Origin of the sequence: Rhodococcus sp. MEB041 (assembly GCF_030208955.1) — a bacterium.
Taxonomy (GTDB): domain Bacteria; phylum Actinomycetota; class Actinomycetes; order Mycobacteriales; family Mycobacteriaceae; genus Rhodococcoides.
This window is the reverse complement of record NZ_JARVSZ010000002.1, coordinates 632,516-689,360: the sequence shown is the minus strand read 5'-3', so window position 1 is coordinate 689,360 and position 56,845 is coordinate 632,516. Positions and strand designations below refer to the sequence as shown.

The following is a 56,845-nucleotide window of genomic DNA, read 5'->3' as shown; positions in this document are numbered from 1 at the left end:
GGAGGACCGCGCGGCGTACGTCGCCGCACTGGAGGACATCGCCCGCAAGAAGTCGCTCGGGAGCGAGTGACTCAGTCCCGTTCGGGCAGTGGACGTTCGCTGATCGTGGGCCTGCCCAGCGGAAAGCGCACCCGGCGCTTCGCGGTGGAGTAGACCGTGGCGGTCTCGCGGGCCACGGAGTGCCAGTCGAAGTCGGACGTGAGTCGCGCACGTGCCGCGTCACTCCGGGTACGTGCCGCAGCGGGGTCGTCGAGTGTGCGCCGCACCGCCGTCGCCAAGGAGCCGACATCGCCGGGAACGAAGGACATCCCGGTGACGCCGTCGACGACGGCTTCGCCCAGGCCGCCCGCGGTGGAGGCGACGAGCGGTGTGCCGGCCGCGGCGCCCTCGAGGGCGATGATGCCGAAGGGCTCGTATCGACTCGGCAGCACCAGCGCGTCCGCCCGGTGCAGATGCCCGAGAACGCCGTCGTGGCCGAGGGATCCGACGAACGTCACCGCCCGGCGCACCCGGTGCACACGCGCCAGATCGACGAGGTGGTCGAGCTGGGTCCCGTCGCCGACGACGGTGAGCGTGGTGCCGGGGTGCGTCCGTCGGACACGGGGGAGTGCCGCTATCAGATCCTGCACCCCCTTCTCGTACTCCAACCGACCCACGAAGAGCAGGGACGGGGCGCCGGTGCGCGCCGCGCGAGGACGGTACGTCCAGGTCCGGGTGTCGATGCCGTTGCGTATCACGTGGACCGGGGACGGAAGCGGACCGAAGAGGCGGACCACCTCGTCCTCCATTCCCGCGGAACACGTGATGACGGAATCGGATTCGTGCGCCAGCCACCATTCCACGGAGTGCACCTGGCGGTTCACGCGGCCGGAGACCCATCCGCTGTGGCGTCCGGCCTCCGTCGCGTGGATCGTCGAGACCAGCGGGACGTCGTAGTACTCGGCGAGCGCGATCGCCGGGTGCGCCACCAGCCAGTCGTGGGCATGGACGACGTCGGGAACCCACCCCTCGCCGATGCCGGGCTTGGAGAGTGCGAGGCCGGCGCGCACCATCGCGTGACCCATCGCGAGCGTCCACTCCAGCATGTCCACTCCGAAGGTGAAGTGCGCCGGATCCTCGGCCACGGCGACGACGAGCACGCCCTCGGCTACCGAGCTCACGGTGGGGTGGGTCGCCGCGTCGGAACCCGTGGGGCGGCGGGAGAGGACCACCACCTCGTGTCCGGCCGCGGCCAGTTCCACCGCGAGATGGTGGACGTGGCGACCGAGGCCGCCGACCACCACGGGCGGGTACTCCCACGAGATCATCAGGACCTTCACGCCCGCACCTCCCGACCCGTCGGTTGCAGACGCCGCGCATCGAGGTCCGGGAACAGATCGTCCGCCTGGTTCCACCCGGATGCAAGGTCGGCGGCTCGTGCGTGATGCCCGTGCACGCGGGCGTCGGCGATCTCGCGCACCGCGTGAGCGTGCTTGTGGGCGCGGTCGCGGGCGTACTGCGCGGCCGAGTCCTTGCTCACCATGAAGGCCCAGTCGCTCGAGACGGTGAGCATCGTCTCGCGCAGGATCTGGTCCGCGACACGGTCTCGCAGACCGCCGGGGGGTGTGGCGTCGACGGCGTCGAGCGCGGTGGCGGTGACCTCGGCGTTGAGATCGACCAGGTCGCGGACGGGATCGCCCGCCCACACCCGCCAGTCCTTCCCGCTGCCCCAGGAGGTGTCCGGGAGGTCGACGGGGTCACCGACGTAGCCGTCTCGCTTCGCGCCCGCGAGTGTCCCGACGCGGATGCCGGCCTCGGGGAGCGCACGCAGGATGCCGGCCAACCATGCCGGACCCTCGTGCCACCAGTGTCCGAAGAGCTCGGTGTCGAAGGCGGCGACCACCAGTGCCGGGGACCCGGTGCGCGCGTGTTCGGAGCGCAGCCGGCGGCGAACCACGTCGACGAAGTCCTCGACGTGCGAGCGGACGGCTGCTGCGGCGCGCTCCGGTTCGTACGGTGCCTTGTCCGGGCCCGCGACGCTTCTGCCGGTGACCCGGGACGGCTTCAGCCCGGTGTCGTGGTCGTAGGTGTGGAAGTCGCGGTACGCGGAATGACCGGGATAACCGGACTTCGGTGACCACACGCGATAGCTGACCGGGAGATCGCGACCGAACGCGACGACGTGGGTGTCGCCGACCGGACGGCCGCACGTCGTGTCTCCGTGCAGAGCCGGGCCGTCGACCATGAAGTGTCCGACGCCCGCGGCGGCGTAGTCGAGTTCCATCCCTGCGGTGAAGGCGCACTCGGGTGCCCAGATGCCCTCGGTGCCGCGGCCCCACCGGCGTACGGCGTCGGCGCGTCCCTCGCGGAGCGCGAACGTCCGCAGTCGTGGGTCGAGCAGAGGTTGGAACGGGTGCATCGACGGCCCACCGAGCAGTTCGACGGCGCCGGAGTCGGCCAGTTCGCGCAGTCGGGGGGCGCCGCCGTGGCGCCAGCGGGTCTCGAACTCGTGCAGAGCGGCAGCCGATCGCCGGTGTTCGCGGTGACCGAGCGCGCGGCGGTCCGGGTCACGGGACCCGGCGGCTTCGGCGGCGCGGAGCTGCCAGTTGCCGAGCCAGTGATGCATCCCGTCGAGGCTGTACGGATCGTCCAGTTGGGCGGCGAGTACCGGGGTGACGCCGAGGGTCAGCAGATCGGTGCGGCCCTCGTCGGCCAGGGTCCGCAGTTCGCGGACCACGGGCAGGTACGAATCTGCCCACGACTGGTAGAGCCACTCTTCCCCGACGGGCCACCGCCCCTGGTGGGCGAGCCACGGGAGATGGGAGTGCAGGACGAGCGCGAACATGCCCGGTTCGTCGGCCGAGGTGGCGCTCGTCACGTGCTGGACGGTTTCCGGGCCACCGCGACGAGATCCAGGCTCTCGTCGATCGCCTCGGCGTGAAGGTCGAAGTCGTCGACGGTGATGCCGGCGACGTCGGCGACCAGGGTCGCGGGCCACGGCTCACCGGCGAGCGCGCGGTCGATCTGCGCGTCGATGAACGATCCGCCGTGGGTCGCGTCGAGTGCGCGCAGTCGCTCGCCGTGATGCACTCCGGTCATCGAGTCGATCTCGAATCCCGTGTCGGACAGTAGTTCCCGTAGTTCCGCAGGTGCGAGCTCGCGGGTGTGGAAGGGGTTCAGCGGGGTGTCCCGGCCGGGGGAGAACGTGATGCGGTTGGGAGTGCTGACGAGGAGGACGCCGCCGGGAACCAGAACCCGGAGGCACTCCCGCAGGAACTCGGCCTGGTCCCACAGATGTTCGATCACCTGGAAGTTGACGACGACGTCGACGCTCTCGCCGCGCAGCGGCAGCATCGCGAGGTTGCCTCGGGTCATGGCGACCGACGGGTACCGGCGAGCGACGTGTTCGGCGGCGCTGCGGTCGTAGTCGAGACCGATCACCCGTGTCGCCGTCCGCGCGATCATGTCGGCGCCGTAGCCCTCGCCGGAGCCCGCCTCGAGCACCACTCGGTCGGCGCAGGCCGGTGCGAGACGGCGGTACACGACCTCGTGCCGACGGAACCAGTAGTTCTCCTCGGCGATGCCGGGCACGGTGCGCTCGCCGGTGAGCGGGAGGGGTGTCTCGGTCGACACGGTCGTGTCGGTCGCGGCGTCGTTCATCCGGGCGACAGTAGTTCCCACCTGCCCGGTCGAGCGACGCCGGTCGGCGGTCCGAGGGGCCCCGGGGGGTGATTTATCGGCCCGACAGGAGTAAGTTACCCATCAGTAACCACGAATGGGGTAACGTCCGTGACACGTCGGTTCCGGGGCTTCGGCCCACCGCGCGCAGCGTGAACTCCGAATACGTTTCGGGCCCCGCGCTACGAGATCAAGACCTGATTCACCGAGACAGGACACAGGAGGTCGACGAAGACCCATGACGAACATCGTCGTACTGATCAAGCAGGTTCCCGACACGTGGTCCGAGCGCAAGCTCTCGGACGGCGACTACACGCTCGACCGCGACGCGGCCGATGCCGTGCTCGACGAGATCAACGAGCGCGCCGTGGAGGAGGCACTCCTGATCAAGGAGCGCGACGGCGGCGAGGTCAAGGTTCTCTCGGCAGGACCCGACCGCGCGACCGAGGCCATCCGCAAGGCCCTCTCCATGGGCGCGGACAGTGCTGTGCACGTCAACGATCCGGCCATGCACGGTTCCGACGCCATCCAGACCGCGTGGGCTCTCGCTGCCGCACTCGGCCAGGTGGAGTTCGAGAACGGTGAGGCCGCAGATCTGGTCATCGCCGGCAACGAGGCGACCGACGGCCGCATCGGCGCGGTCCCCGCCATCATCGCCGAGTACCTCGGCATCCCGCAGCTGACCCAGATGCGCAAGCTGGTCGTCGCCGACGGCAAGGTCAGCGGCGAGCGCGAGACCGACGAGGGCATCTTCGGCCTCGAGGCGGATCTCCCCGCGATCGTCAGCGTCACCGAGAAGATCAACGAGCCGCGCTTCCCGTCCTTCAAGGGCATCATGGCCGCCAAGAAGAAGTCGGTGCAGGTCCTCACCCTCGCCGACATCGGCGTCGATCCGGAGACCGTGGGCGTCGCGAACGCGGGCACCACCGTCACCACGGTGACCCCGAAGCCGCCGAAGACCGCTGGTGAGCGCGTGAACGACGAGGGCGACGGCGGAACCAAGGTCGCCGAGTACCTCGTCGCGCAGAAGATCATCTAGATCCCCGTCACCAGCACACATTCGTCCCACTGCAGTACAGGAGAAACACCATGGCAGAGGTACTCGTACTCGTCGAGCACGCAGACGGGGCACTGAAGAAGGTCACCAGCGAGCTCATCACGGCCGCCCGCGTTCTGGGTGAGCCGTCCGCGGTGGTCACGGGAGCGCCGGGCACCACCGACGCGATCGCCGCCGCACTCACCGAGGCCGGCGCCGCGAAGATCTATGTCGCGGAGTCCGCCGACGTCGACGGCTTCCTCGTCACGCCCAAGGTCGACGTGCTGTCGTCCCTGGCCGAGTCGGTCTCGCCCGCCGCGATCCTCACGTCCGGTGGCATCGAGGGCAAGGAGGTGGCGGGTCGTCTCGCCGCTCGCCTCGGTGCCGGACTGCACCAGGACGTCGTGGCGATCAACGCCGACAAGTCCGCCACGTACTCCATCTTCGGTGGCGCGTTCACCGTCGAGGCGAAGACCAACGGCGACGTCCCGGTCATCTCGCTCCGCCCGGGCGCCATCGACGCCGAGCCGCAGGCCGGTGCCGGTGAGCGTGTCGACGTCGAGGTTCCCGCGCAGGAGGAGGCCGTCGTCAAGGTCACCTCGCGTGAGCCCGTCGCCGGCGGCGACCGCCCCGAGCTCACCGAGGCGTCGGTCGTCGTCTCCGGTGGTCGCGGTGTCGGCAGCGCGGACAAGTTCTCCGTCGTCGAGGACCTGGCCGACTCGCTCGGTGCGGCCGTCGGCGCGTCGCGTGCAGCCGTCGACTCGGGCTACTACCCGGGCCAGTTCCAGGTGGGTCAGACGGGCAAGACCGTCTCGCCCCAGCTGTACGTCGCGCTCGGCATCTCCGGTGCGATCCAGCACCGCGCCGGCATGCAGACGTCCAAGACGATTGTCGCCGTCAACAAGGACGAGGAAGCACCGATCTTCGAGATCGCGGACTTCGGCGTCGTGGGCGACCTCTTCGACGTCACGCCTCAGCTCGCCGAGGCAGTGAAGAAGCGCAAGGGCTGATCCCCTCAGCAGTACCCGAGAGCCCCGCTACCGTTCGTCGGTAGCGGGGCTTTCGTCGTTCGTGCACCTTCCGGTCACGTCGTGTTGTGAGTGCCGTCGAGTGGGCTCGATAGATCTATGTGCCATGACATCAGATGTGTGCGACTCGGCACCGACCGTCATCACCCCGTCCTCGGCCGACGAGCACGTGCTCGTCTCCGACAAGCACCACTCACTCGTTCTCGGATCCACCCCGGAACACGTGCTCGCGGCGCAGCGGTTGCGCGCCACCGTGTTCGGCTCGGAAGCGGGGTACGAGTCGACCACCTTCGACGGCGGCCTCGACGCCGACCGCTTCGACGACCACTGCGATCACCTGCTCGTCGTCGACAACCGCACCGGCGATCGTGTCGGCTGCTACCGCATGCTCACCCCGGACGGTGCGGAGCGCGCCGGCGGGTACTACACGGCGACGGAGTTCGACATCAGCGAACTGCGTGCACACGAGTTGCGGACGGTCGAGATGGGTCGTGCGTGCGTCCTGGAGGGCCATCGATCCGGCTCGGTGCTGGCGCTGATGTGGTCCGGGATCCTCCGGTACATCGACCTCGGTGGCTACGACCGGGTGATGGGCTGTGTGTCGGTCCCCATGGCACTCGGCGACGGGGAGTCGGACGGCGCGCACGTCAAGGGCGTGTACGACCTCGTCGAGAAGCGGCACCGCTCCGAGGTCCGCGCGTACCCCCGCACCCCCGTGCGCGTCGACGGTGTCGCCCTCGCCGACATGACGGCGCCCGCCCGCACCTCGGTGCCGGCCCTGATGCGCGGCTATCTGCGCATGGGCGCCTCGATCTGCGGGGAGCCGGCCCACGATCCCGATTTCGGCGTCGCGGACTTCGTCACCCTCCTGCACATGAAGGACGCCAACGTCCGCTATCTCGACCGGCTCCGCTCGGCCGCGGCGACCGCGGAGTCGCACGCGTGACGACACACGCCTGGATGCCCGCCAGCCCGTGCGGGACGGGGTGCCATCCGGCGGTCTCGGCGACCGTGGGCACCGCACGCGTGGTGGTGCGCTGCGTCCTGGTGGCGGTGCTGCTCGCCGTGGTCCCGCTCCTGCTGGCGGGCCGGGTGTTGCCGGCGGGCGGTCGACGCGCCGCCGCACGTGCCGGAGCCAAGGGACTCCTCGGCGCGCTCGGTGTCCGGGTGACTCTGGACGGCGACCGCACGGCCGAGCCCACCGGCGTCGGAACGCTCGTCGTCGCCAATCACGTGTCCTGGACGGACGTCCTGGTGCTGGCAGCCTGTTTCCCGTGCCGCTTCGTCGCCCGCGCGGACCTCGTGGACTGGCCCGTCCTGGGTCTGCTCGCACGCATCGTGCGGGTCGTCCCCATCGCCCGTGAGCGACTCCGCTCCCTGCCCGGCACCGTCGACGAGGTGACCGAGGCCTTGCGATCGGGAGCCACGGTGGTCGTCTTCCCCGAGGGCACCACCTGGTGCGGAACCGCCTACGGATCGTTCCGTCCCGCCCTGTTCCAGGCGGCCATCGACGCCGGTGCGGTGGTGCGGCCGATCGCGGTCACCTACCGCGACGTCGACCACCGTCCGACGACGGCCACCGCCTTCGTGGGCGACGAGACCATCGGCGAGTCGATGTCGAGGATCCTGCGGCTGAAGGGCGTCCGTGCCGCCGTGCGGGTGTGCGAGGACATCGCGCCCATCGACGATCGTCGACTGCTGGCGCGCAGCGCGGAGTTGGCCGTGCGCCGACACCAGGACGAGACGGCAGTTCCGCCCCTGCGCGTCACCCGCACGCGACTGCCGCGCCGGGATCGGCTCGCCCAGCCGGTCCGCCCCGGTGAGTACGCCGGAACCGTCGTGCGGGCGAGCTGACGCACGGCAGTTCGGGCGTGCTCGCGCGGGGGAGAGGCGAGGTCCGCGACCGGTTATCCTGGACCACGTCATGCCACAGCCCCCACGTGTGCCCGGAACGCCGGTGTACCTCGATCATGCCGCGACCACTCCGATGGTCCCCGCGGCGATCGAGGCGATGACGGAGATCCATCGGACCGTGGGAAACGCGTCGTCCCTGCACGGATCGGGGCGCACGGCCCGCCGCCGCATCGAGGAGTCGCGGGAGTCCATCGCCGCGGCGCTGGGCGCTCGTCCGTCCGAGGTCATCTTCACCTCCGGCGGCACCGAGAGCGACAATCTGGCGGTCAAGGGCATCTTCTGGGCACGCCGAGCGCGTGATCCTCGTCGCGTCCGGGTGATCACCAGCTCGGTCGAGCATCACGCCGTGCTCGATGCCGTGGAGTGGCTCGAACGTCACGAGGGCGCCGCGGTGTCCTGGTTGCCGGTCGAGGCCGACGGCCGCGTCCTCCCGTCGACGCTGCGCCGAGAACTCGAGCTGCACGCCGACGAGGTCGCCGTCGTGTCGATCATGTGGGCGAACAACGAGGTGGGCACCATCATGGCGATCCGCGAACTCGCTGCCATCGCGGCCGAGTTCGACGTGCCCATGCACAGCGACGCGGTCCAGGTGGCCGGTGTCCGTGAGCTCGACTTCGCGTCCAGTGGTCTCTCCGCGCTGTCCATCGCGGCACACAAGTTCGGCGGACCCCAGGGCGTCGGCGCGCTGCTGCTCGGACGCTCGGTGCCCTGCGAATCACTGCTGCACGGAGGCGGTCAGGAACGCGACGTCCGGTCCGGGACGCCCGACACGGCAGGTGCCGTGGGCATGGCGGCCGCCCTCGACGTCGCCGTCGCCGGACGGGCCGACACCGAGGCGCGGCTCGTGGCGTTGCGCGAGCGTGTCATCGAGGGTGTCCTCGACGCGGTGCCCGGCGCGTCGGTCAACGGTGCCCGCGGCGCGGACAGACTTCCCGGCAACGTGCACGTCACGTTCCCCGGATGCGAGGGCGATTCACTGTTGATGTTGCTCGACGCCTCCGGTGTCGAGTGTTCGACGGGATCCGCGTGCACGGCGGGTGTCGCGCGGGCGAGTCATGTGCTGCTGGCGATGGGCGTCGATGCGGCCGATGCCCGCGGATCACTGCGGTTCTCCTTGGGCCACACCAGCACCGACGCCGATGTCGACGCACTGCTCGAGGTCCTGCCGCGCGTCGTCGAACGTGCGCGGGCCGCCGGCATGGCGTCCAGTTCGAGATGACGAGAACGTCGAGACGAGAAGAGTGGTGACATGAGAGTTCTGGCAGCGATGAGCGGCGGCGTCGATTCCGCCGTGGCGGCGGCGCGTGCCGTCGATGCCGGCCACGAGGTGGTCGGGGTGCACCTGGCGCTGTCCACCGCTCCCGGCGCTCTGCGCACCGGGTCGCGCGGGTGCTGCTCCAAGGAGGACGCCGGGGACGCGCGCCGCGCCGCGGACGTGCTCGGGATCCCGTTCTACGTCTGGGATTTCGCGGATCGGTTCAAGGAGGACGTGATCGACGACTTCGTCGCGTCCTACGCCGCAGGCGAGACCCCGAACCCGTGCCTGCGCTGCAACGAGAAGATCAAGTTCGCGGCGCTCGCCGATCGGGCCGAGGCGCTCGGTTTCGACGCGGTCGCCACCGGCCACTACGCCCGGCTCGAGGACGGCGTGCTGCGTCGTGCGGTCGATGCCGACAAGGACCAGTCCTACGTGCTGGGCGTCCTCACCGCGCGCCAGCTGTCCCGTGCCCTGTTCCCGATCGGGGACACCCCGAAGGCGGAGGTGCGTGACGAGGCCGCCCGCCGCGGTCTCGCCGTCGCGGACAAGCCCGACAGTCACGACATCTGCTTCATCCCGTCCGGCGACACCCGGGCGTTCCTCGGCGCCCGTATCGGCGTGCGCCCCGGATCGGTGGTCGACGCGGACTCCGGCGCGGTGCTCGCCGAGCACGACGGTGTGCACGGGTTCACCGTCGGCCAGCGCAAGGGCCTGGGCGTCGAGGGACCGGCCGCCGACGGCAAGCCGCGGTATGTCACCTCCATCGAGCCCGAGACCGGGACCGTTCGGGTCGGCTCGGCGAGCCGCCTCGACGTGTACGGCATCGATGCGAGCACACCCGTCTGGACGTCCGGCACGGCGCCCGAGGGCGACGTGGACTGCGTCGTCCAGGTCCGGGCACACGGCGGACTCGCGGACGCCGTCGCTCGTGTCGACGGCGACACCCTGCGAATCGGTCTGCGGTCCCCGCTCACAGGAGTCGCACGTGGTCAGGCAGCCGTGCTGTACCGCCCCGACCCGGCAGGCGACATCGTGGTCGGCAGCGGCACCATCGCGGGAACCTCCGCCGAGTCGCCACTCACCGCGTCCGCTCGCCCGTGACGGATCCTGCTGCCGCTCTGGCAGGCGTGGCGACGGGCGTCGGCTCGTGGCCGGGAACGGACATCGCGAACGCCGTCACGACGGTGATCGGCGAGCTCCCCGACCTGCCGCACGTCGTGGAACTCCCGGCGCGAGGTCTCGGCGCCGACATGATCGGCCGCACCGGCGTGCTGCTGGTCGACATCGAGATCGATGCGGCCACCAGCGGATACCGCGTGAGCCGACGGCCGAGTACGACGAGCCGCCGGGCCCGCGACTTCCTGACGGAGGACCTCGACGTTCTCGAGGAGCAGTGGGAACTGGCCGGGCTGCGCGGATCCGGCCGCGCCGTCAAGGTGCAGGCCGCGGGCCCGCTGACGATGGCCGCGGACATCGAGCTGGCGTTCGGTCACCGCGCCTTGACCGACCGCGGTGCGGTGCGCGACATCGCCGGGTCATTGGCCGAGGGAGTGGCCGCGCACGCCGACGAGGTCGCGAGGCGGCTCGGCGCCGAGGTGGTCGTCCAGTTCGACGAACCTCGCATCGCGGCCGTGCTGGCCGGTCGCCTGCAGGGCGTGACGAGCCTCGAGCAGATCGCCGCGGTGCCGGCGCCGGAGGTGGCCGACCTGCTGGGCTCGGTGGTGCAGCGGGTGAACCGACCCGTGATCGTGCACACGTGCTCCGCCGACGTCCCGTTCGAGGTCTTCGGACGCAGCGGGGTGCACGGCGTCTCGTTCGATCTGTCCCTGTTGTCCGCGTCGCGGTACGACGCGGTCGGCGATTACCTGGAGAGCGGCGGTGTCGCCGTCCTGGGGGTGGTGCCGGGAACCGACCCGGAGAAGTACCCGGCGTGGCGCGAGAGTGCGGCGCCCGCAGTGGAACTGATGGATCGGTTGGGCTTCCCGAGGCGGTACCTCGCCGAGCGCGTCGCCGTCTCACCCACGTGTGGGTTGTCCGGCGCGAGCCTGCCGTGGGCCCGGCACGCTCTGACGGTGCTGCGCGACGTTCGCGCTGCTTTCACCGAGGATCCCGACGCGCTGTGACACCGGCCTTCGTCACCGGGAACGGTGTCGGAGCGCTCCGATAGTCTGCGATCGTGGACGAGATCGAGACACCGCCGGACCTGGTCCCGGCCTCACCCGAGCAGAAGCAGGAGCGGGACGCGCTGGCCGAGGAGGTCCGCGGTCACCAGTTCCGGTACTACGTGCGGGACGCGCCGATCATCTCGGACGGGCAGTTCGACGAGTTGCTGAAGCGCCTGCAGGCGATGGAGGAGGAGCATCCGGATCTCCGGACGCCCGACTCGCCGACGCAGCTCGTCGGTGGCGGCTTCGAGACGGATTTCACGGCTGTCGACCACCTCGAGCGAATGTTGTCCCTGGACAACGTGTTCGACGTGGACGAGCTGCGTTCCTGGGCGCGCAGGGTCGAGGTGGAGGCGGGGGAGAACCTGCATTACCTCTGCGAGGTCAAGATCGACGGTGTCGCGCTCAATCTCGTGTACGAGAACGGCCGACTGGTGCGCGCCGCCACCCGCGGTGACGGACGCACCGGGGAGGACGTGACCCTCAACGCGCGCACCATCGACGACATCCCCGAGGTGCTCACCCCGTCGGACGAGTTCCCGGTCCCGACGCTGCTCGAGGTGCGGGGCGAGGTGTTCTTCCGGCTCGAGGACTTCCAGGCGCTCAACGCCTCTCTCGTCGAGCAGGGCAAGCCGCCGTTCGCCAACCCGCGCAACTCCGCCGCGGGGTCGCTGCGGCAGAAGAACCCCGCGGTCACCTCGCGGCGGCGGCTCGGCATGATCTGTCACGGGTTCGGCCGGATGGAGGGCTTCGCCCCCGCCGCCCAGTCCGTCGCGTACGACGCGCTCGCCGCCTGGGGTCTGCCGGTCTCGACTCACACCGCACTGGTGCAGGGCGTGGATGCGGTGGTCGAACGCATGGAGTACTGGGGAGAGAACCGGCACTCGGTCGAGCACGAGATCGACGGCCTCGTGGTGAAGGTCGACGAGATGGCGTTGCACCGCCGACTCGGATCCACGTCCCGCGCACCCCGCTGGGCCATCGCCTTCAAGTATCCGCCGGAGGAGGCGACCACGACGTTGCTCGACATCCGGGTCAATGTCGGTCGCACCGGGCGAGTGACGCCGTTCGCGTTCATGGAGCCGGTGCTCGTGGCGGGGTCGACGGTGTCCCTGGCGACGTTGCACAACGCGTCCGAGGTCGTGCGCAAGGGCGTGCTGATCGGAGACACCGTGGTCATCCGCAAGGCGGGCGAGGTGATCCCGGAGGTGCTCGGTCCGGTGGTCGACGCGCGCACCGGGGACGAGCGGGAGTTCGTCATGCCGACGCACTGCCCCGAGTGCGGAACCGAGCTCGCACCGGCCAAGGAGGGCGACGCCGACATCCGCTGCCCCAACTCGCGCTCGTGCCCGGCACAGTTGCGGGAGCGGGTCTTTCACGTCGCGGGCCGTGGTGCATTCGACATCGAGGTGTTGGGGTACGAGGCCGCGACGGCGCTGCTGTCCGCACAGGTGATCGAGGACGAGGGCGATCTGTTCGATCTCACCGAGGACCAGCTCACCCGGACGGATCTCTTCCGAACCAAGGCGGGAGCGCTGTCCGCGAACGGTCGGCGATTGCTGGACAACCTGGGGCGAGCCAAGGATCAGCCGCTGTGGCGGGTGCTCGTCGGATTGTCGATCCGCCATGTCGGGCCGACCGCCGCCCGCGCCCTCGCCGCCCGCTTCGGGTCGCTCGAGGCCATCCGGGCGGCGACGGAGGAGGAACTGGCCGCCGCCGACGGGGTGGGCCCCACCATCGCCCGCGCAGTCGTCGAGTGGTTCGACGTCGACTGGCACCGCGCCATCGTGGAGAAGTGGTCAGCGGCGGGCGTGCGCATGGAGGACGAACGCGACGAGAGTATCGAGCGCACGCTCGACGGTCTGTCGATCGTCGTCACCGGATCGCTCGCCACGTTCACGCGTGACGACGCGAAGGAGGCGATCCTGGCCCGCGGCGGCAAGGCGGCCTCGTCGGTGTCGAAGAAGACGGCGTTCGTGGTCGTCGGCGACGCGCCCGGATCCAAGCACGACAAGGCGCTCGAACTCGGTGTTCCGGTGCTCGACGAGGACGGGTTCCGCACGCTGCTCGGCGAGGGGCCCGACGCGGCCCGCGCGCTGGTCGCCGGGGCGGACTCAGCCGAGGACGGTGGCGACGATGCCGGCCAGGTAGCCGAGCCGGGCGATCTCTGACGGTCGGAAGTCCGGTCCGCCGGGTCGTCCGAGCACCAGCACGGTGCCCGACGATCCGAGTGGTGCCGCGGCCAGTGTCGTGTCCATGTCCTTCCACGACTGCGGAACCCATGCTCCGGTCGGGTCGAGGACTGCCGGCTTCTCGAGGGGCATCCACGGCATGTCGTCGGCCCGCGACTCGGGCGCCCCGGAGCTGCCGACGATGACGGCCGGACCATGATCCGACATGCCCACCACGGTGCTCCATCCGACGCGCAGCACCCGCGGCGCACCGTCCACGAGCACCTGCAGACGGTCGTCGTGCGCCGTCGCCACCTGATCGATCAGCTCGAGCTCGCGGTGTGTGTCCAGGATGCCGGCGTAGGGACGGATCGAGTCCACGCGGACGTCGGTGAGCTTCTCGGCCGCGGTGATGAGTGTGTCGGGGAGGGCGCCCGGCGCGACGTCCACCACCAGATCGTCCACCGCGAATCCGGCTCCGCGTTCGATGACGTCGAGCGACAGGATGTCGGCCCCCACCGAACCCAGGGCGACGGCGAGCGACCCGAGACTGCCCGGACGGTCGGGCAACTGGACCCGCAGGAGATACGACACGCCGACATCCTCGCACTCGACGCCGTCTCCATCGAGTCGCACGCGGCTCACGGGAAGGTGGAGGACGGCCGGGCTCGCCGTCCCTCGCCGCGGCGCGAGGCCGTGACGGAGGGGTGGTCGCCACGAACTAGGCTGCTCGGCATGCGTTACGAATCGAAGGGGGCCTGACGGACGTGTCTGCCATATCCCGCGACGAGGTCGCCCACCTCGCACGACTGTCCCGGCTCGCGCTCGAGGAGCACGAACTCGATGCGTTCGCCGGTCAGCTCGACGCCATTCTGGGCCACGTGAAGGCGGTGTCGGAGGTCGACGTCTCGGACGTCGACGCCACAGCGAGTCCGCTCGCTGTGACCAACGTCACCCGGCCAGACGTCATCGTCCCGGGTCTCGGCCCGGACAGTGCCCTCGCCGAGGCGCCCGCGTCCGAACAGAGCCGCTTCGCGGTGCCGCGCATCCTGGGAGAAGAGTGATGACCGCCGCCGAGCAGACCGATCTGATCCGGTCCACCGCGTCCGACCTGGCCGCGAAGATCCGCACCCGCGAGGTCTCCGCCGTGGAGGTCACTCGCGCCCACCTCGATCGCATCGCCGAGGTCGACGGAACGCTGCACGCCTTCCTGCACGTCGCGGGGGACGAGGCGATCGCCGCCGCCCAGCGCGTCGACGACGCGTTGGACGCGGGTGAGACGCCCGCGTCGGAGTTGGCCGGCGTCCCGTTGGCGCTGAAGGACGTGTTCACCACCACGGACATGCCCACCACCGCCGGCTCGAAGATCCTCGAGGGATGGGTCTCGCCGTACGACGCCACGGTCACCGCGAGGCTACGTGCCGCGGGAATCCCGTTGCTGGGCAAGACCAACATGGACGAGTTCGCGATGGGGTCGTCCACCGAGAACAGCGCGTACGGACCCACCCTGAACCCGTGGGACACCACTCGGGTGCCGGGTGGATCGGGCGGCGGTTCGGCCGCGGCGCTCGCCTCGTTCCAGGCACCGTTGGCCATCGGTACCGACACCGGTGGCTCGATCCGGCAACCGGCCGCCGTCACCGGAACCGTCGGGTGCAAGCCGACGTACGGCGGCGTCTCCCGGTACGGGCTCATCGCCTGCGCCTCTTCCCTGGATCAGGGCGGTCCCTGCGGGCGGACGGTGCTCGACACCGCGTTGCTGCACCAGGTCATCGCCGGACACGACCCCCGCGACTCGACGTCGGTCGACGCGGCGGTGCCGGACGTCGTCGCGGCGGCGCGCCGCGGCGCGGGTGGAGATCTGACGGGCGTGCGCGTCGGCGTCGTCAAGGAACTGCACTCGGACGCCTATCAGCCGGGGGTCATCTCCTCCTTCGACGCCGCCGTCGAGGTGCTCACCTCGCTGGGCGCCGAGGTGGTGGAGGTGTCGTGCCCCAACTTCGATCACGCCCTCGCCGCGTACTACCTCATCCTCCCGTCGGAGGTGTCGTCCAACCTCGCCCGCTTCGACGCGATGCGCTACGGACTGCGGGTCGGTGACGACGGAACGCACAGTGCCGATCAGGTCATGGCGATGTCGCGTGCCGCCGGATTCGGTGCGGAAGTCAAGCGCCGCATCATGATCGGCACCTATGCGCTGTCGGCCGGCTACTACGACGCGTATTACGGCCAGGCGCTCAAGATCCGCACGCTCATCGCTCGGGATTTCGACCGGGCCTACGAGAAGGTGGATGTGCTGGTCTCGCCGACCACCCCGTCGACGGCGTTCGCGCTGGGCGAGAAGGTCGACGATCCCATCGCGATGTACCTGTACGACCTGTGCACCCTCCCCACCAACCTCGCGGGGCATCCCGCGATGTCGGTGCCGTCGGGTCTTGCGGACGGTCTGCCCGTCGGACTGCAGATCATGGCTCCGGCCATGGCGGACGACAGGCTCTACCGCGTCGGTGCCGCCTACGAGGCGGCCCGCGGAGAGTTCCCGCACCCGTCCGCCGTCTGATCGACGATCGCCGCTCCCTGCTCGGGCCCGTACCGGTGTCCGTGCCCGGCAGGGGCGCCGGTCGCCAGGATCAGGTCCGCAGTCGCGGATGCGAAGGACAACACCGGAAACCACGATGGCAGAGGGGAATCGCTGCGAACGCGGCTGTCCCGTCTCGGCGGATCGACGATCGTCGACGGTGACCAGGTAGGAACCGGATCCGAGGCGTTGGACACGACAGTGTCCGGCACCGGGCTCGGTCCGGGACGCTCCGCCGGGGGTGGCCCGACGGAGACCGTGCCGCATACCGCGGATCGGACGTGCCGCGGCGCCGCGTCGAGAGCCGCACGTGCTGCCCACGCACCGAGACTCTGCCCGTAGACGACGACGTCGGGGCGCTGATCTATCGCGCGATGCGAGAGTCGGTCGGTGATCGCCGTGAGCAGAGCGGACGTCGCGTCGAGTGCGCGGTCTCGCTCGGTCAGGTAGGCCAGCCAGCTCGGTGAGTCCGAGTACTGCACACTCACGGTGGCAGCGCGAGTGCCCAGTCGCGCATCCACCTCCGACAGGGCCGCCTCGTCGACCCATCCCGATCCGGTCGGCACCGCCACCACCAGGACGTTGCGGTCGAAGGCTCCGACTCGGTCCAGTTCGTCGACGGCAAGATCGGCGCGGCTGCGGGGGTCTGGACCGGAGTGCAGACCCGCATACACGCGAATGGTGTCGGGTGTCGCGCCTCCCGTCACCACCCGCTGCCCGTGCTCGTCGAGGGTCGACCACGGAATCAGCGACACTGCCGATCCGGACCGAGCCGCGGTGACACCGCCGACCGAGTCGGTGGCCGTCGACGGCCCCGTGAACGACAGGAGGACTCCCACGGCGACGACTGCCACCGACATCACCCGGATCGGCGTGGTCGATGCGCGACGAAGAACCCTCGGCACCTGAAGGACGACGGCGCTCGCGGCGACGACGAGCACGAGGACCGTCGGCCAGTAGTGCAGGGGAATGCGCGGTACATCCATGGCGCCGCGAATAATGTTCTGCCACAGATGTTCACGAATCACGCACGCGGCGATGACGCAGGTAGCGGCACCGGCGACGACGGGAGAACGCCGCGGGCCTCGGCGTGTGCCGACCAGGCGCACGGCGACGAGAGCCAGGACGACACACACCGTGGTCAGCACTGCCTGGGCGAGCGGCCCGCGCGGGAGGGATCCCGGCCACAGTGACATGCACGCCGCAACCGCGAGGCCGATCGACTTCAGCGTCGTGGGCACGCGCACGCTCATCGTCGTCCTCCGGCCGCGACGAGAAGCGCCTCGAGGACCGCTGCAGCCAGTGCCGCGAGCAGCCGGGTCGGGTTCTCGAACACGGGCGGTCCGTACGACTGACGCCACGAATCGCATTGGCTTGATCGTCGGGGGAAGCGGCACCGACCGCGTCGCCTACACCGAGATTCGCGGTCACCGCAGCGCAGCAGCGACCGCGGGCGACGCCCCCGACACCAGCAACGAGGCGGTCTCGTGCTGCTACCACCCCGACACCGCCATGCTCAACGGCCACGACAACCTGGACGCCCACACCTCCGCCGTGCACCACGACCGCAATCGTCGCCTGACAGCCCCACGGGCCCCAGGCAGCAGACTCGATGACCGACATCATCACCAACCGCCACGGAGACGAACTCGCGACCGGGCAGCGGCGGCTCGACCGCCCGGCCCGGAACACTGCGCATCGACCACTTCGAGAACCTCGGAACCGCCTTCGCCGCCGCGGTCTGCACCGTCGTCTCAGCGCACGACCAGGACACCGGCAAGATCACCGAACCCGGACGCGTGGTGAGCATAAAGATCGACAGCCTGCACACCACCCCGTCCGGCAGGGGATACCAGCGCGCGGGCGCCTGACCGCCACCGACAGGAACCGAGTTATGAGCAGTAGCCTTTGACCAGCCCAGACACCCCGTAGAAGCGCGGAAGGCGCACCGTCCGATGACCGGACCACACCGCACGACACATCACCGACGACGACTGCACCTCCGCGCCACAGTCCGCGGCCACCGCGGCGATAACGACCCTTCCCTGGGCCGACCTCAAACCGGTCGACCTACACACGTTCTTCTACGCGATCCGCCTGGTGCGCAGCACCATCACCGCCGCGTCTCCCCTCGCCGACGCCCTGGACGCCGCGCACCAGGCCCTCGACCGAGCAGCCGACAGTTGGTACGCCCAGCTTGACCGCCATCCCGATGCCGCGGCGATGGAAGCACGCGGAGCGGGCGACGAGCTGCGCGACGTCCTGCAACTGTCGCGGTGCACCTGCCAGGACAGCAGCGATCTGGACAGTCGCGTCCTACAAACGGTGCTGTTCGACGCCTCGAACGCACTCGGGGAGTACCTGGAGACTCATGCCAGGCCCCCGGTTCCCTGGGAGGTCGGGCAAGGCCCCGCGGCTGTCGAGCAGCTCGCGCGCGCCAAGGTAGTGGTCGTGACCGCGGCCGTAGTCATGCGCGACTGAACTCGGTTCCAGTGATCGGGTGAGCCTCTTCCCGCATGCCTGGCCGTCTACTTATCGAGTTCCCCCGCGGGCAATGAGGGGTAGGGAAGGTGGGGTATCCCCTGGATGGACCAGGGCGTCACCTCGGTCACATTGCGCACGCGCTGAGGCATGTAGGCGAGAAATACTGTGTCGTCTGCACCCTCGACAGAGAATTTGGTAACCCCGTTCTCGTCCGGTTCGGATGTGGGTGTGATGTTGGCATTGGGGTGGTACAGGAACACGTGATCCCTGATGGTGATGTCTCGTCCGAAGAGAACGATCTTGAACTCTTTGAACGTGAGCAGCGCTGTTCGGGGGTTATCGCCGTCGATAGTGGTTTTGGGGTGACTGTCGCCCTTGAATCTCCACAGCGGGACCGGTGCGATTCCACCGTTGAGGATGATGAGGAGCGCCTTGGTCCACGCTCGGTCTTCAGCGGAAACGGTGGACGGCATTGGAAAGATGCATGTCGTACGGTCCTGAAGGGTGTCGATCTCCGCTGCGGTCTCTCCATATGACTTCAGGTCGTCGTCGATTTCGCCACTATGGCTGTTCGTGCTCATTGCGAACCTCAGATCGTTCAAGCTCGCTTCGAGGCGTGAGCTTAATCGGACACCGTAAAGAAAGGATATCCCGCGGGAAACATCACGTGGATCGCATCCAGCGAAATCGAGTTTCATGTCTACCCGCCCCCCTTGTCCGTTGTCCAGAGGAAGCGTGAGAGTGATATTCACCGACCGATAGAACGTTGCTTGAATGGAGAGTCCCGCAGCACCGCATGCAACCCGCGTCACCTCGCCGTCATGGACAGATGGGTGTTCGCCCTCGATGTCGATTGCAGACAAAATCATACGTGCGCCGGTGTACTCGCTTATAGGGGACGCCTCGCCGAACTCGATAGTCCGCCAGTCGTCGGGGGGGACGATGGACTTTGGCCCGGTCCACTCGATGTCATGGACCGCTTGTTCCGGAACGGTGACCGTTCCAGGGATGCCGAAGCCGACGACGTTCTCAAAGGCTGCGCGCGTCGCTTCGTCCATAGCGGCCGGGTCGACGACAAGTCGGACGCCTAGCGGGCTCTTTTCCTGCGCTTTGGGATGTTTGGCGACGGGATAAAAAGTAAAGCCGCCGGACGCGTTGGTATCAAAGCCAAGTGTCCAGTGTTCGTCAAGTTCTGCGACGACTCTGTTTAGCTTGCATAGGCGGCTAGAGAGATCGCTGACGCCTCCCTCAAGGGTGGCCTCTTCGGCGTGGAACAATCGCACCAGGCTCTCGAAATGGTCATCGCGTGAGAAGCGTGCGAGAAGGTCCGAGTGTCTGGTCAACAGGTGCGATTCAAGGTGGGGACCATCCATCAGATCGAAGTCCGGTGGGCTGGACACCGTTGTCAGTACATCGGATTTTACCCATTCGTAGATTGTGTCGGTGTACTTACAGGGGATGACCAAGATCCATTTGTCTGGGACCTTTTGTTTTTTATTCTTTGGTTTAGTGACTGATTCGAATGATCTTTTGATTTGGGCTTTACGTGACTGATCTTTGGTTGAGAATCCGTCGGTATAAAACTTCAACTGGTAGATCAACGTGTGGTTGGGGTAGTAAACCCCGATATCGATACCGCCATCACCGCCGGCGTCGTTTGGTATCCGCACCACGTCGGCGTCTTTGTGATCGCGAATAAGCATCTGCTCCACGATCCAGTCGAATGAGTCCTGTCCGATCAGTTCCCAGTTCGGTTTGCCCTCTGCGGGTCCGTCCATGTCATGGGCCTCTCTGTTTGCTCAGTGAGCTGCGTCGAACGCTTCGACGACCGCAGCCGGGATCCGGCCACGGGCACTGACCTCCTATCCGTTGCTGTTGGCCCACTCTCGGATCGCCCGTGTCTGCTCAGGGTCGCGCTTCGCTGAGCTCTTGGTGGCGGCCTCGGAGGCAGCGCGGACAGCAGAGGTATGCCCACCGCGCTTGCGGCCGCCGATCTTCGCCGCGTGCTCGATGTAGTAGCCGAGCGCCTTCCGGAACTTCTCGGCGTTCTTGTCCTTCAGGTCGATCGCGTAGTCGACGCCGTCGACGGAGAACTCGATCGACTCTCCGGTGCCGTCGGCGATGATGCTCCCGTCGATGTCATCGGTCAGTTCGACGATCAGATTCTTTGCCACGGTGCGAGGTACCTGTCTCTCGGTCAAGGGTGCGTTCGGCAACTCGCTCACCGTCCCACGAATGCGCTGTTCGACCGGGGGACCGATTCGGTGTGTCGACATTCAGACTCGGGGGTCGAGCACCTGGGAGACTTCACCCATGACGACACCTACCCCCGGCTGGTACTCGGACCCCGACCCGGCCAACGTCGGCGGACAGCGATTCTGGGACGGCACGCAGTGGACCAACCAGGCCACTCCAGGTGCGTCCGCACCGGCGCCGCCGCCGACTGCACCAGGGGGACAGCAGGGCGGAAGCAATTGCGGCCTCAAGATCTTCCTGGCGATCGCGGCTGCCGCGTTGCTGCTTGTTGGCATCGGCTCGGTGTTCGGATTGGGGGAGGAAGAAGGCGAGAGCGACCAGGCGTTGGCCACAACATCTGAGTCGCCGGCCTCCACGACCACGCGTGCACCCGCTGCAGTGCCGCCACGAACAACGACACCGGCTCCTGTCCCGGCGTCCGCGGCGACGGTGCCGGCCGACTGTCTCGACGTCCCGAGCGACGTCCTCGCGGCGATCAACGCATCACTCGAGACGAGCGGCTATGAGCTGGGTTCCCCCGCGGCGTACGACGACGGCGACACCCTCTACGTCGCGGGAGAGATCGTCGAGCTGCAGGACGGCGGGATCCGCTCACGAGACGACGTGTTCGCCCAGCAGGGACCGTTCCTGACCCCGGTCACGGTCACGGCACGCAATGAGTCGAACCTGCTCGATCTGCACGACCAACTAGGACTCGACTTTCTCGACCCGGGTTCGCAGGCTGCTGCGGACTGCGCGCGCACCTACTGAACGTGGGTCTGTCTGCTGTTGCCGTGACGGTCTGAATACCTGCGCAAGCTGCCGGCGAGCGTCATCCTCGAACTGCTGCTCTTCTCAGCCCTCGTCGTCGGCGCTTTTTACGGTCTGTTCAAGCTGCTCAGCGCCCTGAGTAGGTACACAGAACGACTCTGAGCACCTCATATCGCTGGGTTCGATGCATTAGGTTTCTGCAGAAATGACCGGTATCGATGCTTCAATGAGGCATGACAGGAGTCGTGCCTGAGGAACCAGAAGAGGCCGATCCTCTACACGCGCGAGTAGTCGTGCTGGACACGAACATGTCCAGCAAGGGAAACTTCGACGCGTCGTGGGTTGAAAAACTCGCGGCCCGCCTCGCACCCTTCGGGGTGACGTTGTGGGTACCTCAGATAGTTGTCTGGGAGTGGGCCGAGCACGCTGCAGCCGCACAGAACGAGGTGCTGCCGACGTTGCGCGCGCTCGACCGTCTCGACATCCCTGGTATGGCAACTGGTCCGTGGCTCACAGCGCCCGAGATTAGCGACCGGATAGAAGCCCGGCTGAGGGCAATGCCGAACGTCGAAGTCGTCCCAGCGCACGGCCCGTCCGCCGTCCAGGCCATCAAGGACCAGGTTCTTCAGACAGGTCCGGGTACCCGAAAGAGCAAGGTCAAGACAGGCGCCGCTGATTCCGCGCTGGTGCGCGACGCGGTAGAACATCTCGGTGGGCGTCGACTTGGCGAGCTGGCGATTCTCAGTGGCAACTCGGGGGATATGCGCAAAACTCTGGACACAATACCTCGCGGTAACACCGTCGAGGTGTTCACCAACGAGCCGGCTTTGATCAACGGCCTCAAGTCTTTCCGCGCCGCCTTGCAGAGGCAGGAAACCGAACGTAGGCAGGAGGACGTCAAGGTCCGCAACAGCATCGTCGAGCATTTCCAGCGCGAAGAGCAAGAGCTGCGAGACGACGACGATGGACACGGTGTCCCCACCGAGTCGTGGGTCACCGAGCTGGTCACCGATCTTGGCCTGGAGGCTTTACCGACTTACAACCGCGGCCAGTTCGACCAGGTCACCAGCGTGCAGGTCCATCCGAACTCTCATGTTGTAGGCATCTCCGGCGTGAGCATCGATGACTCCGAGGCGGGAAGTACTCGCTACGCCGCGTTCGATCTGACACTGGAAACCGTTGTTCAGATAGAGGGCTACACCCTTGACGGCGACGGGTCGATCGTCATGGGCAGCGACGAGGTGGACACCCTCCTCGAAGTCGGATGCGTCGCAGAACTGGATGGCTCCGAGGTGGTGGGAGTCCGTCAGGTCGAAAAAGCGATCGCGAGCGACATGGTCCTGGACTTTGGCGACGAAGGCGACGCGCGGGACTGGCTGGCCGACTACGTATGTGCGGCGACCAACGCCCAGATCAAGGACGAGCCGTTCGTGTGGGGGAATCTGCCTGAGCAAAAGACGCTCGTCACTCCGACCGGTGAGGTTGTCGCAAGCATCTATTTCGAGGAACCCCATCACGATGATCGGGCAGACGGCTCAGTGTGGACCGCTACCTTCTGCCTGGGACCCGCCAACGATCCTCTAGTTGTAGGTGCAATCGACTGCATACACGACGTGTCCGCCCAGGTGCCGACCGGAGACGGTGACTATTACGACATGTACCCCGCGTACAGGTTGCGCCCGGACGGTCCCGACTTGATCAGGTTGCTCAACGATGTGGCAGACGCCGTGGTTGAAGCAGAAATAGACATTTCACGAGAGGATCCCGATGAGTAACACCGACGCCGTAACAGAGCTGTCCGAGCTTGCCCGACGGGCAGCCTGGGGCCTGATGAAGGGCGGAGACCTGGACGCAATGGATAGCGGCAAGAACACACTGCTCTTGAGGCTGGACATTCTGGAGGCTGCCGCTCGGGCCGGCATCGTGGTCGATCTCGATGAGCACGGGATCGGCACGATCTATACGCGTGAGGAACTAACCGAACTCGACAAAGACTTCCGGCCGCGCGATCCCGCAACTGGTCGCGTCGTTCGCTAGTTCGTCGATCGTTTGTCCGTGTTAATGGAACTGGTGCCGCCCCGTAACCCAGGGGAGCGAAGCGCGGTTCCAGGGTCGCGCTCTGCGCGAGGACGAGGTGGCGTTCCTGTAGCGGGTCCGTTCGATGGGGTGCCTCCGGGCCGACTGGCTGGGGGCTTTCCGCGTTTCCGGGTCCGCGTGCACGTCTTGCATATCGTCGTGCCCACACCAGCGGGGCGTCCTCTGTCACCGTGCCGCGGCATGGAGACAAGAACCTCACGTGTCGTTCCTTGGGACGGGTGCGAGTACGACACGCCAGCCGTCGGGATCCTCGAAGGTGACGGCGTCGAGGTGCGTCCAGTAGGGATTCGACGCGGCCACCGGGTCGATACCGGCGTCTCGACAACGCCGACACACCGCATCGAGCGATGCGCGAGCGTCGAAGTACAGAACCAACAGGTTGTCGTCCGACGGAGCCGGGCAGGGGCCGCCGCCGATGTGCGCCGTGAACTCCAATTGGTATCCCACGCTCGGCATTCCGAGGATGACGCCGTCGTACCCAGCGTGGTCGGTGAAGCGGGCCAATTCCGGGAGACCGAGAGTATCGCGATAAAAGGCGACAACTTCGGTGAGTCGATCGGTCGGCCGGGCGACACGCACACGTGCGACGGGAAGGTCGTGAGGCCACTCTGCCGGACTCGTCACTGGCCGGACCACACCATCGAGGTAATGAAGAAAGGGTGTCCGGCCGGGTCGAGAAGTACCGCCCACCGAGAGTCCGGCTGTAATGCGGACTGTCGTGCACCACAGGTTTCTGCGTACCGAACCGCGCCGGCGAGGTTGTTGCCGGCGTCGATGTCGAGATGCACCAGCGCGGTTCCCGGCCACTCGGGCGGTGAGTACTCGTCGATCTTCTGCGCTACCAGGACGAGCCCCTCAGCGGTGCGCATCCCGGACGCCTGGTCGTCGTCCCAGAGTCGACGACCACCGAGTAGAGCTAGATAGAACCGAATGAGTTCCTTCGGATCCGCACAATCCAGAGAAATGCCTGCGGTGCGCAACGGTCCGCTCGTCGTCGCGGCGACGTCGCGCCCTCGCTTCACGACGTACCGCCGCTCGATGCCCGCCGTGCGTGTGCCCCACTCGCTCGACGCGGCCCGCTCCTGATGCTGGGCGAACGCGTCGTCGTCGGTGAAGTACTCGTCCACCTGCCACACGAGGGGATCGTCGCTCTGGCGGACATCGAAGGACACGCAGCCGGGTTCTGCCCGGGTCAGCTCGATGTGATCGGGCAGGCACTCCGACACGACCGCCAGCTCGGCATCGCTCCTACAGACCAGCTGACCGCTGAGGTGGACGTGCGGGCTCATGCGCTGCTCCTCGTTACGTGCCACTGGACGGGTACAACGACTATTCTCCCGCCGCGCCCGTATCCCGGTGTTCGCGCACCCAATCTTGCGCGTCGCACGCGTGTTGCTCGGCGAATTCGCGTGCGAGGGCGAGCCGGGAAGTGAGCACGAGGGCCCCGCTTTCCGTAATCCACGGTGTGGACACCTCATAGTCGACAGGCGCTCGGGGGCACCGCGATCGATGCGCTCTTCCATGGACCCGAATGGACTGTGCGGCCCGAACTTTCATGCAGAAGTTGGGCTTTCAGCGCGTCGGAGCGGTGGGTGACCGAGTGGCACGGTCCGAGTCGTCGCTGCCGGCGATGCGTTGTTGGCTCCGTCGGTGACCAGGCGCCTAATCCGGGACGTCATGCGACGGGACGCGCGCGTCGACCTCGTCGCGTCGTTGACGCCGCGTGAAGTCGAGGTTCTCGAGCTCGTCGCGGGCGGTCTGTCGAATGCCGAGATCGCCGCGCGACTCGTCCTCGCCGAACAGACCTCGAGACCCACGTCAGCAAGGTTCTGGGCAAACTCGGTCTGCGGGATCGAGCGCAGGCCGTCTTCGTGGCGTACGAGAGCGGCGTCGTCACGCCCGGGTGATCGCACTCGGAATATGTGAGTCCGACCGCACCGATCCGGCCCGGGCGTAGCAAGATGGTGCCCAGCACATAGCGGGCACCGCTCGCGATGAACCGGCACAGTGAGAGGTTTCGGACCATGCGTATCGGAGTACTGACCGGCGGCGGCGACTGCCCGGGACTCAACGCGGTCATCAGGGCCGTCGTACGCACGGCGGACGCCCGCTACGGGTCGTCGGTGGTCGGATTCCTCGACGGCTGGCGCGGCCTGCTCGAGGACCGTCGTATCCAACTGCGCAACGACGATCGCAACGATCGACTGCTCACCAAGGGCGGCACCATCCTGGGGACCGCACGCGTCAATCCCGAGAAGCTGCGGGCGGGGCTCGACCAGATCAAGCAGACGATGGACGACAACGGCATCGACGTGCTCATCCCCATCGGCGGCGAGGGCACGTTGACCGCCGGACACTGGCTGTCGCAGGAGGGCGTGCCCGTCATCGGGGTTCCCAAGACCATCGACAACGACATCGACTGCACCGACGTCACGTTCGGTTTCGACACGGCACTCACCATCGCCACCGACGCGATCGATCGGCTGCACAGCACCGCCGAGTCCCACCAGCGCGTCATGCTCGTCGAGGTGATGGGGCGGCACGCCGGCTGGATCGCGCTGCACTCCGGCCTCGCGTCCGGCGCGCACATGACACTGATCCCCGAGCAGCCCTTCGACGTCCAGGAGGTGTGCGATCTGGTGAAGAAGCGGTTCCAGCGCGGGGACTCCCACTTCATCTGCGTCGTCGCCGAGGGAGCGACGCCCAAGGAGGGGTCGATGGAGATCCGCGACGGAGGAATCGACGAGTTCGGCCACGTCCGGTTCACCGGTGTCGCACAGCAATTGGGCGTCGAGATCGAACGCCGCATCAACAAGGAGGTCCGCACCACGGTGCTGGGCCACGTGCAGCGCGGCGGCAAGCCCACTCCGTACGACCGCGTCCTCGCCACCCGTTTCGGCGTCAACGCCGTCGACGCCGTGCACGCGGGGGAGAAGGGCAAGATGGTCTCCCTCCAGGGCGCCGAGATCGGCCTGGTGGACCTCGAGGAGGCCGTCCGCCAGCTCAAGCGGGTTCCCGAGAGTCGCTACCTGGACGCGGCCGCCTTCTTCGGCTGACACCGAGGGGGTTCGGCCCACCGGTCCGCAGTAAACTCGGCACCATGACTGCTGCCACCTCATCGCACTCGACGAGCCTGATGGATTACGACGAGGTGATCTCCCGGTACGACCCCGTGCTGGGCATGGAGGTGCACGTCGAGCTCGGTACCGCCACCAAGATGTTCTGTGGGTGCCCCACCGAGTTCGGTGCCGAGCCCAACACCCAGGTGTGTCCGGTGTGCCTCGGCCTGCCGGGTGCGCTGCCGGTGGTCAACGCGGCTGCCGTCGAGTCCGCCATCCGGATCGGCCTCGCGCTGAACTGCTCCATCACGCCGTGGGGTCGGTTCGCGCGGAAGAACTACTTCTACCCGGACCAGCCGAAGAACTACCAGATCTCGCAGTACGACGAGCCGATCGCCACCGAGGGCTATCTCGACGTGGTGCTCGACGACGGGTCCACGTGGCGGGTCGACATCGAGCGCGCCCACATGGAGGAGGACACCGGCAAGTCGTTGCACGTCGGCGGCGCCACCGGTCGTATCGACGGAGCGAGTCACTCACTGCTGGACTACAACCGGGCCGGTGTGCCTCTCGTCGAGATCGTCACCAAGACCATCGAGGGCGCCGGCGACCGCGCGCCCGAGGTGGCCCGCGCCTACGTCACGGCGCTGCGGGAACTGATCCGCGAGCTCGGCGTGTCCGACGTGCGGATGGACCAGGGCTCGCTCCGGTGCGATGCCAACGTCTCACTGATGGAGAAGGGCGCCACCGAGTTCGGCACCCGGACCGAGACCAAGAACGTCAACTCCCTCAAGAGCGTCGAGGTCGCCGTCCGCTACGAGATGCGCCGTCAGGCAGCAGTTCTCGCGGAGGGCGGCGAGATCGTGCAGGAGACGCGGCACTTCCAGGAGGCCGACGGCAGCACGGCGCCCGGTCGCAAGAAAGAGACCGCGGAGGACTACCGCTACTTCCCGGAGCCCGATCTCGAGCCGGTCGCCCCGGACGCCGCCTGGGTCGAGGAACTGCGCGCCACCATTCCCGAGGCGCCGTGGATCACCCGCGCGCGCATCCAGAAGGAGTGGGGCTGGTCCGATCTCGTCATGCGCGACGTCGTCAACGCCGATGCGCTCGGCCTCATCACGGCGACCGTCGACGCCGGTGCGACACCCGACGCCGCCCGCAGCTGGTGGGTGGCGTACCTGTCGCAGCAGGCCAACACCCGCGGCGTCGACCTCGCGGACCTGGCGATCACCCCGGTTCAGGTGGCCCGCGTCGCCGCGCTGGTCGCCGACCGCACACTCACCAACGCCAACGCCCGCAAGGTGGTCGACGGTGTCCTCGATGGTGAGGGTGACCCCGACGCCGTCGTCGAGGCACGCGGACTCGCTGTCGTGCAAGACGATTCGGCGCTCGAGACGGCCGTGTCCGAGGCGCTCGCGGCCAACCCCTCCGTCGCGGAGAAGATCCGCGGCGGCAAGGTGCAGGCCGCCGGCGCCATCGTCGGTGCCGTCATGAAGGCGACCAAGGGCCAGGCCGACCCCGCGCGAGTCAAGGAACTCGTCATCGCCGCCTGCAGCTAGAGAGTCCGACCGACCGACCGGCCTCCCCGCCGACCGACCGACCGGCCTCCGGCCTTCCCGCTAGTCGCTCCCGCCGCCGCCGGCCGGCACCGGCACGATGACCACTCGGTCGTCCGTCGGCACCGGCTGGCCGCCGTCCTTGTTCACGGTGGTCACCCACACCTGGCCCTGAGCGCCGAGCGACGCACCACGCAGGCGGCCGTACCGGTCCTGTGCGGTGAGGGTCGGCGGCGTCGTCACCGCGTTGGTGTCCGGGTCCACGGGAACCAGTGCCAGCGCACGGGCACCGGACATCGACACGGCCACCGAGCCGGGTGCGGCCGCGCATCCGCCGACGCCCGGCTTGTCCGGCCACGTCCACACGGGACTGACGACGGCACCCTCGGGCGTGATGCGGGACAGCCGGTCCTCGGTGGCCGTCGCATCGGTCACCCAGGTGCTGCCCGTGGCGTCGATGCAGACGTCGCCGGCGCGGCCGATGCCGCTCATGACGACGCGGGGAGCCGAGGTGGAGTCGACACGCGGGTCGGTGACGGCCAGAACCTTGCCTGCGAGCGACGCCGGGTTCGCCGCAGCGGCGGGATCGCCCCCGTCGCCGGTGATCACCCGGAGTTCGTCGGGTGACGAGAAATCGAGGGCACCCGAGCTGGTGGTCCCGCGGGGGATGCCGGCGAGCACGGTCTTCGGGACGTCTCCCGCCGCGATGCGTACCACGCGGTTGTCGGTCGCCGTCGTGATGTACGCGTAGAGGAGGCGGTCCTCGTCGTAGGTGGGGGACAGCGTGATGTCGAGCAGTCCGCCGTCGCCGTCGCCGTCGACCGGGACGGTCACGACGGGTCGGGGTGCCTGGCCCGGAGCCACCTGGAAGATGGTGCCGGTGCGACGCTCGCCGACCAGGGCCGATGCCCCGCCGGGGAGGACGACGAGGCCGGACAGGGTGTCGAGACAGGTCGCGACCACGTTGGGATCCGGATCCACGCAGGGCCCGGTGGCCGGTGACGGCGCGGGCGGCGTGCTGGAACCCGGCGCTCCCGGCTCCACCGGTTCGATGTCGGCAGCGCCGAACGTGGGTTCGGGGGAGAACTCCGTCGAGGCGGAGTCGTCGAAGCGTGCGCATCCCGCGGAGGCCGTGACGATCGCCATCACCGCCGCGCCGAGCACGAACGATCGCCGGGCCGCGCGCCGAGTCCCACCCACTGTCATGAGATCCCACGGTACGGGTCGCGCCTGCGCCGGGAACGGGCCCGCCGCATCTACGCTGATGCACGTGAGTGAGAAGTCCGATGACACAGGCCGTTCCCCGTCCGGTTACGAGCCGGCGGCGAGTCCCTACGACCAGCCGACCGAGCGGATAGGCGGGGGCAGCGGAGCACAGCTCCCGCGCACCGACGACGAACTCGACGCCGACCGGTCGCGTACCGCGCATCCCACCGAGAAGCTCACCGGCTACCCCGGTGACACGACGACGGCGAGTCGCACCGAACCGGCCTACGACGACAGCGCGACGCGCGCGATCCCGGTGGCAGGAACCGACCGCACGGCGACCCCGGCCGAGGTGCGGCCCGAGGTGGTCCCGGAGCGTCGCGGCACGCTCGATCTCGGACTGCTGATCCTGCGCGTGAGCGTCGGCGCGATCGTGCTTGTGCACGGTCTGCAGAAGCTCACGGGATGGTTCGACGGTCCCGGGCTCTCGGGCTTCCAGGAGATCGTCGCCGGGTCCGGCTACGACCAGGCACGTCTGCTGTCCATTCTCGGTGCGGTCGGCGAGGTCGCCGGCGGTGCGCTGCTGATCCTCGGCCTGGCCACGCCTCTCGCGGGTGCCGCAGTCCTCGCCGTCATGATCAACGCCTGGCTCGTGCGTCAGGTCGGCGAGCCGGGGTTGCAGTTCTTCGCCCCTGCAGGTGTCGAGTACGAGACGCTGCTGGTGCTGGCGTCGGCGTCCATCATCCTCACGGGCCCCGGACGGATCGCCGTGGACGGCGGACGTGGATGGGCGCGCCGCCCCTTCATCGGGTCGTTCCTCGCGTTGGCCATCGGCATCGGCGGTGCTGCAGCGCTGTGGATCTTCCTGAACGGCGCCGACCCCTTCGCCTGATCCGTGCGTCACCGTCCACAACTCGGCCGGATCGACGGGATTCCGTCGATCCGGCCGAGTTGTGGTCGTTCAGGCCCGCGGTTCGGCCTCGTCCTGCTCGACGGCGGACTCGGCCTCGACCGGCTCGTCCTGAGCGGGCTCCTCGACCGGCGACGGATCCGGCACCGCGCCGCCGCTCGCCGCGGACAGAAGCGGGAGCTTGTCGACGGTCACGCCCGGCATCCGGACGGTCGAGCCGTCCTCGAGGGTCGCCTTGCCCCACCCGAGCTTCGGGAACAGCAGTCCCGTCACGGACGACCACGGCACCGTGGTGGAACGGAACGCCCGGCGCGAGACGAACCGCTCCGGAGTGACGGTGGTCCGGACGCGGATGATCCAGTACCCCAGCAGGACCGGGAGCGCGAGCATCCACCCGAAGAGCTCCGGCGCCCCGACCACGGGGAACGTGACCCCGAACAGGAACAGCGCCACGCCGGACAGCGCCAGGGCCGGGATGCGGAACACCGTGGGGGCCGCGGGGGAGGCGTCGGAAGTGGGGCTCTCGGTATGGGAGACTGTCACCGGTGGTTCGGACTGCTGCGAAGACGACACCCCTCCATCTTCGCACTGCATAACGCCATCCCACATAATGGGACAACGAGTTCGGTAAGTTTGACTGGCACCGCATCACGCGCCTAACGTCACACGCGTGAAGCGTGAAGAGTTCCTCGTAATCGGCAGGCGCGTCGTCGCCTGAGCCGAAACGTCTTCACGCTCAGCCACGACGCGCCACCCTCGTACAGCATCTGCTGGCGAGGGTTTTTTCTTGCCCGGATGAAGTTCTAAGGAAGCACCAGTGAGCGCACCCACCGCCCGGCCCGGCCCGGCACCACGCAAGGCTCCGCCCGCCGCCGATCGTCCCACTCCGTCCGCGACGCCGCAGCGTCGTCCCCTCGCGCCCGAGCGCGTGACCGGAGCGAAGTCCGTCGTCCGCGCACTCGAGGAGCTCGAGGTCGACGTCGTCTTCGGCATTCCCGGTGGTGCCGTACTTCCCGTCTACGATCCGCTGCTCGACTCGGCGAAGGTCCGGCACGTGCTGGTGCGACACGAGCAGGGTGCCGGCCACGCCGCCACCGGCTACGCGCAGGCCACCGGCCGCGTCGGCGTGTGCATCGCGACGTCCGGTCCCGGCGCCACCAACCTGGTGACGCCGCTGGCCGATGCGCAGATGGACTCCGTCCCGGTCGTCGCCATCACCGGACAGGTCGGCCGCGCGCTGATCGGTACCGACGCCTTCCAGGAAGCCGACATCTCGGGCATCACGATGCCCGTCACCAAGCACAACTTCCTCATCACCGACCCGCTCGACATCCCGCGCATGATCGCCGAGGCCTTCTACCTGGCGTCCTCAGGACGACCGGGCGCGGTGCTCGTCGACATCCCGAAGGACGTCCTGCAGGCGCAGACCACCTTCTCGTGGCCGCCGGAGATGAAGCTGCCGGGCTACCGCCCGGTGACGAAGCCGCACGGCAAGCAGGTGCGTGAGGCCGCGCGGCTCATCGCGGCAGCGAAGAAGCCGGTGCTGTACTGCGGCGGCGGCATCATCAAGTCGAACTCGTCGCCCGAGCTCCTCGAGCTGGCGGAGCTCACCGGCATCCCCGTCGTGACGACGCTGATGGCACGCGGCGTCTTCCCGGACAGCCACGACCTGAACCTCGGTATGCCCGGCATGCACGGCACCGTGGCCGCGGTAGCCGCACTGCAGAAGAGTGATCTGCTGATCACGCTCGGTGCTCGCTTCGACGACCGCGTGACCGGACAGCTCGATTCCTTCGCCCCCGAGGCGAAGGTCGTCCACGCCGACATCGATCCCGCCGAGATCGGCAAGAACCGGTTCGCCGACGTGCCGATCGTGGGCGACTGCCGCGAGGTCATCGTCGAGCTCATCGAGGCCATCCGTGCGGACCAGGCCACCGGCACCGCGCTGGATCTCGCCGACTGGTGGACCTACCTCGACAACGTGCGGCGCACCTACCCGCTGAGCTACGACCGTCCGTCGGACGGTGCGATGTCGCCCGAGTTCGTGATTCAGTCGATCGGCAAGTTCGCCGGACCCGACGCGATCTACTGCGCCGGGGTCGGACAGCACCAGATGTGGGCCGCTCAGTTCATCAGTTACGAGAAGCCGCGGACGTGGCTCAACTCGGGTGGACTCGGCACGATGGGCTACGCGGTCCCGGCTGCGATGGGCGCCAAGATGGGTCTGCCCGACACCGAGGTCTGGGCCATCGACGGTGACGGCTGCTTCCAGATGACCAACCAGGAGCTCGCGACCTGTGCGGTCGAGGGCATCCCGATCAAGGTCGCCGTCATCAACAACGGCAACCTCGGCATGGTGCGGCAGTGGCAGACGCTCTTCTACGAGGAGCGCTACTCCAACACCGAGCTCGGCACGCACGGCGCCGTCCGCATCCCCGACTTCCTCAAGCTCGCCGAGGCGCTGGGATGCGTCGGACTGCGGTGCGAGCGTGAGGAGGACGTCGACGCGGTGATCGCGCAGGCGCGTGCGATCAACGATCGACCGGTCGTCATCGACTTCATCGTCGGCAAGGACGCCCAGGTGTGGCCGATGGTCGCTGCGGGCACCGGCAACTCCGAGATCATGGCCGCCCGCGGCATCCGTCCTCTGTTCGACAACGACGAGGAAGCTGCGCAGGAGCCCGGCTCGGTCGGCGACGTCACCGAGGCGGCCCAGGGCGCGAATTCGAAAGGCATCGACCTGTGAGCACCAGTCACACCCTGAGCGTTCTCGTCGAGGACAAGCCGGGCGTGCTCGCACGCGTGGCGTCGCTGTTCTCGCGCCGCGGGTTCAACATCGCCTCCCTCGCGGTGGGCGGCACCGAGGTGCCCGAGATCTCGCGCATGACCATCGTCGTCACGGTCGACGAGTTCCCGCTCGAGCAGGTGACGAAGCAGCTGAACAAGCTCGTCAACGTCATCAAGATCGTCGAGCAGGAAGCCGACTCGTCGGTCGCCCGTGAGCTCGTGCTCATCAAGGTCCGCGCCGACGCGAGCGTGCGGAGCGAGGTCATCGAGACGGTGAACCTGTTCCGCGCCAAGGTCATCGACGTCTCGCCGGAGGCAGTCACCGTCGAGGCGACCGGTACCCGCTCGAAGCTCGAGGCGTTGCTCCGGATGCTCGACCCGTACGGTGTTCGCGAGATCGTCCAGTCCGGCGTCGTCGCGGTGGGTCGTGGACCGAAGTCCATCACCGCGTCCCGCTAGTCACCCAACCCAGTAGTTTCGATTACCCGGTCACATGCGACCGGGACAGATGTAGGAGGAAACCACAGTGGCAGTCGAGATGTTCTACGACGACGATGCCGATCTCTCGATCATCCAGGGCCGCAAGGTCGCTGTGATCGGATACGGAAGCCAGGGCCATGCGCACTCGCTCAGCCTGCGCGACTCGGGCGTCGACGTCCGTATCGGTCTGAAGGAAGGCTCCAAGTCGCGTGACAAGGCTGCCGAGCAGGGCCTCGGCGTGGGCACGCCGGCGGAGGTCTCCGAGTGGGCCGACGTCATCATGCTGCTCGCTCCGGACACCGCCCAGGCGCAGATCTTCAAGGACGACATCGAGCCCAACCTCAAGGACGGCGACGCGCTGTTCTTCGGCCACGGCCTGAACATCCACTTCAAGCTCATCGAGGCCCCGGCCAACATCACCGTCGGCATGGTCGCCCCCAAGGGACCCGGCCACCTCGTGCGCCGTCAGTTCGTCGACGGCAAGGGTGTTCCCGCCCTGATCGCCGTCGACCAGGATCCGAAGGGTGAGGGCCAGGCTCTCGCGCTGTCCTACGCCCGCGGCATCGGCGGCACGCGTGCCGGCGTCATCAAGACCACGTTCAAGGAAGAGACCGAGACCGACCTCTTCGGTGAGCAGGCCGTGCTGTGCGGCGGTACCGAGGAGCTGGTGAAGACCGGCTTCGAGGTCATGGTCGAGGCCGGCTACGCGCCCGAGATGGCGTACTTCGAGGTGCTGCACGAGCTCAAGCTCATCGTCGACCTCATGTACGAGGGCGGCATCGCGCGCATGAACTACTCGGTGTCCGACACCGCGGAGTTCGGCGGCTACCTCTCCGGGCCGCGCGTCATCGATGCCGGCACCAAGGAGCGCATGAAGGCGATCCTGGCCGACATCCAGTCGGGCGAGTTCACCAAGCGCCTCGTGGCCAACGTCGAGAACGGCAACACCGAGCTCGAGGGCCTGCGAAAGCAGAACGCCGAGCACCCCATCGAGGTCACGGGCAAGAAGCTGCGCGACCTCATGAGCTGGGTCGACCGTCCCATCACCGAGACGGCCTGACTCTCGCATTCCTGACACGGGGCACCCGCGGTCGAGTTCCTCGACCTCGGGTGCCCTGCGTCGGGTCGCGGCTCGGCCACTAGGCTGACGCCCGCACGAATCCGGAACCACACCTCTTCTCCGTCACCTGATCAGGGAGTTCTCCACGTGAGCCAGCCAGGCCGCCCCGTCGTCCTCATCGCCGACAAACTTGCGCAGTCCACCGTCGAGGCTCTCGGCGACGGAGTCGAGGTCCGGTGGGTGGACGGTCCGGATCGTCCGGCCCTCCTCGCCGCGGTCCCCGATGCCGACGCCATCCTGGTCCGCTCCGCGACCACGGTCGATGCCGAGGTGCTCGCTGCCGGTACCAAGCTCAAGATCGTCGCCCGCGCCGGCGTCGGCCTGGACAACGTCGACGTCCCCGCAGCCACCGAGCGCGGCGTGCTCGTCGTCAACGCCCCCACGTCCAACATCCACACCGCTGCCGAACACGCGGTGACGCTCCTGCTCTCGGCTGCTCGCCAGATCCCCGCCGCCGACGCCACGCTGCGTCAGCACGAGTGGAAGCGCAGCAAGTTCAACGGCGTCGAGATCTTCGGCAAGACCGTCGGCGTGGTCGGGCTCGGCCGTATCGGTCAGCTCTTCGCGCAGCGTCTCGCCGCGTTCGAGACGCACATCATCGCGTACGACCCCTACGTCTCGCCGGCTCGTGCCGCGCAGCTCGGTATCGAGCTGGTCAGCCTCGACGAGCTTCTCGAGCGCGCCGACATGTTCTCCGTGCACCTGCCGAAGACCCCCGAGACGAAGGGTCTGATCGGCAGGGAGGCGCTCGCCCGGACCAAGAAGGGCGTCATCGTCGTCAACGCTGCCCGCGGTGGACTGGTCGACGAGCAGGCTCTCGCCGACGCGATCACCAGCGGCCACGTCTTCGCCGCGGGTATCGACGTCTACGCGAGCGAGCCCTGCACCGACAGCCCGCTGTTCGAGCTCCCGCAGGTCGTCGTCACCCCGCACCTCGGTGCCTCGACCACCGAGGCCCAGGACCGCGCCGGCACCGACGTCGCCAAGTCCGTCCTGCTCGCCCTCGCCGGCGAGTTCGTGCCCGACGCGGTGAACGTCTCCGGCGGTGCCGTCGGCGAGGAGGTCGCGCCGTGGCTCGACATCGTGCGCAAGCAGGGCGTCCTGCTGGGTGCCCTGTCGGACGAGCTCCCGACGTCGCTGTCCGTCGACGTGCGCGGTGAGCTGGCGTCCGAGGACGTCGACATCCTCAAGCTGTCGGCGCTGCGGGGACTGTTCTCCGCCGTCATCGAGGACGCGGTCACCTTCGTCAACGCACCGTCGCTCGCCGAGGAGCGTGGTGTCACGGCCGACGTGACCAAGGCCAGCGAGAGCCCCAACCACCGGAGCGTCGTCGACGTCCGTGCGGTCTACGGCGACGGGACCGTCGTCAACGTCGCGGGCACCCTCACCGGTCCCCAGCACGTGGAGAAGATCGTCAACATCAACGGCCGCAACTTCGATCTGCGCGCCGAGGGCAAGAACCTCATCGTGACGTACGACGACCGTCCCGGCTCGCTCGGACGCATCGGCACCGCCCTGGGCGACGCCGGTGTCGACATCGCCGCCGCGGCACTCAGCCAGGACGCGGAGGGCGGTGGCGCCACCATCCTGCTGCGCGTCGATCGTGATGTGGCGCAGGACGTTCGGGACGCCATCGCCGCCTCCGTGGGCGCGACGACCATCGAGCTGGTCGACCTGTCCTGATGTCGACGCCGAACGAGGGGACTTCGATGAAGCTGGGTGTCGTGGCCGGAGACGGCATCGGACCGGAGGTGGTGGCCGAGGCACTCAAGGTGCTCGAGGTGGTCGCGCCCGGTGCGGAGACCACGGAGTACGACCTGGGTGCACGGCGCTATCACGCGACGGGGGAGATCCTGCCGCCGTCGGTGCTCGAGGAGCTCCGCGGCCACGACGCCATCCTGCTCGGCGCCATCGGTGATCCGTCGGTGCCCAGCGGTGTGCTCGAGCGCGGATTGTTGCTGACCGCACGATTCGCGCTGGATCACCACATCAACCTGCGCCCGTCCAAGCTGTACCCGGGTGTCGTCGGTCCGTTGGCGGGCAACAAGCCGGTCGACATCGTCGTCGTGCGGGAGGGCACCGAGGGCCCGTACACGGGCAACGGCGGCGCCATCCGCGTCGGCACTCCGCACGAGGTCGCCACCGAGGTCAGCCTCAACACGCGGTTCGGTGTGGAGCGCGTGGTCCGTGACGGCTTCGCGCGAGCGATGGGTCGTCGCAAGCACGTGACCCTGCTGCACAAGACCAACGTGCTGGGGTTCGCGGGATCGCTGTGGAAGCGGACGGTCGACGAGGTCGCTGCCGAGTTCCCCGACGTCGAGGTGGCGTACCAGCACATCGACGCGGCGACGATCCACCTGGTGACCGACCCGGGCCGCTTCGACGTGATCGTCACCGACAATCTCTTCGGCGACATCATCACCGATCTCGCGGCCGCGGTCGCCGGTGGTATCGGTCTGGCCGCGAGCGCGAACATCGATGCGACGCGCACGAATCCGAGCATGTTCGAGCCCGTGCACGGCAGTGCACCGGACATCGCCGGCAAGGGAATCGCCGATCCGACGGCCGCCATCCTGTCGGTGTCGCTCCTCCTCGCACATCTCGGCGAGACCGAGGCGGCGGCGCGCGTCGAGTCCGCCGTCGCGCAGGACCTGGCGACGCGCACCGCCGGGGACCCGGGCACGACCGCGACGATCGGCGATCGGATCGCCTCACTGGTGTAGTCGGTCTCGCGCTTCTCGCGGAATGGTCGGTACCGCGAGAAGCGCGATCGCCGCGGACACCCCGAACGCCACCGCGTACGACGTGTGCGTGATCAGGGCGCCGAACACCGGGGGAACCGCCGACGCGGCGATGAACTGACTGGTGTTCTGCGCGCCGAGTGCTCGCCCGCTCCAGAACGGACCCGCCCGCTCGGCCACGGCGGTGAATGCGAGCCCGTTGGGTGACACCGTCGCCACCGACGCGACCACGAGTATCACCGCCGATACCGCGAGGCCCGCGGCGTCCGCGATCGCCAGCGCGGCCATCACGGCCACGACGCCGACGGCGACCCACCGCATCGGTCCGAGTCTGCTGCCCACCCGGTCCGACACTGCGCCGGCGGCGATGCGTCCTCCCGCTCCGAGGATCTGCGAGACGGTGATCAGGACACCGGCGGCCTCCGGGGACCAGGCCCGTTGGTCCACGAGCCAGACGAGGGCGAACGTCCACACCACGTACTGCGGCACCACCAGCGCGACCGACGCACCGTGTATGCGCCAGAGATCGCGACGCCCGCGGTAGGGGTTCGCGAGGAGATCGGCACTCGAGGCGGCCGATCGGGAGGGCCGCGGCGGATCGAACACACCGACGAGGCAGGCGAGAGCGGAGAGGGCGGACGCGACCGCGGGAAGGAGCATCGCGGTTCCCACTCCGTGATCGCGGGCGATACCGGGAATCAGCAACGCGGACAGTGCGACTCCGAGAGGGAGTGACATCTGCCGGATGCCCATCGCCAGGCCGCGGCGGTGGGGAGGGAACCACCCCACCACCACGCGTCCGGTGGCGGAGTTCACGCTGGCGGCGGCCATGCCGCCGAGCAGCAGGAAGACGGCCAGCGCCACCGTGGATTCCGTCGCGGCGGCGCAGAAGGCGGCCATCGACGTCAGCACGGAACCAGCGATCAGGGATCGCCGTTCGCCCACGCGGTCGACGACGGCGCCCCACGCGAACAGCGTCAGGACGATGCCGGCCGTCGGCATCGCCACGACCAGACCCGCCGACGCGAGCGAGAGTCCGCGCTGATCCCGAAGTGCGGGGATGAGGAAGGCGGCGCCGTTCAGAAGCAGTGCCGTGGAGGCCGTCGCGAGCATGCCGATCACGAGCATCGCCCACCGACCCGCCGTGGACGTGGTGTAGCGCTGGACGCGACTCATACCGGCTCCGTTCTCACTATGTGGGACAACATTCTCGCCTGTTGAACTCCCGGTCGCCGATGCTACCCCGTAGGTGATCGTCGTTCGTCGCCCGCCGGTGTCCGCTCGACGCCGCTCGATAGACTTCCGCCATGCGTCTTGGTCGAGTAGCGAGTCCCGACGGTGTTGCATTCGTCGCCATCGAAGGCGACGGAGACGAGAGGACGGCGCGAGAGATCGCGGAACATCCCTTCGGCACACCCACCTTCACCGGCCGGAGCTGGTCCCTGGCCGATGTCCGCCTGCTGGCGCCCATTCTGGCCAGCAAGGTGATCTGCATCGGCAAGAACTACGCGGCGCACGCCGCGGAGATGGGCTCGGACGCACCCGAGGACCCGGTCATCTTCATCAAGCCCAACACGTCCATCGTCGGACCCGGTGCGAACATCGTGCGTCCGCCGACGTCGTCCGAGGTCCACTTCGAAGGTGAGCTCGCGGTGGTCATCGGCCGTCCGTGCAAGGACGTTCCGGCAGCACGCGCTCTCGACGTGGTGCTCGGCTACACCGTTGCGAACGACGTCACGGCCCGCGACAACCAGCGCCACGACGGTCAGTGGACCCGCGCCAAGGGTTACGACACCTTCTGCCCACTCGGCCCGTGGATCGAGACCTCGCTCGACGCCTCGGATCTCGCTCTGACCACCACGGTGGACGGCGCGGTGAAGCAGAACAGCCGTACGTCGCTCCTGCTGCACGACGTGCCGAAGATCATCGAGTGGATCTCGTCGGTGATGACGCTGCTTCCCGGTGACGTCATCCTGACCGGCACCCCGGAAGGCGTGGGGCCGATCGTGGCGGGCGAGAGCGTGTCCGTCGAGATCGAGGGCATCGGCACGCTGACCAATCCGGTGGTGGACAAGTGACCGCCGCGAGCATTCCCGCATCCGACGTCCGCGTCCGGTTCTGCCCGTCGCCCACCGGAACCCCGCACGTCGGGCTGGTGCGCACGGCGCTGTTCAACTGGGCGTTCGCCCGCCATCACGGCGGCGCATTCGTGTTCCGCATCGAGGACACCGACGCGGCACGTGATTCCGAGGAGTCGTACCAGGCGCTGCTCGACGCACTGCGGTGGCTCGGACTCGACTGGGACGAGGGTCCCGAGGTCGGTGGGCCGTACGAGCCGTACCGACAGTCGTTGCGCCGCGATCAGCACCTCGCCGTGGTGCAGCAGCTCGTCGACGCGGGGGAGGCGTACGAGAGCTTCTCCACACCGGAGGAGGTGGAGGCGCGGCATCTCGCGGCCGGCCGGGATCCGAAGTTGGGCTTCGACAATCACGACCGCACGCTGACCGACGAGCAGCGGGAGGCCTTCCGCGCCGAGGGACGCAAGCCCGTCGTCCGGTTGCGTATGCCCGATCACGATCTGTCGTGGAACGACCTCGTGCGCGGCGAGACGACGTTCCGCGCCGGCACGGTCCCCGACTTCGCGCTCACCCGCGGCAACGGTGTCCCGCTGTACACGTTGGTGAACCCCGTGGACGACGCGTTGATGAAGATCACGCACGTCCTGCGCGGTGAGGACCTGCTGTCCTCGACCCCGCGTCAGATCGCGCTGTACGAAGCCCTCGTGCGCATCGGTGTGGCAGAACGCATTCCGCAGTTCGGGCACCTCCCGTTCGTGATGGGGCAGGGCAACAAGAAGTTGTCGAAGCGCGACCCCGAGGCCGATCTCTTCCTGCACCGGGAGCGCGGGTTCGTCCCCGAAGGTCTGCTGAACTACCTGGCTCTCCTCGGGTGGGGATTCTCCGAGGACCGGGACGTGTTCTCGCTCGACGAGATGGTGGGTGCCTTCGACATCTCGACGGTCAACTCGAACCCGGCCCGCTTCGACCAGAAGAAGGCCGACGCCATCAACGCCGAACACATCCGATTGCTCGAGCCGGCCGACTTCGCCGCGCGCCTGCGGGCGTATCTCGAGACGCACGGCCATCCGATCGGGGTGTCGGACGCAGCGTTCGCCGAGGCCGCGGAACTGGTGCAGACGCGCATCGTCGTGCTGTCCGACGCCTGGGGACTGCTGAAGTTCCTGCTTGCCCCCGCCGACGAGTTCACGGTCGATCCGGCATCGGCAGCCAAGAATCTGGGCGCCGACGCGGCACCCGTTCTGGACGCGACGGTGAGCGCCGTCGAGGGCGCACCGGAGTGGACTGCGGAGGCCTTGGAGTCGGCTCTCAAGGTCGCGCTGATCGACGAGATGGAGCTGAAGCCGCGTAAGGCGTTCGCGCCGGTGCGCGTGGCGGTGACCGGTTCCCACATCAGCCCACCGCTGTACGAGTCGATGGTGCTGCTGGGCCGGGAGCTGACGCTGGCCCGGTTGCGGTCGGCCCGTGCGTCGATCGTCTGAGGTGACTAGGGGCAGTTCGGGCGAAAGGGTGTGGTGATGAGCTTCACCGATCGGATCGACAGATTTCAGCAGCGGCATCCCGCCATGGGATTCCCGTTGGCCGTGTTCTACAAGTTCTTCGACGACCAGGGCGGCTACCTGGCAGCGCTCATCGCCTACTTCGGTTTCATCTCGCTGTTCCCGTTGCTGCTGCTGTTCTCCACCGTCCTGGGCATCGTCCTGGCCGGTGATCCCGAATTGCAGCAACGCATCATCGATTCGGCCATGAGCCAGATCCCCTTGATCGGTGAACAACTCGGCCAACCGGAAGGGCTGAGCGGGGGGACCGGGGCCATCGTCATCGGTGTCCTGGGATCGCTCTACGGCGGTCTGGGCGTGGCAGTGGCCGCACAGAACGCGATGAACGTCGCCTGGTCCGTCCCGAAGAACGATCGCCCCGATCCCGTCCGGGCGCGGGTGCGCGGCTTCGGCCTGCTGCTGACCGTCGGGACGGCCGTCATCGGCGTCACGGTCCTGAACGGTTTCAACGCGGCGGGCTTCTTCGGCACGGTCGCACAGGTGCTCGTCACGATCGCGGCGATCGTGCTCAACACCGCCACGTTCGTCGTGGCGTTCCGGCTCGGGACCACGCGTGCGGTGAGCGTGCGCGACGTGCTTCCCGGAGCCGTCATCGGCGCGCTGCTGTGGCAGGCCCTGCAGTCCTTCGGTGGGCTGTACGTCCAACGCGTCGTCGGCGGTGCGGACACCACCAACGGTGTGTTCGCGATCGTCCTCGGGCTGCTCGCGTTCCTCTACATCTCCTCGCTGGTGTTGGTGCTGTGCATCGAGGTGAACGTCGTGCGGACCGACAGGTTGCACCCGCGCGCTCTGCTCACCCCGTTCACGGACAACGTCGAACTGACCGACGGTGATCGAGACGCGTACACGGCACAGGCGGAGGCGCAGCGAAGCAAGGGTTTCGAGGAGATCGAGGTCACCTTCGGCGAGCCCGACGGGTCGCAGTCGACCGACTCGGCCCGCTGACCAGCCGATTTGGTGAATGCGGGATGGTGTTTGGTAGTGTTCTCCACGGCTCGAAACGGCCCGGAGAACGCGGCCGGACCAGGCCATTGGGGTATGGTGTAATTGGCAACACAGCGGTTTCTGGTACCGCCATTCTAGGTTCGAGTCCTGGTACCCCAGCAGAGAAACACCCGATTTCGTCGGATGCTCTCGGCCGGTTATGCTCGTCCGGTTGCTCCACCTGATTCACAGATGAAGATCCTGGCCCCGTCGTCTAGCGGCCTAGGACGCCGCCCTCTCAAGGCGGTAGCGCGGGTTCGAATCCCGTCGGGGCTACAACATTCGAGGACCACCGCGATGCGGTGGTCCTCGTTTTCGTCGATGCGGTACCAGATGGTTTGGTTCGACTGGTGGGCGAGTGTCCGATTGTCGTACGTTGTTTGTGTGTCTTCACTACTGATTGCTGTTCCCGTCTACGGCCAGATCGAATACACCCATGCCTTGGTGAAGGATCTGCGGCGGGAGAACGCCACCTTCGTGATCATCGACAACCGCGGTGACTACATCCCGCTCGCCGACGAGCGCGTCGTCACGCCCGGCCGCAATCTCGGCTGGGCCGGCGGGTCGAACCTCGGGTTCCGCATCGCCTTCAGCGACGGCCACACCCATGCGATGACGCTGAACAACGACACGCGGTTGTCCCGCGGGTTCCTCGACGCGGTGACCGACCCGCAACTGCCGTCCGATGCGGGCATCGTCGTGCCGGTCTACGACGATGCCTATGGCCACCGAGACATGAAGACGACCTACTCGGGGCCCGCCGAGGACTACGTCCCGGTCGACCGGTACCGCAAGTGCTTCGCCGTGGACGGAACCGCCATGACGATCACGAAGGACACCTGGCTCGCACTCGGCGGGTACGACGAACGCAACTTCGGGTCCACGGGCTGGGGTGCGGACGTCGACTTCTGCATCCGCGCCACAGCAGAGGGATTCGGCAGCTATGTCACCGAGCGCGCGTTCATCAACCACTTCGGCCGCGCAACGGCCATCGCGATGATGGGCAACCGCAAGTATCTCGCCAAGTCTGCGGTGGGCATGGTGGGCGGTGTGCTGCGCCTGCACCGGGGCAACGTGAGGAAGTGGCTGTCCACGCCGCAGCCGACAGTGCACGAGTTCGAGCGCTCCGACGCCGTCTCGTCGAGAGGGCACGTTCCGATGACCCGGTCGGCGCAGCGTCGGAGCCAACGGTGGGGCGAGCGTTCGCACGGCTGATCCGGTACGCGAGACCGAACCCCCGGATCGGCCGGGCTCCGCCTCAGAGGCGCTTCTGCACGGCGTCCGCGGCCGCGAGAAGGTCGGCGGCCCAGCGCGCTCCGGGGCGGCGCCCCATGCGATCGATCGGGCCGGACACGGAGATCGCGGCGACCACGCGGTCGTCGCGTCCGCGGATCGGTGCGGCGACGCTGGCGACGCCGGGCTCGCGCTCGGCGGCGCTCTGCGCCCAGCCGCGCTTGCGTACCTCGGCGAGCACTCGCTCACCGAAGGCTGCGTCGGGGAGGACGCCGCGCTGTAGTGCGGGGTCGGCCCATGCCAACAGCACCTTGGCGCCGGAGCCGGCGGTGAGGGGGAGGCGGGCGCCGACGAGCACGGTGTCGCGCAGCCCGGTGGGAGGTTCCATGGAGGCCACGCACACGCGCACCGTGCCGTCGATGCGGTAGACCTGCACGCTCTCCCCGGTGATCTCGCGCAGCCGTGGCAGCACCATGGCCGCGGCGTCGAGAAGAGGGTCCTCGGCGGTGTGCGCGAGTTCGGCGAGCGCCGGCCCCGGTCGCCACAGTCCGTCGGCGTCGCGGCTCAGCATGCGGTGCGTCTCGAGTCCGATGGCGAGCCGATGCGCGGTGGCGCGGGGGAGCCCGGTGGCGGAACACAGGTCGGCGAGGCTGCACGGTTCGAGTGACGCAGCCTGCAGAACGCTCATTGCTTTGTCCAGAACGCCGATGCCGCTATGCTGTCCCATGTAGCGATACTAGCGTCTCACAACGTGAGATGGTGATCGTCGTCGGTCGAAAGGTGGAGTCATGGCAGCGAAGACCCTGGCGGAGAAGGTCTGGGATCAGCACGTCGTCGTTCGCGGCGGTGGTGAGGGTGACGCGACCAAGCCGGATCTCGTCTACATCGATCTCCACCTCGTGCACGAGGTCACCAGCCCGCAGGCGTTCGACGGACTGCGTCTGGCCGGTCGGCCAGTGCGACGGCCCGATCTGACGATCGCGACGGAGGACCACAACGTCCCGACGGTCGACATCGACCAGCCGATCGCGGATCTCGTCTCCCGGACGCAGGTGGACACCCTGCGGCGCAACTGCGAGGAGTTCGGCATCCGCCTGCACTCGATGGGCGACATCGAGCAGGGCATCGTGCACATCATCGGGCCCCAGCTCGGTCTGACGCAGCCGGGAACCACTGTCGTGTGCGGGGACAGCCACACCTCGACGCACGGCGCGTTCGGCGCCCTCGCGATGGGCATCGGCACCAGTGAGGTCGAGCACGTGCTGGCGACCCAGACACTGTCGTTGCGCCCCTTCAAGACCATGTCGGTCACGGTGGACGGCGAGCTCGGTGACGACGTCGGCAGCAAGGACCTGATCCTGGCGGTCATCGCACAGATCGGTACGGGCGGTGGGCAGGGCTACGTCATCGAGTACCGCGGCGAGGCCATCCGGAAGATGTCGATGGAAGCGCGGATGACCATCTGCAACATGTCCATCGAGGCGGGCGCGCGCGCGGGCATGATCGCCCCCGACGAGATCACGTTCGAGTACATCAAGGGTCGGCCGCACGCTCCCTCCGGTGAGCTGTGGGAGCAGGCCGTCGCCGACTGGTCCACGCTCGTCACCGACGACGGTGCCGTCTTCGACAAGGAAGTGCGGATCGACGGGTCGGCGCTGACTCCGTTCGTCACGTGGGGCACCAACCCTGGTCAGGGCGCCCCCCTCAGTGCGTCGGTACCCGATCCGGCCGAGATCCTCGACGAGGGCGAGAGTCAGTCCGCCGAGAAGGCGCTCACCTACATGGGTCTGGAGCCGGGCACGCCGTTGCGCGACATCGCGGTCGACACCGTCTTCCTGGGGTCCTGCACCAACGGTCGGATCGAGGATCTCCGTGTGGCAGCGAAGATCTTGGACGGCCGTACCGTTGCCGACGGTGTGCGGATGCTCGTCGTTCCCGGCTCGATGCGCGTGCGCGCACAGGCCGAGGACGAGGGACTGGGCGCGATCTTCACTGCCGCAGGGGCGGAATGGCGCCAGGCGGGGTGCTCGATGTGTCTCGGCATGAATCCCGATCAGCTCGCTCCGGGTGAGCGATCGGCCTCGACGTCGAACCGCAACTTCGAAGGGCGCCAGGGCAAGGGCGGCCGTACGCACCTCGTCTCGCCGGCCGTCGCCGCCGCCACCGCGGTGCGTGGACGGTTGTCGGCTCCCGCCGATCTCGGCTGAGTCGACCGAGAATCCGTCCGCCCCGTCCCTTTTACGCCCCGTCAGGAGCTCGTCATGGAATCGTTCACCACGCACACCGGAATCGGTGTCCCGCTGCGCCGCAGCAACGTCGACACCGACCAGATCATCCCCGCCGTGTACCTCAAGCGCGTGACCCGAACGGGTTTCGAGGACGGGCTCTTCGCGGGGTGGCGCACCGATCCCGGTTTCGTCCTCAACACCCCGCCGTTCGACAAGGGTTCAGTTCTCGTCGCCGGACCCGATTTCGGCACCGGGTCCTCTCGGGAGCACGCCGTGTGGGCACTCTCGGACTACGGATTCCGGGCCGTGATCGCGTCCAGATTCGCCGACATCTTCCGCGGAAACGCCGGAAAGGCGGGTCTGCTGGCCGCCGTTGTCGAGCAATCGGATGTGGAACTGCTGTGGAAATTGCTCGACGAGCGCCCCGGGACGGAACTCACCGTCGACCTCGAGACGAAGACGATCAGCGCCGGAACACTGGTGGTGCGCTTCGATATTGACGACTACACGAGGTGGCGTCTGCTGGAGGGGCTGGACGACGTCGCGCTGACGTTACGCCAGGTAGAGGCCATTTCCGAGTTCGAGAAGTCGCGTCCGGAATGGAAGCCGAAGACACTTCCGGCGCCCGATCAGGCTCGGTGATTCCGGGCCGAAAAGGTCCTTCCCGCGACACTCATTGTGGCTGCGACGATTACAGCCGAACAGACTGTTTTGGCGTGGCTCGTGGACTCGTGCGCATTTCCGGTTTACCGTGGTACTCAGTCGGTCCGACGACGGGCCAATCAGTATGCGGAGGAATCACCGATGAACAAGGCAGAACTGATCGACGCCCTGACCGAGAAGACAGGCGCGGATCGCCGGAGCGCCACGGACGCTGTCGAGAACATCGTCGACATCATCGTGCGCGCCGTGCACCGCGGCGAGTCGGTCACCATCACCGGCTTCGGTGTCTTCGAGCAGCGTCGCCGTGCGGCCCGCGTCGCTCGTAACCCGCGCACCGGCGAGACCGTCAAGGTCAAGCCGACGTCCGTTCCCGCGTTCCGTCCCGGTGCTCAGTTCAAGGCCGTCATCGCCGGTGGCCAGAAGCTGTCCGCCACGGGCCCCGCCGTGAAGCGTGGCGCCTCCGCAGCCCCCGCGAAGAAGACTGCGGCAGCGAAGAAGACGGCAGCGGCGAAGAAGACCGCGGCCAAGGCTCCCGCGAAGGCGGCGACCAAGGCTCCCGCCAAGACGGCGGCCAAGAAGACCACGGCCACCAAGGCACCGGCCAAGACAGCGGCGAAGAAGACCACCGCCACCAAGGCACCGGCCAAGACGGCGGCCAAGAAGACCACCGCCACCAAGGCACCCGCCAAGACGGCAGCCAAGAAGACCACCACGGCCGCCGCGAAGAAGACCACGGCGACGAAGGCACCGGCCAAGACTGCAGCCAAGAAGACCACCCCGGCCAAGAAGGCCGCGCCCGCGAAGAAGGCGCCCGCCAAGAAGGCGCCGGCGAAACGTACTGCACGCAAGTAACGTTCCCGTTCGGTACGAAGGAGCCCCGGACCATCGGTCCGGGGCTCCTTCGTGTTCGTGTCGGCCGTGCCGGCAGTTCAGTCGTGCCGGCTACGCGGGAGTGGCGAATCGGTGTAGTCCGCTGCCACCAGCACACCACCGACGAAGCTGAGCACCCAGACGCTGGCCTTGCGTGATCGGGTGCGGGAGAGTTCGACGCCGTCGCTCTCGGCCCACCACTCCATCAGGTTCGGAATCACCTTGCCCTGACTGCAGATCACCGGGACGCCGGACGTCGAGGCGATGATCTCGCGTGCGCGCTGACGTCCCTTGTCGGGATCCTGCGCGTACCCCTCCTCGGTCAGCGTGGGCTCCAGGGCCAGATCGACTCCGACGGACTCGGCCCACGGCGCGATGGTCTGGACGCACCGAGCACGCTCGGCGGTGAATCCGTCGGTGCCGCCGTAGGCCTGGATCAAAGGAACCAGTGCGGCCGCCTGGCGGACCCCGACGCTGTCGAGAGGCCGTTCGGCGTCGTCCCCCTTGTAGCGAGCCTTGCTCCCCGCCCGCGCATGGCGCACCAGCACAGCCGTACTCGTCGGGACCGGGTGCTGCGCGAAACGGCCGACGACGTCCCGGTCCGCCTCGTAGGTCGCGAGATCACGAGCCTCGGCGGGTGTGAGCCACCGCAGTTCGTCGACCTCGTCGTTGACGGCGAACTCGCCGTCCACGACTCGAGCGGCCCAGTAGTCCACCTGCTTGATCTTCTTCGAGCGCGGGAGCGGGTAGGTGGTGGTTCCGAGACCGTGTCCGAGAACGCACCGGAAACCGGTCTCTTCCCACACTTCTCGGACGGCGGCGACAGCGGGTACCTCGTCGGCCTCGACCTTGCCCTTCGGAAGGGACCAGTCGTCGTAGCGCGGTCGATGCACCAGCGCCACCATCGGCTCGTCGCCCTCGGGGCCCGGACGCCACAGCACCGCACCCGCGGCCTGGACCGGATCAGGCGTCTTCGATGCGCGTGAGCTGCTCATCGACCCACCTCACGATCCGGTGTAGCGACGCTGGCGCATGAGGGACACCTGGTGATCCCGCACCGTCTCGCCGCTCGCGGGGGACGCCGTCCAGGCGCCGTCGGACTGCAGTACCCAGCAGCGGGTCGTGACGTCCATGGCCGAGTCGAGCATCGAGTTCAGCTGACCGGACAGCTTCGGGTCCTTCACCTGAGCCATGACCTCCACGCGTCGATCGAGGTTGCGGTGCATCATGTCCGCGCTGCCGATCCAGAACTCGTCGATCGCCTCGAAGTGCAACACACGCGAGTGTTCGAGGAACCGTCCGAGAATCGACCGCACCTGAATGTTCTCGCTGAGACCGGGTACGCCCGGCTTGAGAGCGCAGATACCGCGCACGACCACCTCGACCTGGACGCCCTCGGTGGACGCCCAGTACAGCGCGTCGATCACCTGCTCGTCGACGAGTGCGTTGGCCTTCAGGCGGATTCGGGCTTTCGCGCCGTCCTTGTGCGCCCGCACCTCGGCCTCGATGCGCTCGACGATTCCCGCCCGCACACCGAACGGCGCGACGAGGAGGTTCCGGTACTGCTCCTTGCGCGAGTAACCGGTGAGCGAGTTGAACAGGTCGGTGAGGTCGGCGCCGATCTCGTCGGCGGCCGTGATGAGACCCACGTCCTCGTAGAGTCGGGCGGTCTTGGGGTTGTAGTTGCCGGTGCCGATGTGGCAGTACCGGCGAATGGTGTCGCCTTCGCGGCGGACGACGAGGCACGTCTTGCAGTGAGTTTTCAGGCCGACCAACCCGTAGACCACGTGCACGCCGGCCTGCTCCAGTTTGCGTGCCCAGGCGATGTTGGCCTGTTCGTCGAAGCGCGCCTTGATCTCCACGAGAGTCACGACCTGCTTGCCGGCCTCTGCCGCGGCGATCAGCGCGTTGACGATGGGGGAGTCGCCCGACGTCCGATAGAGGGTCTGCTTGATGGCGAGCACGTGCGGATCGGCTGCCGCCTGCTCGATGAAGCGCTGCACGCTGGTGGAGAACGAGTCGTACGGGTGATGCAGCAGCACGTCCCCGTCGCGCAGCGTGGAGAAGATCGACTTGGGCGTCTCGCGCTCTCCGAAGGCGGGGTGCGTCGCCGGCACGAACGGTGCGTCCTTCAGGACGGGCTTGTCGACGCCGTAGAGCTGCATGAGGCACGACAGATCGAGGAGTCCCGGCACCTGGATGACGTCCCCGGGATCGACGTCCAACTCGCGCAGCAACAGGCTGAGCATGTGGTCGGTCATGTCGTCCGCGACCTCGAGGCGCACGGGCGATCCGAAACGGCGGCGCGCGAGTTCGCGCTCGAGGGCCTGAAGGAGGTCCTCGTCCCGATCCTCCTCCACCTCGAAATCGGCGTTGCGCGTGATGCGGAAGGCGTGGTGCTCGACGATCTGGAGTCCCGGGAACAGAACGTCGAGATGCGCCGCGATGAGCTCCTCCATGGGAAGGAACGCGGGCACGGCGCCGACGTCGCCTCGGTGCAACTGCACGAACCGATCGACGTTGTCCGGGACCTTCACCCTGGCGAAGTGCTCGCCGCCCGTGGTCGAGTCCTTCACCGTCACAGCGAGATTGAGGCTCAGTCCGGAGATGTACGGGAACGGGTGGGCGGGATCCACGGCCAGCGGGGTGAGGACGGGGAACACCTGCTCGGTGAAATACCGTGTCAGACGGGTCCGCTCGTCGGAGGTGACCTCCGACCACCGGATGACCGAGATTCCCTCGTTCGCCAGCTCCGGCAGGATGCGGTCGATGAAGGTGCGGGCGTGACGGTCGGCGATCTCCTGGGTGCGCCGGGCGATCAACGCCAGCTGTTCGCGGGGGGAGAGTCCGTCGGCGGAGCGGACGGACAGCCCGGTCTCGTCGCGGCGCTTGAGGCCGGCCACCCGCACCATGTAGAACTCGTCGAGGTTGCTGGCGAAGATGGCGAGGAACTTCGCCCGCTCGAGCAGCGGCAGCGACGAGTCCTCCGCGAGTGCCAGCACCCGTGAGTTGAAGTCGAGCCAGCTCAACTCGCGGTTGAGATAGCGGTCCTCCGGGAGCAGGTCCACCGGCACCGCGGTGTCCGATGTCGCGGCCGGCGGTGCCGTGGGTGCGGAGGGTGCGCGGCTGGCCAGCGGCGCGCTCCACTCACCGTCGACGGCGTCACCGGGTGCTGCGGAACTCGTGGGTGCCCCGGAACGGGAAGGGGCGTCGGTCGTGCTTTCGGTCGCCTCGTTGGTCACGCGTCGATCATCCCTCACGCGGGCCGTGCGCGAGTAGTCGACCGCGTGCGAATTCGCGACGGGCCTCGCCCGGCCGTGTCAGCGCGCGGCGGTCCAGCCGAGCTCGGCGAGCAGCGCGGCGGTGTGCGGCCCCACCCCCAGGTCGAGGGCGGCGCGGACGTCGTCCGCCGTGTCCACGTCCAGACGCAGACCCGGCCAGGTGCCGCGGAGGGGGAACGCCCCGGAATCGACGTGGCGCGAGGCCGAGTCCGGACCGAACCGTGGTTCGAGGCGCCGGGGGCGACCCCGCACGATCAGGGCCGACGTTCCGGTTCCGGTGTGATCGATCACCACCGAGCGGGTGTCCGGGGGAGCGGCGGCGTAGGCCGCGACCAGTTCCGCGGTGCGCAGGGCGGGGAGGTCGGCCTGCAGGGCGATCACGTCGCCGCCGTGGGCGTCACTGATCGCGTCGTCCGCTGCGGACAGGGCGCGGTTGAGTCGCTCCACGGTGGTGGCGGCACCCGACTCGGGTTCGGACACCGTGTGTCCGCCGAGGGCGACGGCGACGCTCGCGACGCGAGAGTCCGGCGTGACGACCGACCATCCGGTGACGACGTCCGCCGCTGCGGCGGCCGACGCGGTGTCGCGCAACATCGCCAGCACGAGTTCGGCGCGTTCGTCGCCGGGGAAGGTCGTGGACAGTCGGCTCTTCGCGTCGACGAGGTTCTTCACCGCGAGCACGAGATGGACACCGCGCCGTGGGGCGGTGTCGGTCGGAGGTCGACTGGGCGTGCTCATGACCGTCGATCCTGCCAGCAGTCATTACCGCCGACTTCGTTCGGCAGGCCTCCGACATCGCTACTGTGAGCCGCCAGGGCTGCCGAGCGGGCGACGGCCTCGTGTCGATCGAGGAAAGGCTGGGTCATGGTCAAGGCAGCGGTGCTCGGTTCCGGTTCGTGGGGAACCGCGTTCGCGAAGGTGCTCGCCGACGCGGGCACCGACGTGACCATGTGGGCGCGTCGAGAGGAACTCGCGACGTCCATCCAGGAGAACCACCGGAACGACGACTACCTTCCGGGAGTCGCACTGCCGTCGGCCATTCGAGCGACTCACGACGCCGCGGAGGCGTTGGACGGGGCCTGCACGGTCGTCCTCGCGGTGCCCTCGCAGGCCTTGCGCGCCAACCTGGCGGAATGGGCACCGCTGATGGGGTCGGACGTCACCCTGCTCTCGCTCGCCAAGGGCATCGAGACGGGGACCCTCATGCGCATGTCGCAGGTGATCTGTCAGGTCACCGGTGCGGACCCGAGTCGCGTCGGCACGTTGTCGGGACCGAACCTCGCCAAGGAGATCGCCGCCGAGCAACCCACCGCGACGGTCATCGCGTGCCCGGACTCCAATCGCGCGATCGCGCTCCAGTCGGCGTGTGCCACCAGCTACTTCCGCCCGTACACGAACTCCGACGTCATCGGGTGCGAGATCGGCGGTGCGTGCAAGAACGTCATCGCCCTCGCGTGCGGCATGGCGGCGGGTATCGGTTTCGGGGAGAACTCGGTCGCCAGCATCATCACCCGCGGTCTCGCCGAGGTGACCCGTCTCGGTGTCGCGCTCGGCGCCAACCCGTCGACGCTCGCGGGTCTCGCCGGGGTGGGTGACCTCGTCGCCACGTGCTCGTCCCCGCTCTCGCGTAATCGCACGTTCGGCGAGCGGCTGGGGTCGGGTGGCTCGCTGGAGAGTGCGCAGGAAGCGGCGCACGGTCAGGTGGCCGAGGGTGTGAAGTCGTGCACATCCATCCGAGCTCTCGCGGAGGCCTACGACGTGGAGATGCCGCTCACCGACGCGGTCCACCGGGTCTGCCACGAGGGCCTCTCCGTTCCGGACGCCGTCCACAGCCTCCTGGGGCGTCGTCACAAGCCGGAGTGAACCGCGGCGGTGCGCGTCACGCCTCGTCCGGGGTTCGCCGGTACGGTGCTCACGTGACCGATCCCATCAAGGTCGCCGTGATCTACGGCGGTCGAAGCAACGAACACTCCGTCTCCTGCGTCTCGGCAGGAAGCGTCATGCGTCACCTCGACTCCGACCGCTTCGACGTGATCCCCATCGGGATCACGCGCGCCGGAACGTGGGTCGAGGGCACCGCCGACCCGACGGAGTTGCAGATCCGGGATCGGGTTCTCCCGTCGGTCGCCGGTGCGGGCGTCCCGCTCGCTCTCGGAGTCGATCCCGAGAACCCCGGTCGCATCACGCGCTCCGTCGACGGGACTGCCGAGGACATCGGTGCGGTCGACGTCGTCTTCCCGGTGCTGCACGGTGCCTACGGCGAGGACGGCACGGTCCAGGGGCTGTTCGAGGTCGCCGGCGTCCCTTACGTGGGACCGGGAGTCCTCGCGAGCGCCGCGGCGATGGACAAGGAGTTCACCAAGAAGCTGCTCGCGGCCGAGGGCCTTCCCGTCGGCCGCCAGGTCGTCCTGCGCCGCGATCGCGAGACCCTGACCTCCGACGAGCGCGACGTCATCGGTCTTCCCGCGTTCGTGAAGCCGGCCCGCGGCGGATCGTCGATCGGGATCACGCGCATCGTCGACTGGGACGAGTTGGACGACGCGGTGGCGGTTGCGCGAGAACATGATCCGAAGGTCGTGATCGAGGCCGCCATCGTCGGCCGCGAGGTGGAGTGCGGTGTCCTGGAGATGCCGGACGGCTCCGTCCGCGCCAGCGTCGTCGCCGAGATCCGCATGGACGAGGCCTCGGCGTCGGCCGGTGGTGCGACGTTCTACGACTTCGACAGCAAGTACCTCGACGACGTGGTCGAGTTCGACATCCCGGCCCTGCTGGACGACGACGTCTCGACGGTGCTGCGGGAGATCGCGGTCCGTGCCTTCGCCGCGCTGGATCTGCAAGGTCTCGCGCGCGTCGACTTCTTCGTGACCGACGACGGTCCGGTGATCAACGAGATCAACACGATGCCCGGCTTCACGGCCATCTCGATGTACCCGCGGATGTGGGAGGCGACGGGCGTCGGCTACTCGGAGCTCGTCGGCACTCTCGTCGACACCGCGCTCGCACGGGGGACCGGACTGCGGTGAGAAGTCGGCCCTGCCGGATCAGTTGATCGGAGCGGGGTCCAACGGCGTCTGCGGAAGGGCTCCCGACACCGCGGCAGACAGGGCCTGGATCGGTGTGGGGCCCGTGCCGTCGGGGATGGTGGCCGCGGCGTACACGCCCCGGTCGACGACGAACCAGGTGCTCGCGGCGAGGCCCTGATCCGCGCCCGACACTCGGAACCACTGCACGCCGTCGACGACGTCGAGAGCGGCGGCCTGATCGAATTCCGCCGGACGCTCGAGCCCACACCGCAGCACGATGGGGTCGGTGACGTCCTCGGACTGCCAGGCGGCCGCACCCACGGGCGCGGGGTCGGCCAGCTCGGCGCGGGTGAACGAGTCGAACGTCTCGGGCAGTGCGCCGAGCAACGTCGCGCACTCGGTGCTCTCGGCGAGCGGCGAGGGGACCGCGCCGAGAGCGACGGGCTCGCGGACGGGAGTTCTGTTCGCCATGACCGCCGCGACGATGATGCCGACGACGAGCGCGACGGGCAGGGCGATCGCGGTGGCGATCAGAGCGGGGTGCAGACCCGTGGCCGACTCGTCCGTCGCGGTCGGTTCGTCCTGCGTCATCGTGCTCCCTCGTGTCGAACGGTCTCGGCGGAAACGTTACCCGCGCCCTGACGGGGGCCCGGATGCGTGACGACGACGAGGCCCCGTGGGATGCTGCACGACGGTGATCCACGACGGTGATGGAGGAGTTCTGTGTCACAGGCGGACGATCTCGCGACCGTGACGGTGGGGGACCTCGGTGAGTTCGCACTCATCGGCCGCGCGACGGCCGGCCGTGTCCACCCCCCATCGGTCGCGATCGGGCCGGGGGACGACGCGGCGGTGATCGCCGCCCCCGATTCCCGCGTCGTCGTCACGACCGACATGCTGGTGGAGGGTCGACACTTCCGCCTGGACTGGTCGAGTCACCACGACGTCGGCCGAAAGGCCATCGCGCAGAACGCCGCGGACATCGCCGCGATGGGCGCGCGGTGCACGGGATTCCTCGTCTCGATGTCGTGCCCGTCGACCACCGCGGTGTCGGACGTGGACGCGCTCACCGCGGGTCTGTGGGCGGAGGCGACGCGAGTCGGCGCGTCGATCGTCGGCGGGGACGTCACGGGAGGGGACCGGCTGGTGTTGTCGATCACCGCGCTGGGTGACCTCGAGGGGCGACCCCCGGTGCTGCGGTCCGGTGCGCGGCCGGGGGACGTGCTCGCACTGTCCGGACCCACCGGCCGGTCCGCTGCCGGGTGGGCACTGTACGAGGCGGGCTCGACCACCCACCCGGATCTGCTGGCGGCACATCGCGTCCCGACGCCCGATCCCGCCGACGGTCCGGCCGCGGCGCGCGCGGGAGCGTCGTCGATGTGCGACGTGTCCGACGGCGTGATCGGCGACGCGGGACATCTGGCGGCGATGTCCGCTGTGCGGCTCGACATCTCGTCGGCCGACATGGAGATCCCCGAGGACGTGGTGCACGCCGGCACCGAACTCGGCGTCGACCCGCTGCACTGGGCTCTCGGCGGCGGGGAGGACCACGTGCTGCTCGCGAGCTTCGCCTCCGACGACGTGCCTACCGGCTGGCGCCGGATCGGATCCGTGAGTGCGGGAACAGGAGTCACGGTGGACGGTGTGCGATGGGAAGGACCTGCGGCATGGACGAGCTTCTGACGGTCACGACCACTCGGCTCGACGACCCGGACGTGGTCGCGATGATCGACGAGGTCCAGCAGGAGTACGTGCGCCGCTACGGCGGCCCCGACGAGACGCCGCTCGACGTCCGAGAGTTCCTGCCGCCGCACGGCGTGATGCTGCGGGCCGACCTGGACGGCGCCGTCGTCGGTATGGGCGGCTGGCGGACCCACGAGCACGGAGGACCCGAGGCGGAGGGCCTGCGCACCGGCGACGCGGAGATCAAGCGCATGTACGTCCGCACCGAGGCGCGAGGCGCGGGCGTCGCGCGTGCCCTGCTGCGGACGATCGAGGACACCGCCCGCGACGCTGGCCGGCTACGACTGGTCCTCGAGACCGGATTGCGTCAACCCGAGGCCATCGGCCTCTACACCTCGAGTGGGTATCGACCGCTCGTACCGAAGTTCGGCCTCTACCGGCACGAGGAGCAGTCGGTGTGCATGGTGAAGGATCTGACCGGATGACATGCTGGAGCCATGACCGTCTACGCACTCGGTGACCGTGAACCCGACATCCACCCCACCGCCTATGTGCATCCCGATGCCGTCGTCATCGGTGCGGTGACACTCGCTGCGGGAGTGTCGGTGTGGCCCGGGGCGGTGCTGCGCGGCGACTACGGGACCATCACCGTGGGGCAGGACACGAACATTCAGGACGGCACCGTCGTGCACTGCACGCCGATCCACCCGACCGTGATCGGCGCCGGGTGCGTCGTCGGGCACAACGCGCACGTCGAGGGGGCGACCATCGGAGACGCGTGCCTCATCGCGTCGGGCAGTGTCGTCCTCAACGGCGCGTCCATCGGATCCGGCGCGATCGTCGGCGCCGGCGCCGTGGTCCCCTTCGACGCCGTCGTGCCCGAACGCCGTATGGCACTGGGGGTTCCGGCCAAGGTTCGCGAGAGCCACGAGGTGGCGGAGGGGCACGTGGACGTCAACGTCGCGATGTACAAGGCCAATGCGGAGTACTACCGGGGCGCGCTGCGCGTGCTGTCGTGACGGCGCCCGTCGCGGATCCGGGGTGGGCGTCCGCGCTCGGTCCGGTGGCCGACGACATCGCCCGGATGGGCGACTTCCTGCGCGCCGAGAACGCCGCCGGGCGAGGCTACCTGCCCGCCGGGGAGGACGTGCTGCGCGCCTTCAGCCGCCCGTTCGAGGAGGTGCGTGTGCTGGTGCTGGGACAGGATCCCTATCCGACGCCGGGACATGCTGTGGGACTGAGCTTCTCGGTCGCGCCCGACGTGCGGCCGGTCCCGCGCAGCCTCGCGAACATCTTCACCGAGTACAGCGCCGATCTCGGCCTGCCGACACCCAGTACCGGTGATCTGTCTCCGTGGGCCGATCGTGGTGTGCTCCTGCTGAACCGTGTTCTGACCGTGGAACCGGGCAAGGCGGCGTCGCACCGGCGCAAGGGCTGGGAAGCGGTGACGGCGCAGGCGATCACCGCTCTGGTGAACCGACCCGGCCGCCCCCTGGTCGCGGTCCTCTGGGGACGCGACGCCGCGACGGCCACGCCGCTGCTCGGGTCCACGCCCACGGTCGAGTCCGTCCATCCCTCACCGCTGTCCGCGTCGCGGGGGTTCTTCGGGTCACGGCCGTTCAGCACCGTGAACGACCATCTCGCGACGCTGGGCGAGGAACCCGTCGACTGGCGTCTGGACTGAGGCGGCCGTCAGTGGCCGAAGGACGGCCGGCGCTTCTCCACGAAGGCGTCGACACCCTCGATACCGTCCGCGGTGGACGCCTGGTGAGAGATCGAGTCGGTCTCGGCGTCGAGCTGATCGGACAGCGTCGCGGAGTCCGAGGCGAGCAGTAACCGCTTGGTCGCACGGGACACCTCGGTGGGCCCGGCCGCGAGAGAGCGCGCCACCCGCTCGGCCTCCGATGCGATGACGTCGTCACCGACCAACCGTGTCAGCAGACCCAGGCGGTAGGCCTCGTCCGAGCCGAGAACGCCGTCGGTGAGCAGG

53 protein-coding genes, 2 tRNA genes and 2 pseudogenes (2 of these 57 cut by a window edge) are annotated in these 56,845 nt (G+C 68.3%); 39 read left to right on the top strand and 18 right to left on the bottom strand.

The genetic code is table 11. The features are described from left to right. Window positions 1-70, top strand: the 3' portion of a protein-coding gene (locus QRN16_RS07215; protein WP_027507033.1) for an acyltransferase. 674 nt of this gene lie to the left of the window's left edge; the window shows 70 of its 744 coding nt (coding positions 675-744); its start codon lies beyond the left edge, outside the window; its stop codon occupies window positions 68-70. A gap of 1 nt (window position 71) precedes the next feature. On the opposite strand, the gene QRN16_RS07210 is transcribed toward QRN16_RS07215, so the two are convergent. From QRN16_RS07210 to QRN16_RS07200, 3 genes are read right to left on the bottom strand one after another with little or no spacing between them, the layout of a single operon-like run. Then, on the bottom strand, window positions 72-1,319 hold the full coding sequence (locus QRN16_RS07210) for a glycosyltransferase family 4 protein (RefSeq protein ID WP_027507032.1): 1,248 nt from the start codon (window positions 1,317-1,319) through the stop codon (window positions 72-74). Next, window positions 1,316-2,824 (bottom strand): 1,4-alpha-glucan branching protein domain-containing protein, encoded by a 1,509-nt coding sequence (locus QRN16_RS07205; protein ID WP_502943991.1) that lies wholly within the window; start codon window positions 2,822-2,824, stop codon window positions 1,316-1,318. The genes QRN16_RS07210 and QRN16_RS07205 overlap by 4 nt, the downstream gene beginning before the upstream one ends. Window positions 2,825-2,853: 29 nt before the next feature. Further along, window positions 2,854-3,639 (bottom strand): class I SAM-dependent methyltransferase, encoded by a 786-nt coding sequence (locus QRN16_RS07200; RefSeq protein ID WP_285185325.1) that lies wholly within the window; start codon window positions 3,637-3,639, stop codon window positions 2,854-2,856. Between the two features lie 256 nt (window positions 3,640-3,895). Here QRN16_RS07200 and QRN16_RS07195 point away from each other — a divergent pair, with 256 nt between their 5' ends. The 8 genes from QRN16_RS07195 (at window position 3,896) to ligA (ending at window position 13,229) form a co-directional block, all read left to right on the top strand. Continuing rightward, entirely contained in the window at window positions 3,896-4,696 is an 801-nt protein-coding gene (locus tag QRN16_RS07195) for an electron transfer flavoprotein subunit beta/FixA family protein (RefSeq protein WP_056445483.1), read from the top strand. 50 nt (window positions 4,697-4,746) lie between these two features. After that, on the top strand, window positions 4,747-5,703 hold the full coding sequence (locus QRN16_RS07190; protein WP_027507028.1) for an electron transfer flavoprotein subunit alpha/FixB family protein: 957 nt from the start codon (window positions 4,747-4,749) through the stop codon (window positions 5,701-5,703). A gap of 124 nt (window positions 5,704-5,827) precedes the next feature. Next, on the top strand, window positions 5,828-6,667 hold the full coding sequence (locus QRN16_RS07185) for a GNAT family N-acetyltransferase (RefSeq protein WP_285185321.1): 840 nt from the start codon (window positions 5,828-5,830) through the stop codon (window positions 6,665-6,667). Further along, window positions 6,664-7,575, top strand: coding sequence for a lysophospholipid acyltransferase family protein (locus QRN16_RS07180; RefSeq protein ID WP_285185319.1), 912 nt, complete (start codon window positions 6,664-6,666; stop codon window positions 7,573-7,575). The genes QRN16_RS07185 and QRN16_RS07180 overlap by 4 nt, the downstream gene beginning before the upstream one ends. A 70-nt stretch (window positions 7,576-7,645) precedes the next feature. Next, window positions 7,646-8,854, top strand: coding sequence for a cysteine desulfurase family protein (locus tag QRN16_RS07175; protein ID WP_056445477.1), 1,209 nt, complete (start codon window positions 7,646-7,648; stop codon window positions 8,852-8,854). 30 nt (window positions 8,855-8,884) lie between these two features. Next, window positions 8,885-9,994, top strand: a complete 1,110-nt coding sequence (gene mnmA / locus QRN16_RS07170) for a tRNA 2-thiouridine(34) synthase MnmA (protein WP_222631828.1) — start codon at window positions 8,885-8,887, stop codon at window positions 9,992-9,994. Continuing rightward, window positions 9,991-11,016 carry a uroporphyrinogen decarboxylase/cobalamine-independent methonine synthase family protein gene (locus tag QRN16_RS07165; protein WP_285185314.1) on the top strand — a complete coding sequence of 342 codons (1,026 nt, stop codon included), beginning with the start codon at window positions 9,991-9,993 and terminating at the stop codon, window positions 11,014-11,016. The genes mnmA and QRN16_RS07165 overlap by 4 nt, the downstream gene beginning before the upstream one ends. Window positions 11,017-11,078: 62 nt before the next feature. Next, entirely contained in the window at window positions 11,079-13,229 is a 2,151-nt protein-coding gene (ligA, locus tag QRN16_RS07160; protein WP_285186079.1) for an NAD-dependent DNA ligase LigA, read from the top strand. Here ligA and QRN16_RS07155 read toward each other — a convergent pair. Further along, the gene (locus QRN16_RS07155) at window positions 13,173-13,823 is read right to left on the bottom strand and encodes an ACT domain-containing protein (protein ID WP_027507022.1); all 651 of its coding nucleotides are present in this window, start codon (window positions 13,821-13,823) and stop codon (window positions 13,173-13,175) included. The genes ligA and QRN16_RS07155 overlap by 57 nt on opposite strands. Before the next feature lie 173 nt (window positions 13,824-13,996). On the opposite strand from QRN16_RS07155, the gene gatC reads away from it, so the two are divergent. After that, window positions 13,997-14,293: an Asp-tRNA(Asn)/Glu-tRNA(Gln) amidotransferase subunit GatC gene (gene gatC, locus QRN16_RS07150; RefSeq protein ID WP_027507021.1), complete on the top strand. Its 297-nt coding sequence runs from the start codon at window positions 13,997-13,999 to the stop codon at window positions 14,291-14,293. Then, the gene (gene gatA, locus QRN16_RS07145) at window positions 14,293-15,789 is read left to right on the top strand and encodes an Asp-tRNA(Asn)/Glu-tRNA(Gln) amidotransferase subunit GatA (RefSeq protein WP_285185312.1); all 1,497 of its coding nucleotides are present in this window, start codon (window positions 14,293-14,295) and stop codon (window positions 15,787-15,789) included. The genes gatC and gatA overlap by 1 nt, the downstream gene beginning before the upstream one ends. Here gatA and QRN16_RS07140 read toward each other — a convergent pair. Next, entirely contained in the window at window positions 15,744-17,060 is a 1,317-nt protein-coding gene (locus tag QRN16_RS07140) for an alpha/beta-hydrolase family protein (RefSeq protein ID WP_285185310.1), read from the bottom strand. The genes gatA and QRN16_RS07140 overlap by 46 nt on opposite strands. Before the next feature lie 847 nt (window positions 17,061-17,907). Here QRN16_RS07140 and QRN16_RS07135 point away from each other — a divergent pair. After that, the gene (locus QRN16_RS07135; RefSeq protein ID WP_285185308.1) at window positions 17,908-18,288 is read left to right on the top strand and encodes a hypothetical protein; all 381 of its coding nucleotides are present in this window, start codon (window positions 17,908-17,910) and stop codon (window positions 18,286-18,288) included. Between the two features lie 47 nt (window positions 18,289-18,335). On the opposite strand, the gene QRN16_RS07130 is transcribed toward QRN16_RS07135, so the two are convergent. Then, window positions 18,336-20,069: a hypothetical protein gene (locus QRN16_RS07130; RefSeq protein WP_285185306.1), complete on the bottom strand. Its 1,734-nt coding sequence runs from the start codon at window positions 20,067-20,069 to the stop codon at window positions 18,336-18,338. A gap of 21 nt (window positions 20,070-20,090) precedes the next feature. Further along, a pseudogene (locus QRN16_RS07125) lies at window positions 20,091-20,465 on the bottom strand (histone-like nucleoid-structuring protein Lsr2). A gap of 139 nt (window positions 20,466-20,604) precedes the next feature. Between QRN16_RS07125 and QRN16_RS07120 the strand changes: the two are divergent. The 3 genes from QRN16_RS07120 (at window position 20,605) to QRN16_RS07110 (ending at window position 23,334) form a co-directional block, all read left to right on the top strand. Then, the gene (locus QRN16_RS07120) at window positions 20,605-21,297 is read left to right on the top strand and encodes a DUF2510 domain-containing protein (RefSeq protein ID WP_285185305.1); all 693 of its coding nucleotides are present in this window, start codon (window positions 20,605-20,607) and stop codon (window positions 21,295-21,297) included. A gap of 308 nt (window positions 21,298-21,605) precedes the next feature. Next, the gene (locus QRN16_RS07115; protein WP_285185303.1) at window positions 21,606-23,072 is read left to right on the top strand and encodes a hypothetical protein; all 1,467 of its coding nucleotides are present in this window, start codon (window positions 21,606-21,608) and stop codon (window positions 23,070-23,072) included. Next, window positions 23,065-23,334 (top strand): hypothetical protein, encoded by a 270-nt coding sequence (locus QRN16_RS07110; RefSeq protein ID WP_285185302.1) that lies wholly within the window; start codon window positions 23,065-23,067, stop codon window positions 23,332-23,334. The genes QRN16_RS07115 and QRN16_RS07110 overlap by 8 nt, the downstream gene beginning before the upstream one ends. 255 nt (window positions 23,335-23,589) lie before the next feature. Here QRN16_RS07110 and QRN16_RS07105 read toward each other — a convergent pair whose 3' ends face one another. Together QRN16_RS07105 and QRN16_RS07100 are read right to left on the bottom strand one after the other, a co-directional pair. Then, a complete protein-coding gene (locus QRN16_RS07105) occupies window positions 23,590-23,973 on the bottom strand; it encodes a VOC family protein (protein ID WP_285186078.1) in 384 nt (127 codons plus the stop codon). Between the two features lie 41 nt (window positions 23,974-24,014). Then, on the bottom strand, window positions 24,015-24,683 hold the full coding sequence (locus tag QRN16_RS07100) for a VOC family protein (protein ID WP_285185300.1): 669 nt from the start codon (window positions 24,681-24,683) through the stop codon (window positions 24,015-24,017). Window positions 24,684-25,002: 319 nt separating this feature from the next. On the opposite strand from QRN16_RS07100, the pseudogene QRN16_RS07095 reads away from it, so the two are divergent. From QRN16_RS07095 to gatB, 3 genes and pseudogenes are all read left to right on the top strand, one after another. Continuing rightward, a pseudogene (locus QRN16_RS07095) lies at window positions 25,003-25,301 on the top strand (helix-turn-helix domain-containing protein); the annotation flags it as partial. 117 nt (window positions 25,302-25,418) lie between these two features. Next, window positions 25,419-26,450 (top strand): ATP-dependent 6-phosphofructokinase, encoded by a 1,032-nt coding sequence (locus QRN16_RS07090; protein ID WP_027507019.1) that lies wholly within the window; start codon window positions 25,419-25,421, stop codon window positions 26,448-26,450. Window positions 26,451-26,494: 44 nt separating this feature from the next. After that, a complete protein-coding gene (gene gatB / locus QRN16_RS07085) occupies window positions 26,495-28,012 on the top strand; it encodes an Asp-tRNA(Asn)/Glu-tRNA(Gln) amidotransferase subunit GatB (RefSeq protein WP_222649242.1) in 1,518 nt (505 codons plus the stop codon). Between the two features lie 60 nt (window positions 28,013-28,072). Here the strand turns inward: gatB and QRN16_RS07080 are convergent, their stop codons facing one another. Then, entirely contained in the window at window positions 28,073-29,215 is a 1,143-nt protein-coding gene (locus tag QRN16_RS07080) for a PQQ-dependent sugar dehydrogenase (RefSeq protein ID WP_027507017.1), read from the bottom strand. Window positions 29,216-29,273: 58 nt separating this feature from the next. Between QRN16_RS07080 and QRN16_RS07075 the strand changes: the two genes are divergently transcribed. Continuing rightward, window positions 29,274-30,107 (top strand): DoxX family protein, encoded by an 834-nt coding sequence (locus QRN16_RS07075; RefSeq protein ID WP_197027855.1) that lies wholly within the window; start codon window positions 29,274-29,276, stop codon window positions 30,105-30,107. Window positions 30,108-30,176: 69 nt separating this feature from the next. Here the strand turns inward: QRN16_RS07075 and QRN16_RS07070 are convergent, their stop codons facing one another. Beyond that, a complete protein-coding gene (locus QRN16_RS07070) occupies window positions 30,177-30,668 on the bottom strand; it encodes a PH domain-containing protein (protein ID WP_162246770.1) in 492 nt (163 codons plus the stop codon). A 274-nt stretch (window positions 30,669-30,942) separates the two neighbouring features. Here QRN16_RS07070 and QRN16_RS07065 point away from each other — a divergent pair, with 274 nt between their 5' ends. The 5 genes from QRN16_RS07065 to QRN16_RS07045 all read left to right on the top strand — a co-directional run bounded on the left by QRN16_RS07065 (window position 30,943) and on the right by QRN16_RS07045 (window position 37,235). Continuing rightward, a complete protein-coding gene (locus tag QRN16_RS07065; protein ID WP_051613648.1) occupies window positions 30,943-32,871 on the top strand; it encodes an acetolactate synthase large subunit in 1,929 nt (642 codons plus the stop codon). Continuing rightward, the gene (ilvN, locus tag QRN16_RS07060; protein WP_027507015.1) at window positions 32,868-33,371 is read left to right on the top strand and encodes an acetolactate synthase small subunit; all 504 of its coding nucleotides are present in this window, start codon (window positions 32,868-32,870) and stop codon (window positions 33,369-33,371) included. The genes QRN16_RS07065 and ilvN overlap by 4 nt, the downstream gene beginning before the upstream one ends. A 79-nt stretch (window positions 33,372-33,450) precedes the next feature. Continuing rightward, window positions 33,451-34,452 (top strand): ketol-acid reductoisomerase, encoded by a 1,002-nt coding sequence (gene ilvC / locus QRN16_RS07055; protein ID WP_027507014.1) that lies wholly within the window; start codon window positions 33,451-33,453, stop codon window positions 34,450-34,452. Window positions 34,453-34,599: 147 nt separating this feature from the next. Further along, on the top strand, window positions 34,600-36,195 hold the full coding sequence (gene serA, locus QRN16_RS07050; RefSeq protein ID WP_285185288.1) for a phosphoglycerate dehydrogenase: 1,596 nt from the start codon (window positions 34,600-34,602) through the stop codon (window positions 36,193-36,195). Between the two features lie 26 nt (window positions 36,196-36,221). Further along, complete coding sequence (locus tag QRN16_RS07045) at window positions 36,222-37,235, top strand: 3-isopropylmalate dehydrogenase (RefSeq protein ID WP_056446202.1); 1,014 nt, start codon at window positions 36,222-36,224, stop codon at window positions 37,233-37,235. On the opposite strand, the gene QRN16_RS07040 is transcribed toward QRN16_RS07045, so the two are convergent. Further along, window positions 37,224-38,429, bottom strand: coding sequence for an MFS transporter (locus tag QRN16_RS07040; RefSeq protein WP_285185285.1), 1,206 nt, complete (start codon window positions 38,427-38,429; stop codon window positions 37,224-37,226). The genes QRN16_RS07045 and QRN16_RS07040 overlap by 12 nt on opposite strands. Window positions 38,430-38,560: 131 nt before the next feature. Here QRN16_RS07040 and QRN16_RS07035 point away from each other — a divergent pair, with 131 nt between their 5' ends. The 6 genes from QRN16_RS07035 to QRN16_RS07010 all read left to right on the top strand — a co-directional run bounded on the left by QRN16_RS07035 (window position 38,561) and on the right by QRN16_RS07010 (window position 43,089). After that, window positions 38,561-39,331: a fumarylacetoacetate hydrolase family protein gene (locus QRN16_RS07035; protein ID WP_027507010.1), complete on the top strand. Its 771-nt coding sequence runs from the start codon at window positions 38,561-38,563 to the stop codon at window positions 39,329-39,331. 11 nt (window positions 39,332-39,342) lie between these two features. Continuing rightward, window positions 39,343-40,812 carry a glutamate--tRNA ligase gene (gene gltX / locus QRN16_RS07030; RefSeq protein WP_222631463.1) on the top strand — a complete coding sequence of 490 codons (1,470 nt, stop codon included), beginning with the start codon at window positions 39,343-39,345 and terminating at the stop codon, window positions 40,810-40,812. 36 nt (window positions 40,813-40,848) lie between these two features. Beyond that, complete coding sequence (locus QRN16_RS07025) at window positions 40,849-41,835, top strand: YihY/virulence factor BrkB family protein (RefSeq protein WP_037187043.1); 987 nt, start codon at window positions 40,849-40,851, stop codon at window positions 41,833-41,835. Between the two features lie 87 nt (window positions 41,836-41,922). Beyond that, window positions 41,923-41,994 (top strand) — tRNA-Gln (locus tag QRN16_RS07020). Between the two features lie 83 nt (window positions 41,995-42,077). After that, window positions 42,078-42,150 (top strand) — tRNA-Glu (locus QRN16_RS07015). 108 nt (window positions 42,151-42,258) lie between these two features. Then, complete coding sequence (locus tag QRN16_RS07010; protein ID WP_285185280.1) at window positions 42,259-43,089, top strand: glycosyltransferase family protein; 831 nt, start codon at window positions 42,259-42,261, stop codon at window positions 43,087-43,089. A gap of 43 nt (window positions 43,090-43,132) precedes the next feature. On the opposite strand, the gene QRN16_RS07005 is transcribed toward QRN16_RS07010, so the two are convergent. Next, window positions 43,133-43,834: an IclR family transcriptional regulator gene (locus QRN16_RS07005; protein ID WP_285185278.1), complete on the bottom strand. Its 702-nt coding sequence runs from the start codon at window positions 43,832-43,834 to the stop codon at window positions 43,133-43,135. 61 nt (window positions 43,835-43,895) lie between these two features. Here QRN16_RS07005 and leuC point away from each other — a divergent pair, with 61 nt between their 5' ends. The 3 genes from leuC (at window position 43,896) to QRN16_RS06990 (ending at window position 46,850) form a co-directional block, all read left to right on the top strand. Next, window positions 43,896-45,314 carry a 3-isopropylmalate dehydratase large subunit gene (gene leuC / locus QRN16_RS07000; RefSeq protein WP_204867952.1) on the top strand — a complete coding sequence of 473 codons (1,419 nt, stop codon included), beginning with the start codon at window positions 43,896-43,898 and terminating at the stop codon, window positions 45,312-45,314. A 54-nt stretch (window positions 45,315-45,368) separates the two neighbouring features. After that, window positions 45,369-45,977, top strand: a complete 609-nt coding sequence (gene leuD / locus QRN16_RS06995) for a 3-isopropylmalate dehydratase small subunit (protein WP_027507004.1) — start codon at window positions 45,369-45,371, stop codon at window positions 45,975-45,977. Window positions 45,978-46,139: 162 nt separating this feature from the next. After that, complete coding sequence (locus tag QRN16_RS06990; RefSeq protein WP_027507003.1) at window positions 46,140-46,850, top strand: HU family DNA-binding protein; 711 nt, start codon at window positions 46,140-46,142, stop codon at window positions 46,848-46,850. Between the two features lie 77 nt (window positions 46,851-46,927). On the opposite strand, the gene QRN16_RS06985 is transcribed toward QRN16_RS06990, so the two are convergent. From QRN16_RS06985 to cofC, 3 genes are all read right to left on the bottom strand, one after another. Further along, entirely contained in the window at window positions 46,928-47,863 is a 936-nt protein-coding gene (locus QRN16_RS06985) for an NUDIX hydrolase (RefSeq protein ID WP_056445456.1), read from the bottom strand. 9 nt (window positions 47,864-47,872) lie between these two features. Next, window positions 47,873-50,002, bottom strand: coding sequence for an RNA degradosome polyphosphate kinase (locus QRN16_RS06980; protein ID WP_231476464.1), 2,130 nt, complete (start codon window positions 50,000-50,002; stop codon window positions 47,873-47,875). 186 nt (window positions 50,003-50,188) lie between these two features. Continuing rightward, entirely contained in the window at window positions 50,189-50,887 is a 699-nt protein-coding gene (gene cofC / locus QRN16_RS06975; protein ID WP_027507000.1) for a 2-phospho-L-lactate guanylyltransferase, read from the bottom strand. Window positions 50,888-51,013: 126 nt separating this feature from the next. Here cofC and QRN16_RS06970 point away from each other — a divergent pair, with 126 nt between their 5' ends. After that, window positions 51,014-52,012, top strand: a complete 999-nt coding sequence (locus tag QRN16_RS06970; RefSeq protein ID WP_027506999.1) for an NAD(P)H-dependent glycerol-3-phosphate dehydrogenase — start codon at window positions 51,014-51,016, stop codon at window positions 52,010-52,012. A gap of 53 nt (window positions 52,013-52,065) precedes the next feature. After that, window positions 52,066-53,172, top strand: coding sequence for a D-alanine--D-alanine ligase family protein (locus QRN16_RS06965; RefSeq protein ID WP_056446198.1), 1,107 nt, complete (start codon window positions 52,066-52,068; stop codon window positions 53,170-53,172). A gap of 18 nt (window positions 53,173-53,190) precedes the next feature. On the opposite strand, the gene QRN16_RS06960 is transcribed toward QRN16_RS06965, so the two are convergent. After that, a complete protein-coding gene (locus QRN16_RS06960; RefSeq protein ID WP_056445452.1) occupies window positions 53,191-53,763 on the bottom strand; it encodes a DUF3515 domain-containing protein in 573 nt (190 codons plus the stop codon). A gap of 132 nt (window positions 53,764-53,895) precedes the next feature. Here QRN16_RS06960 and QRN16_RS06955 point away from each other — a divergent pair, with 132 nt between their 5' ends. From QRN16_RS06955 to QRN16_RS06940, 4 genes are read left to right on the top strand one after another with little or no spacing between them, the layout of a single operon-like run. Further along, complete coding sequence (locus QRN16_RS06955) at window positions 53,896-54,855, top strand: thiamine-phosphate kinase (protein ID WP_285185252.1); 960 nt, start codon at window positions 53,896-53,898, stop codon at window positions 54,853-54,855. Further along, window positions 54,840-55,340, top strand: coding sequence for a GNAT family N-acetyltransferase (locus QRN16_RS06950; RefSeq protein ID WP_037187035.1), 501 nt, complete (start codon window positions 54,840-54,842; stop codon window positions 55,338-55,340). Before QRN16_RS06955 ends, QRN16_RS06950 begins: the two co-directional genes overlap by 16 nt. A 12-nt stretch (window positions 55,341-55,352) precedes the next feature. Further along, entirely contained in the window at window positions 55,353-55,874 is a 522-nt protein-coding gene (locus tag QRN16_RS06945) for a gamma carbonic anhydrase family protein (RefSeq protein WP_222637748.1), read from the top strand. Beyond that, window positions 55,871-56,539, top strand: a complete 669-nt coding sequence (locus QRN16_RS06940; protein ID WP_056445442.1) for a uracil-DNA glycosylase — start codon at window positions 55,871-55,873, stop codon at window positions 56,537-56,539. Before QRN16_RS06945 ends, QRN16_RS06940 begins: the two co-directional genes overlap by 4 nt. A gap of 8 nt (window positions 56,540-56,547) precedes the next feature. Here QRN16_RS06940 and QRN16_RS06935 read toward each other — a convergent pair whose 3' ends face one another. After that, window positions 56,548-56,845: the final stretch of an enoyl-CoA hydratase/isomerase family protein gene (locus QRN16_RS06935; RefSeq protein ID WP_222630710.1), read on the bottom strand. It continues 494 nt past the right edge of the window; only the last 298 of its 792 coding nucleotides appear in the window; its start codon lies beyond the right edge, outside the window — the gene reads right to left on this strand; the stop codon is at window positions 56,548-56,550.

Excerpts from the sequence above, each read along its gene's own strand:
- QRN16_RS07205 (WP_502943991.1), bottom strand. The coding sequence starts at position 2,824 with ATGTTCGCGCTCGTCCTGCACTCCCATCTCCCGTGGCTCGCCCACCAG.
- QRN16_RS07200 (WP_285185325.1), bottom strand. The coding sequence starts at position 3,639 with ATGAACGACGCCGCGACCGACACGACCGTGTCGACCGAGACACCCCTC.
- QRN16_RS07195 (WP_056445483.1), top strand. The coding sequence starts at position 3,896 with ATGACGAACATCGTCGTACTGATCAAGCAGGTTCCCGACACGTGGTCC.
- QRN16_RS07190 (WP_027507028.1), top strand. The coding sequence starts at position 4,747 with ATGGCAGAGGTACTCGTACTCGTCGAGCACGCAGACGGGGCACTGAAG.
- QRN16_RS07185 (WP_285185321.1), top strand. The coding sequence starts at position 5,828 with ATGACATCAGATGTGTGCGACTCGGCACCGACCGTCATCACCCCGTCC.
- QRN16_RS07175 (WP_056445477.1), top strand. The coding sequence starts at position 7,646 with ATGCCACAGCCCCCACGTGTGCCCGGAACGCCGGTGTACCTCGATCAT.
- mnmA (WP_222631828.1), top strand. The coding sequence starts at position 8,885 with ATGAGAGTTCTGGCAGCGATGAGCGGCGGCGTCGATTCCGCCGTGGCG.
- gatA (WP_285185312.1), top strand. The coding sequence starts at position 14,293 with ATGACCGCCGCCGAGCAGACCGATCTGATCCGGTCCACCGCGTCCGAC.
- QRN16_RS07140 (WP_285185310.1), bottom strand. The coding sequence starts at position 17,060 with ATGAGCGTGCGCGTGCCCACGACGCTGAAGTCGATCGGCCTCGCGGTT.
- QRN16_RS07130 (WP_285185306.1), bottom strand. The coding sequence starts at position 20,069 with ATGGACGGACCCGCAGAGGGCAAACCGAACTGGGAACTGATCGGACAG.
- QRN16_RS07120 (WP_285185305.1), top strand. The coding sequence starts at position 20,605 with ATGACGACACCTACCCCCGGCTGGTACTCGGACCCCGACCCGGCCAAC.
- QRN16_RS07115 (WP_285185303.1), top strand. The coding sequence starts at position 21,606 with ATGTCCAGCAAGGGAAACTTCGACGCGTCGTGGGTTGAAAAACTCGCG.
- QRN16_RS07110 (WP_285185302.1), top strand. The coding sequence starts at position 23,065 with ATGAGTAACACCGACGCCGTAACAGAGCTGTCCGAGCTTGCCCGACGG.
- QRN16_RS07100 (WP_285185300.1), bottom strand. The coding sequence starts at position 24,683 with ATGAGCCCGCACGTCCACCTCAGCGGTCAGCTGGTCTGTAGGAGCGAT.
- QRN16_RS07090 (WP_027507019.1), top strand. The coding sequence starts at position 25,419 with ATGCGTATCGGAGTACTGACCGGCGGCGGCGACTGCCCGGGACTCAAC.
- gatB (WP_222649242.1), top strand. The coding sequence starts at position 26,495 with ATGACTGCTGCCACCTCATCGCACTCGACGAGCCTGATGGATTACGAC.
- QRN16_RS07080 (WP_027507017.1), bottom strand. The coding sequence starts at position 29,215 with ATGACAGTGGGTGGGACTCGGCGCGCGGCCCGGCGATCGTTCGTGCTC.
- QRN16_RS07075 (WP_197027855.1), top strand. The coding sequence starts at position 29,274 with ATGCACGTGAGTGAGAAGTCCGATGACACAGGCCGTTCCCCGTCCGGT.
- ilvC (WP_027507014.1), top strand. The coding sequence starts at position 33,451 with ATGTTCTACGACGACGATGCCGATCTCTCGATCATCCAGGGCCGCAAG.
- QRN16_RS07045 (WP_056446202.1), top strand. The coding sequence starts at position 36,222 with ATGAAGCTGGGTGTCGTGGCCGGAGACGGCATCGGACCGGAGGTGGTG.
- QRN16_RS07040 (WP_285185285.1), bottom strand. The coding sequence starts at position 38,429 with ATGAGTCGCGTCCAGCGCTACACCACGTCCACGGCGGGTCGGTGGGCG.
- QRN16_RS07035 (WP_027507010.1), top strand. The coding sequence starts at position 38,561 with ATGCGTCTTGGTCGAGTAGCGAGTCCCGACGGTGTTGCATTCGTCGCC.
- QRN16_RS07025 (WP_037187043.1), top strand. The coding sequence starts at position 40,849 with ATGAGCTTCACCGATCGGATCGACAGATTTCAGCAGCGGCATCCCGCC.
- QRN16_RS07005 (WP_285185278.1), bottom strand. The coding sequence starts at position 43,834 with ATGGGACAGCATAGCGGCATCGGCGTTCTGGACAAAGCAATGAGCGTT.
- leuC (WP_204867952.1), top strand. The coding sequence starts at position 43,896 with ATGGCAGCGAAGACCCTGGCGGAGAAGGTCTGGGATCAGCACGTCGTC.
- leuD (WP_027507004.1), top strand. The coding sequence starts at position 45,369 with ATGGAATCGTTCACCACGCACACCGGAATCGGTGTCCCGCTGCGCCGC.
- QRN16_RS06990 (WP_027507003.1), top strand. The coding sequence starts at position 46,140 with ATGAACAAGGCAGAACTGATCGACGCCCTGACCGAGAAGACAGGCGCG.
- QRN16_RS06985 (WP_056445456.1), bottom strand. The coding sequence starts at position 47,863 with ATGAGCAGCTCACGCGCATCGAAGACGCCTGATCCGGTCCAGGCCGCG.
- cofC (WP_027507000.1), bottom strand. The coding sequence starts at position 50,887 with ATGAGCACGCCCAGTCGACCTCCGACCGACACCGCCCCACGGCGCGGT.
- QRN16_RS06970 (WP_027506999.1), top strand. The coding sequence starts at position 51,014 with ATGGTCAAGGCAGCGGTGCTCGGTTCCGGTTCGTGGGGAACCGCGTTC.
- QRN16_RS06960 (WP_056445452.1), bottom strand. The coding sequence starts at position 53,763 with ATGACGCAGGACGAACCGACCGCGACGGACGAGTCGGCCACGGGTCTG.
- QRN16_RS06950 (WP_037187035.1), top strand. The coding sequence starts at position 54,840 with ATGGACGAGCTTCTGACGGTCACGACCACTCGGCTCGACGACCCGGAC.
- QRN16_RS06945 (WP_222637748.1), top strand. The coding sequence starts at position 55,353 with ATGACCGTCTACGCACTCGGTGACCGTGAACCCGACATCCACCCCACC.